This window comes from Klebsiella sp. RC2 (assembly GCF_014192815.1).
In the GTDB taxonomy this organism is placed as follows: Bacteria; Pseudomonadota; Gammaproteobacteria; order Enterobacterales; family Enterobacteriaceae; genus Klebsiella; species Klebsiella variicola.
Map to the genome: position 1 here is coordinate 52539 of NZ_JACHYL010000004.1, position 57671 is coordinate 110209.

General features: G+C 58.2%; 48 protein-coding genes and 1 pseudogene (2 of these 49 cut by a window edge). 19 read left to right on the plus strand and 30 right to left on the minus strand.

Annotation, left to right across the window (positions count from 1 at the left end):
- From nirB to cysG, 3 genes are all read left to right on the plus strand, one after another.
- Positions 1-1472, plus strand: the 3' portion of a protein-coding gene (gene nirB, locus FHW76_RS13925; RefSeq protein WP_008807025.1) for a nitrite reductase large subunit NirB. The gene continues 1072 nt to the left of window position 1, outside the view; the window shows 1472 of its 2544 coding nt (coding positions 1073-2544); the start codon falls outside the window, past its left edge; it ends in the stop codon at positions 1470-1472.
- Entirely contained in the window at positions 1469-1795 is a 327-nt protein-coding gene (gene nirD, locus FHW76_RS13930; protein WP_099217082.1) for a nitrite reductase small subunit NirD, read from the plus strand. The genes nirB and nirD overlap by 4 nt, the downstream gene beginning before the upstream one ends.
- Positions 1796-1947: 152 nt before the next feature.
- Positions 1948-3321, plus strand: a complete 1374-nt coding sequence (cysG, locus tag FHW76_RS13935) for a siroheme synthase CysG (protein ID WP_012967144.1) — start codon at positions 1948-1950, stop codon at positions 3319-3321.
- 75 nt (positions 3322-3396) lie between these two features.
- Here the strand turns inward: cysG and trpS are convergent, their stop codons facing one another.
- From trpS to FHW76_RS13995, 12 genes are all read right to left on the minus strand, one after another.
- Positions 3397-4401, minus strand: coding sequence for a tryptophan--tRNA ligase (gene trpS, locus FHW76_RS13940; RefSeq protein ID WP_008807022.1), 1005 nt, complete (start codon positions 4399-4401; stop codon positions 3397-3399).
- On the minus strand, positions 4394-5155 hold the full coding sequence (gph, locus tag FHW76_RS13945) for a phosphoglycolate phosphatase (protein ID WP_012540418.1): 762 nt from the start codon (positions 5153-5155) through the stop codon (positions 4394-4396). The genes trpS and gph overlap by 8 nt, the downstream gene beginning before the upstream one ends.
- A complete protein-coding gene (gene rpe / locus FHW76_RS13950) occupies positions 5148-5825 on the minus strand; it encodes a ribulose-phosphate 3-epimerase (RefSeq protein WP_008807020.1) in 678 nt (225 codons plus the stop codon). Before rpe ends, gph begins: the two co-directional genes overlap by 8 nt.
- Positions 5826-5842: 17 nt before the next feature.
- Positions 5843-6670: an adenine-specific DNA-methyltransferase gene (gene dam / locus FHW76_RS13955; RefSeq protein WP_008807019.1), complete on the minus strand. Its 828-nt coding sequence runs from the start codon at positions 6668-6670 to the stop codon at positions 5843-5845.
- 78 nt (positions 6671-6748) lie between these two features.
- Positions 6749-8044 carry a cell division protein DamX gene (gene damX, locus FHW76_RS13960; RefSeq protein WP_032736488.1) on the minus strand — a complete coding sequence of 432 codons (1296 nt, stop codon included), beginning with the start codon at positions 8042-8044 and terminating at the stop codon, positions 6749-6751.
- 84 nt (positions 8045-8128) lie between these two features.
- Positions 8129-9223, minus strand: coding sequence for a 3-dehydroquinate synthase (aroB, locus tag FHW76_RS13965; protein ID WP_008807017.1), 1095 nt, complete (start codon positions 9221-9223; stop codon positions 8129-8131).
- A 55-nt stretch (positions 9224-9278) separates the two neighbouring features.
- Positions 9279-9800 carry a shikimate kinase AroK gene (aroK, locus tag FHW76_RS13970; protein ID WP_002920267.1) on the minus strand — a complete coding sequence of 174 codons (522 nt, stop codon included), beginning with the start codon at positions 9798-9800 and terminating at the stop codon, positions 9279-9281.
- 270 nt (positions 9801-10070) lie between these two features.
- Positions 10071-11312: a DNA uptake porin HofQ gene (gene hofQ / locus FHW76_RS13975; RefSeq protein ID WP_032691266.1), complete on the minus strand. Its 1242-nt coding sequence runs from the start codon at positions 11310-11312 to the stop codon at positions 10071-10073.
- The gene (locus FHW76_RS13980; RefSeq protein ID WP_016161900.1) at positions 11248-11628 is read right to left on the minus strand and encodes a HofP DNA utilization family protein; all 381 of its coding nucleotides are present in this window, start codon (positions 11626-11628) and stop codon (positions 11248-11250) included. Before FHW76_RS13980 ends, hofQ begins: the two co-directional genes overlap by 65 nt.
- Positions 11618-12046 (minus strand): hypothetical protein, encoded by a 429-nt coding sequence (locus FHW76_RS13985; protein ID WP_046881979.1) that lies wholly within the window; start codon positions 12044-12046, stop codon positions 11618-11620. The genes FHW76_RS13980 and FHW76_RS13985 overlap by 11 nt, the downstream gene beginning before the upstream one ends.
- Positions 12036-12569 carry a PilN domain-containing protein gene (locus FHW76_RS13990; RefSeq protein WP_012540413.1) on the minus strand — a complete coding sequence of 178 codons (534 nt, stop codon included), beginning with the start codon at positions 12567-12569 and terminating at the stop codon, positions 12036-12038. The genes FHW76_RS13985 and FHW76_RS13990 overlap by 11 nt, the downstream gene beginning before the upstream one ends.
- Positions 12553-13353 (minus strand): hypothetical protein, encoded by an 801-nt coding sequence (locus tag FHW76_RS13995; protein ID WP_012967139.1) that lies wholly within the window; start codon positions 13351-13353, stop codon positions 12553-12555. The genes FHW76_RS13990 and FHW76_RS13995 overlap by 17 nt, the downstream gene beginning before the upstream one ends.
- Before the next feature lie 118 nt (positions 13354-13471).
- Between FHW76_RS13995 and mrcA the strand changes: the two genes are divergently transcribed.
- Entirely contained in the window at positions 13472-16030 is a 2559-nt protein-coding gene (gene mrcA / locus FHW76_RS14000) for a peptidoglycan glycosyltransferase/peptidoglycan DD-transpeptidase MrcA (RefSeq protein WP_008807011.1), read from the plus strand.
- Between the two features lie 53 nt (positions 16031-16083).
- Here the strand turns inward: mrcA and nudE are convergent, their stop codons facing one another.
- Positions 16084-16644, minus strand: coding sequence for an ADP compounds hydrolase NudE (gene nudE, locus FHW76_RS14005; RefSeq protein ID WP_012967138.1), 561 nt, complete (start codon positions 16642-16644; stop codon positions 16084-16086).
- A gap of 319 nt (positions 16645-16963) precedes the next feature.
- Here nudE and FHW76_RS14010 point away from each other — a divergent pair, with 319 nt between their 5' ends.
- From FHW76_RS14010 to pckA, 5 genes are all read left to right on the plus strand, one after another.
- Positions 16964-19093 carry an intracellular growth attenuator family protein gene (locus FHW76_RS14010; protein ID WP_012540410.1) on the plus strand — a complete coding sequence of 710 codons (2130 nt, stop codon included), beginning with the start codon at positions 16964-16966 and terminating at the stop codon, positions 19091-19093.
- 60 nt (positions 19094-19153) lie between these two features.
- Complete coding sequence (gene yrfG, locus FHW76_RS14015; RefSeq protein WP_183476784.1) at positions 19154-19837, plus strand: GMP/IMP nucleotidase; 684 nt, start codon at positions 19154-19156, stop codon at positions 19835-19837.
- A complete protein-coding gene (gene hslR, locus FHW76_RS14020) occupies positions 19834-20235 on the plus strand; it encodes a ribosome-associated heat shock protein Hsp15 (protein WP_008807008.1) in 402 nt (133 codons plus the stop codon). The genes yrfG and hslR overlap by 4 nt, the downstream gene beginning before the upstream one ends.
- Before the next feature lie 18 nt (positions 20236-20253).
- Complete coding sequence (hslO, locus tag FHW76_RS14025; protein WP_008807007.1) at positions 20254-21138, plus strand: Hsp33 family molecular chaperone HslO; 885 nt, start codon at positions 20254-20256, stop codon at positions 21136-21138.
- A 359-nt stretch (positions 21139-21497) separates the two neighbouring features.
- Positions 21498-23120, plus strand: coding sequence for a phosphoenolpyruvate carboxykinase (ATP) (gene pckA / locus FHW76_RS14030; protein WP_183476786.1), 1623 nt, complete (start codon positions 21498-21500; stop codon positions 23118-23120).
- Positions 23121-23197: 77 nt separating this feature from the next.
- On the opposite strand, the gene envZ is transcribed toward pckA, so the two are convergent.
- Together envZ and ompR are read right to left on the minus strand one after the other, a co-directional pair.
- A complete protein-coding gene (gene envZ, locus FHW76_RS14035) occupies positions 23198-24553 on the minus strand; it encodes a two-component system sensor histidine kinase EnvZ (RefSeq protein ID WP_012540408.1) in 1356 nt (451 codons plus the stop codon).
- Positions 24550-25269 (minus strand): two-component system response regulator OmpR, encoded by a 720-nt coding sequence (gene ompR / locus FHW76_RS14040; RefSeq protein WP_001157751.1) that lies wholly within the window; start codon positions 25267-25269, stop codon positions 24550-24552. The genes envZ and ompR overlap by 4 nt, the downstream gene beginning before the upstream one ends.
- Before the next feature lie 227 nt (positions 25270-25496).
- On the opposite strand from ompR, the gene greB reads away from it, so the two are divergent.
- The 5 genes from greB (at position 25497) to feoC (ending at position 31644) form a co-directional block, all read left to right on the plus strand.
- Entirely contained in the window at positions 25497-25970 is a 474-nt protein-coding gene (gene greB / locus FHW76_RS14045; RefSeq protein ID WP_008807004.1) for a transcription elongation factor GreB, read from the plus strand.
- 100 nt (positions 25971-26070) lie between these two features.
- Complete coding sequence (locus tag FHW76_RS14050; RefSeq protein WP_032731344.1) at positions 26071-28401, plus strand: Tex family protein; 2331 nt, start codon at positions 26071-26073, stop codon at positions 28399-28401.
- Between the two features lie 419 nt (positions 28402-28820).
- A complete protein-coding gene (feoA, locus tag FHW76_RS14055) occupies positions 28821-29048 on the plus strand; it encodes a ferrous iron transporter A (protein ID WP_002920506.1) in 228 nt (75 codons plus the stop codon).
- Between the two features lie 28 nt (positions 29049-29076).
- Positions 29077-31395 (plus strand): Fe(2+) transporter permease subunit FeoB, encoded by a 2319-nt coding sequence (gene feoB / locus FHW76_RS14060; protein ID WP_183476787.1) that lies wholly within the window; start codon positions 29077-29079, stop codon positions 31393-31395.
- Positions 31396-31404: 9 nt separating this feature from the next.
- On the plus strand, positions 31405-31644 hold the full coding sequence (gene feoC, locus FHW76_RS14065) for a [Fe-S]-dependent transcriptional repressor FeoC (protein WP_004202151.1): 240 nt from the start codon (positions 31405-31407) through the stop codon (positions 31642-31644).
- Between the two features lie 87 nt (positions 31645-31731).
- Here feoC and FHW76_RS14070 read toward each other — a convergent pair whose 3' ends face one another.
- Both FHW76_RS14070 and bioH read right to left on the minus strand, forming a co-directional pair.
- Positions 31732-32001, minus strand: a complete 270-nt coding sequence (locus tag FHW76_RS14070; protein ID WP_002920510.1) for a YdgH/BhsA/McbA-like domain containing protein — start codon at positions 31999-32001, stop codon at positions 31732-31734.
- Between the two features lie 120 nt (positions 32002-32121).
- Positions 32122-32895, minus strand: coding sequence for a pimeloyl-ACP methyl ester esterase BioH (bioH, locus tag FHW76_RS14075; RefSeq protein WP_087498404.1), 774 nt, complete (start codon positions 32893-32895; stop codon positions 32122-32124).
- A 38-nt stretch (positions 32896-32933) separates the two neighbouring features.
- On the opposite strand from bioH, the gene gntX reads away from it, so the two are divergent.
- The 3 genes from gntX to gntT all read left to right on the plus strand — a co-directional run bounded on the left by gntX (position 32934) and on the right by gntT (position 35895).
- A complete protein-coding gene (gntX, locus tag FHW76_RS14080; protein WP_022065517.1) occupies positions 32934-33608 on the plus strand; it encodes a DNA utilization protein GntX in 675 nt (224 codons plus the stop codon).
- Positions 33609-33666: 58 nt separating this feature from the next.
- Positions 33667-34242, plus strand: a complete 576-nt coding sequence (gene nfuA / locus FHW76_RS14085; RefSeq protein ID WP_002920540.1) for a Fe-S biogenesis protein NfuA — start codon at positions 33667-33669, stop codon at positions 34240-34242.
- 336 nt (positions 34243-34578) lie between these two features.
- Positions 34579-35895, plus strand: coding sequence for a gluconate transporter (gene gntT / locus FHW76_RS14090; RefSeq protein WP_008806999.1), 1317 nt, complete (start codon positions 34579-34581; stop codon positions 35893-35895).
- A gap of 99 nt (positions 35896-35994) precedes the next feature.
- On the opposite strand, the gene malQ is transcribed toward gntT, so the two are convergent.
- From malQ to FHW76_RS14105, 3 genes are all read right to left on the minus strand, one after another.
- A complete protein-coding gene (gene malQ / locus FHW76_RS14095; RefSeq protein ID WP_008806998.1) occupies positions 35995-38091 on the minus strand; it encodes a 4-alpha-glucanotransferase in 2097 nt (698 codons plus the stop codon).
- A gap of 10 nt (positions 38092-38101) precedes the next feature.
- Entirely contained in the window at positions 38102-40492 is a 2391-nt protein-coding gene (gene malP / locus FHW76_RS14100; protein ID WP_012540401.1) for a maltodextrin phosphorylase, read from the minus strand.
- 343 nt (positions 40493-40835) lie between these two features.
- Positions 40836-40985: a hypothetical protein gene (locus tag FHW76_RS14105; RefSeq protein ID WP_012540400.1), complete on the minus strand. Its 150-nt coding sequence runs from the start codon at positions 40983-40985 to the stop codon at positions 40836-40838.
- Positions 40986-41116: 131 nt separating this feature from the next.
- Here FHW76_RS14105 and malT point away from each other — a divergent pair, with 131 nt between their 5' ends.
- Positions 41117-43822 carry an HTH-type transcriptional regulator MalT gene (malT, locus tag FHW76_RS14110; RefSeq protein ID WP_183476788.1) on the plus strand — a complete coding sequence of 902 codons (2706 nt, stop codon included), beginning with the start codon at positions 41117-41119 and terminating at the stop codon, positions 43820-43822.
- A 15-nt stretch (positions 43823-43837) separates the two neighbouring features.
- On the opposite strand, the gene FHW76_RS14115 is transcribed toward malT, so the two are convergent.
- Genes FHW76_RS14115 through glpE form a run of 3 tightly spaced genes read right to left on the minus strand, consistent with a single transcriptional unit; the run spans position 43838 to position 45856 of the window.
- Positions 43838-44596, minus strand: a complete 759-nt coding sequence (locus tag FHW76_RS14115) for a DeoR/GlpR family transcriptional regulator (protein ID WP_008806995.1) — start codon at positions 44594-44596, stop codon at positions 43838-43840.
- A gap of 49 nt (positions 44597-44645) precedes the next feature.
- Positions 44646-45476, minus strand: a complete 831-nt coding sequence (glpG, locus tag FHW76_RS14120) for a rhomboid family intramembrane serine protease GlpG (protein ID WP_008806994.1) — start codon at positions 45474-45476, stop codon at positions 44646-44648.
- Positions 45477-45526: 50 nt separating this feature from the next.
- Positions 45527-45856, minus strand: a complete 330-nt coding sequence (glpE, locus tag FHW76_RS14125) for a thiosulfate sulfurtransferase GlpE (protein WP_004202138.1) — start codon at positions 45854-45856, stop codon at positions 45527-45529.
- Positions 45857-46060: 204 nt separating this feature from the next.
- Here glpE and glpD point away from each other — a divergent pair, with 204 nt between their 5' ends.
- A complete protein-coding gene (gene glpD / locus FHW76_RS14130; protein ID WP_008806993.1) occupies positions 46061-47569 on the plus strand; it encodes a glycerol-3-phosphate dehydrogenase in 1509 nt (502 codons plus the stop codon).
- A 62-nt stretch (positions 47570-47631) separates the two neighbouring features.
- On the opposite strand, the gene FHW76_RS14135 is transcribed toward glpD, so the two are convergent.
- The 7 genes and pseudogenes from FHW76_RS14135 to glgB form a co-directional block, all read right to left on the minus strand.
- Positions 47632-47931, minus strand: a complete 300-nt coding sequence (locus tag FHW76_RS14135; RefSeq protein ID WP_008806992.1) for a helix-turn-helix domain-containing protein — start codon at positions 47929-47931, stop codon at positions 47632-47634.
- Positions 47931-48277 (minus strand): annotated as a pseudogene (locus tag FHW76_RS14140) (type II toxin-antitoxin system RelE/ParE family toxin). Before FHW76_RS14140 ends, FHW76_RS14135 begins: the two are co-directional and overlap by 1 nt.
- A 214-nt stretch (positions 48278-48491) precedes the next feature.
- Positions 48492-50939, minus strand: coding sequence for a glycogen phosphorylase (gene glgP / locus FHW76_RS14145; protein ID WP_008806990.1), 2448 nt, complete (start codon positions 50937-50939; stop codon positions 48492-48494).
- 17 nt (positions 50940-50956) lie between these two features.
- Complete coding sequence (glgA, locus tag FHW76_RS14150) at positions 50957-52390, minus strand: glycogen synthase GlgA (protein ID WP_004202133.1); 1434 nt, start codon at positions 52388-52390, stop codon at positions 50957-50959.
- On the minus strand, positions 52390-53685 hold the full coding sequence (gene glgC, locus FHW76_RS14155) for a glucose-1-phosphate adenylyltransferase (protein ID WP_008806989.1): 1296 nt from the start codon (positions 53683-53685) through the stop codon (positions 52390-52392). Before glgC ends, glgA begins: the two co-directional genes overlap by 1 nt.
- An 80-nt stretch (positions 53686-53765) precedes the next feature.
- Positions 53766-55742, minus strand: a complete 1977-nt coding sequence (glgX, locus tag FHW76_RS14160) for a glycogen debranching protein GlgX (protein ID WP_023340784.1) — start codon at positions 55740-55742, stop codon at positions 53766-53768.
- On the minus strand, positions 55739-57671 hold the 3' portion of the coding sequence (gene glgB, locus FHW76_RS14165) for a 1,4-alpha-glucan branching enzyme (RefSeq protein WP_183476789.1). Its footprint extends 254 nt past the window's final position; the window shows 1933 of its 2187 coding nt (coding positions 255-2187); its start codon lies off the right edge, out of view; the stop codon is at positions 55739-55741. Before glgB ends, glgX begins: the two co-directional genes overlap by 4 nt.

Sequence of the window (57671 nt, forward strand, 5' to 3'; positions counted from 1 at the left end):
GCCTGATCGTCAGCGCCGACAATAAAACGCTGCTCGGCGCGGTGCTGGTCGGCGACACCAGCGACTATGGCAATCTGCTGCAACTGGTGCTCAACGCTATCGAGCTGCCGGAAAATCCGGATTCGCTGATCCTTCCGGCCCACGCCGGCAGCGGCAAGCCGTCGATCGGCGTCGATAAACTGCCGGACAGCGCGCAGATCTGCTCCTGCTTTGACGTCAGTAAAGGCGACCTGATCGCCGCCATCAACAAAGGCTGCCACACCGTCGCGGCGCTGAAAGCGGAAACCAAAGCCGGAACCGGCTGCGGGGGTTGTATCCCTCTGGTGACGCAGGTGCTCAATGCCGAACTGGCGAAACAGGGCATCGAGGTCAACAACAACCTGTGCGAACACTTCGCTTACTCCCGCCAGGAGCTGTTCCACCTGATCCGCGTGGAAGGCATTAAAACCTTCGACGAACTGCTGGAAAAACACGGTCAGGGTTATGGCTGCGAGATCTGTAAGCCGACCGTCGGCTCTCTGCTGGCCTCCTGCTGGAATGAGTACATCCTCAAACCGCAGCACACGCCGCTGCAGGACACCAACGACAACTTCCTTGCCAACATTCAGAAAGATGGCACCTACTCGGTGATCCCGCGCTCCGCTGGCGGCGAAATCACGCCGGAAGGGCTGGTCGCCGTGGGCCGTATCGCGCGTGAATTCAATCTGTACACCAAAATCACCGGCTCCCAGCGCATCGGCCTGTTTGGCGCGCAGAAAGACGACCTGCCGGAGATCTGGCGTCAGCTGATTGAAGCGGGCTTCGAAACCGGCCACGCCTACGCCAAAGCGCTGCGGATGGCGAAAACCTGCGTCGGTAGCACCTGGTGCCGCTACGGGGTCGGCGACAGCGTCGGCTTCGGCGTGGAACTGGAAAACCGCTACAAAGGCATCCGCACCCCGCACAAAATGAAGTTCGGCGTCTCCGGCTGCACCCGCGAATGTGCGGAGGCCCAGGGCAAAGACGTGGGGATCATCGCCACCGAGAAAGGCTGGAACCTGTACGTGTGCGGTAATGGCGGGATGAAGCCGCGCCACGCCGATCTGCTGGCCGCGGACCTTGATCGCGAGACGCTGATTAAGTATCTCGACCGCTTTATGATGTTCTACATCCGCACCGCCGATAAGCTGACCCGCACCGCGCCGTGGCTGGACAACATGGAAGGCGGCATCGACTATCTGCGCAGCGTCATCATCGATGACAAGCTGGGCCTGAACGACCATCTGGAAGAGGAGCTGGCTCGCCTGCGCGCCGCCTTCGCCTGCGAGTGGACCGAAACCGTCAACAACCCGGCGGCGCAGACCCGCTTCAAACACTTTATCAACAGCGACCAGCGCGACCCGAACGTACAGGTGGTGCCGGAACGTGACCAGCACCGCCCGGCCACGCCCTATGAGCGCATCCCGGTCACGCTGGTGGAGGAAAACGTATGAGCCAGTGGGTAAACATCTGCAAAATTGACGACATCCTGCCGGCCACCGGCGTCTGCGCGCTGCTCGGCCAGCAGCAGGTGGCAGTCTTCCGTCCCTACCAGGACGACAGGGTATTCGCCATCAGCAACATTGACCCGTTCTTCAACGCCAGCGTGCTGTCTCGCGGGATTATCGGCGAACATGACGGCGCGCTATGGGTTGCCAGCCCGCTGAAAAAGCAGCGCTTCCGCCTGAGCGACGGCCTGTGCATGGAAGATGCCAGCCACTCCATCGCCCGCTTCGACGCCCGGGTGAAAGACGGCCAGGTGCAGCTTAAAGCGTAAGTCCTCTTCCTCCCCCCGGCTACGGGGGGAGACATAAGCAACACTTCTGACCGACAACGCATGAGTGCGGGATAAGTCGCATGTTTTGTATTACCTTTGCTGCTATTCTACGACCACGCATTTTCTACCCCTTATTTTCATGAGGTTATTCTGTGGATCACTTACCCATATTCTGCCAGTTGCGCCAGCGGGATTGTTTACTGGTTGGCGGCGGGGATGTCGCCGAACGCAAGGCCCGTCTGCTACTGGATGCTGGCGCAAACGTCACGGTCAATGCGCTCGACTTCACCCCGCAGTTTCAGGTGTGGGCCGATTCACAGATGCTAACCCTGGTGCAGGGTGAGTTTATCCCCTCGCTGCTGGACACCTGCTGGCTGGCCATCGCCGCTACCGATAATGAGACGGTGAACCAGCAGGTCAGCGACGCAGCCGAAGCGCGGCGTATCTTCTGTAACGTGGTGGATGCCCCGCGCCAGGCCAGCTTTATTATGCCGTCCATCATCGACCGCTCGCCGCTGATGGTCGCCGTCTCTTCGGGCGGGACATCGCCGGTGCTGGCGCGCCTGCTGCGCGAGAAGCTGGAGTCAGTCTTACCCCTGCATCTCGGCCAGCTGGCCCGCTATGCCGGCCATCTGCGCGCGCGCGTTAAGCAGCAGTTTGCCAGCGTGGGCGAACGCCGCCGCTTTTGGGAGAAGCTGTTTGTGAACGACCGGCTGGCGCAGTCGCTGGCCAATGACGATCGGCAGGCGGTGGCGGATACCACCGAGCAGCTGCTGACGGAGCCGTTGGAGCATCGCGGCGAGGTGGTGCTGGTTGGCGCCGGCCCCGGCGACGCCGGGCTGCTCACGCTCAAAGGCCTGCAGCAGATCCAGCAGGCCGACGTGGTGGTTTATGACCGGCTGGTTTCCGACGACATCATGAATCTGGTGCGTCGCGATGCCGACCGGGTGTTCGTCGGCAAACGTTCTGGCTACCACTGCGTCCCGCAGGAGGAGATCAACCAGATCCTGCTGCGTGAAGCGCAAAAAGGAAAACGCGTGGTCCGGCTGAAAGGCGGCGATCCCTTTATCTTTGGCCGCGGAGGGGAAGAGCTGGAAACCCTCTGTGAGGCGGGCATCCCCTTCTCCGTTGTTCCAGGCATCACCGCCGCCTCCGGCTGCTCCGCCTACTCGGGGATCCCGTTAACACACCGCGATTTCGCCCAGGGCGTCCGCCTGGTCACCGGCCATCTGAAAACCGGCGGCGAGCTGGACTGGGCAAACCTGGCAGTGGAGAAGCAAACCCTGGTGTTCTACATGGGCCTGAACCAGGCGCCGGCGATCCGCGAGAAGCTCATTGCTCACGGCATGGCGGAAGATATGCCCGCCGCCATCGTCGAGAACGGCACCGCCGTGTCGCAAAAAGTGGTCAGCGGCACCTTAGGGCAACTGGATATCCTGGCGCAGCAGATGGCTAGTCCGGCGCTGATCATCGTCGGCCGCGTGGTCGGCCTGCGGGATAAACTGAACTGGTTCTCGAACCACTAATCTTCGCCTCCCCCGCGTGGACGACAGACATAAAAAAGGCGGGATAATATCCCGCCTTTTTAGCTGTTGCGTCGCTTACGGCCTGGCGACAAAACCAATCGCTTCGTATACCGCTTTCAGGGTCTGAGAAGCGCGCGCGCTGGCTTTCTCTGCGCCGTCTTTCATTACCTGGTTGAGAAACGCTTCGTCGTTACGGAAACGGTGATAGCGCTCCTGCAGCTCAGTCAGCATGCCCGACACCGCTTCAGCGACTTCGCCTTTCAGGTGGCCATACATTTTGCCTTCAAAATGCTGCTCCAGCTCAGGAATGGTTTTCCCGGTGACCGCGGAGAGGATATCCAGCAGGTTGGAGACACCCGCTTTTTCTTTCAGGTCGTAGCGTACCACCGGCGGCTCGTCGGAGTCGGTCACCGCGCGTTTGATCTTCTTGACCACCGATTTCGGATCTTCCAGCAGGCCGATGACGTTGTTGCGGTTGTCGTCGGACTTGGACATCTTCCTGGTCGGCTCCAGCAGCGACATCACGCGTGCGCCGGACTTCGGAATAAACGGCTCAGGCACTTTAAAGACATCGCCATAGATGGCGTTAAAACGCTGGGCGATATCGCGGCTCAGTTCCAGGTGCTGTTTCTGATCTTCCCCTACCGGAACCTGGTTGGTCTGATACAGCAGAATGTCAGCGGCCATCAGTACCGGGTAATCAAACAGACCGGCGTTGATGTTTTCCGCGTAGCGTGCGGACTTGTCTTTAAACTGGGTCATGCGGCTCAGTTCGCCGAAATAGGTGTAGCAGTTCAGCGCCCAGCCTAACTGGGCGTGTTCCGGCACGTGCGACTGAACGAAGATGGTGCTTTTTTGCGGATCGATGCCACAGGCCAGATACAGCGCCAGGGTATCCAGGGTCGCCTTGCGCAGCTGCTGCGGATCCTGGCGCACGGTAATGGCGTGTTGGTCCACGATGCAATAGATGCAGTGGTAATCGTCCTGCATGTTTACCCACTGACGCAGCGCACCCATGTAGTTGCCAATGGTCAGTTCACCTGAGGGCTGTGCGCCACTAAAAACGATGGGCTTAGTCATGTTTCAATTCCTGAGTTTCACTGTGCGGTAACCCGAGAGCGGGTAAGAGTTCATTAAACTGGTCGAAGAGATAGTCCGGCTCGCTCAGCGCAAGCGGTTCGCCATAGTTATAACCGTAGGTCAGGCCGACAGAGCAGCAGCCTGCCGCTTTGGCCGCCTGAATATCATTGCGCGAATCGCCGACGAACAGCAGCTCGGCAGGAGCCAGAGAGAGCTTTTCCGCTACCAGCAGCAGCGGTTCCGGATGCGGCTTTTTGTTCTGCACGTCATCGCCGCCAATCACCACGGTAAAATATTTCGCGATATCGAGCGCGTCCAGCAGCGGGGCGACAAACGGCGTCGGCTTATTGGTGACCAGCGCCAGCGGCAGGCCTTTGGCATGCAGCGCGCCGAGCGTATCGGCCACCGCCGGGAACAGGAAGCTACCCTCTTCCGCCGTTTCGGCGTAATAGCGGTCAAACAGTTTACGCAAAATGCGCAGCTGTTCGTCTTGCGGAATATCATGATCGTCGACGGAAGGCTTACCCATCGCCGCCCGTAACGTCGCACGCTCCTGACGAGCCCAGGTCAGCGCCCGCTCCATCAGGACATCGGCGCCGTTGCCGATCCAGGTGACAACGCGTTCTTCTCCCGCCACCGGCAACTCCAGGGCGTAGAGGGCGTTATCAACCGCCGAGGTTAGACCCGGCGCACTGTCCACCAGCGTGCCGTCGAGATCAAACGCGATGCCGCGGATCGCCTGTAATTTATCCATGACTCACCTTCGCTAATTCACTACGCATTTGATCAATCACTTTCTTGTAGTCCGGCTGACCGAAGATCGCCGAACCGGCAACAAACATATCCGCACCCGCCGCGGCGATTTCGCCAATATTGCTGGCTTTCACGCCGCCATCCACTTCCAGGCGAATATCGTAGCCAGAAGCATCGATGCGCTGGCGTACTTCACGCAGTTTATCCAGCGTCTGGGGAATAAAGGACTGGCCGCCAAAGCCCGGGTTAACCGACATCAGCAGGATCACGTCCAGCTTATCCATCACGTAATCGAGGTAGCTCAGGGACGTCGCCGGGTTAAACACCAGGCCCGCTTTACAGCCGTGCTCTTTAATCAGCTGCAGGCTGCGATCGACGTGTTCGGAGGCTTCAGGATGGAAGGTGATGATGCTGGCGCCGGCTTCGGCAAAATCAGGAATGATGCGGTCGACCGGCTTTACCATCAGGTGGACGTCGATTGGCGCGGTAATACCGTAATTGCGCAGCGACTTCAGCACCATCGGGCCAATCGTCAGATTCGGCACGTAGTGGTTGTCCATGACGTCGAAGTGCACGACATCCGCACCCGCCGCCAGCGCCTTCGCGGTATCCTCACCCAGACGGGCAAAATCAGCTGACAGAATCGAAGGGGCAATCAAATACTGCTTCATCCGCATCTCCTTGAAATTTATTTGGTCTTAGGCGGACGGTAGAGCGCTAACAGCTCATCCACCTTTTTACGCGTACCACCGTTGCTGCTGATGCTGCGCCGAACCTTCACAATATGTGTTTCTGCCGCGTTTTTATACCATTCCTGCGTCAACGGTGTGCGGTGGTTGGAAATCAGCACCGGGATCCGCTTTTTCATCAGCGATTCCGCCTTTTGCGCCAGCAGTACCTGTTGTTCCAGATTGAAGCTGTTGGTGTGGTAGGCGGTAAAGTTCGCCGTCGCCGTCAGCGGCGCATAGGGTGGATCGCAATATACCACCGCGCGGCTATCTGCACGTTGCATGCACTCTTCATACGATTCGCAGTAAAACTCGGCGTTTTGTGCTTTCTCGGCGAAATGATAGAGCTCTGCCTCGGGGAAATAGGGCTTTTTATAGCGGCCAAACGGCACATTAAACTCGCCGCGCAGATTGTAGCGACACAGGCCGTTGTAGCCGTGGCGATTCAGATACAGGAACAGCACCGCGCGACGCAGCGGATCCTGGCTTTGGTTGAATTCATCACGATACTGGTAGTAGCGCTCAGCGACGTTGTTTTCCGGGACAAACATCTCACGCGCAGCGGCGACGTATTCGTCGGTACGCAATTTAACGATGTTGTACAGGCCAATTAAGTCACTGTTGATATCCGCGAGGATATAACGAGAAAAGTCGGTATTGAGAAATACCGACCCGGCGCCCACAAAGGGCTCGATTAAGCACTCGCCTTCCGGCAAATGCTTTTTAATATCGTCAAGCAGGGGGTACTTCCCCCCTGCCCACTTCAGAAAAGCGCGATTCTTTTTCATGCTGCCTAACTAATTACACGTTCTCCGGCTGTGGAGAAAGCTCCGACAGCATCCTGCGCTTAAGACTACCCCACGGCATTATTTCAGGTCAGCCTGTACCTGATGCAGTGGTTTTGCCCATGGATTTTTCGCCTGCACGTCCGCCGGCAGCGAGGTGACAGCGCGTTTCGCTTCTTCTTTCGAAGCATAGATACCGCTCACCAGCACGTACCACGGTTGGCCGTTACGCGACGTTTCATAGACAACATATCTATCCAGCTTCTCTTTCTTCGCCCAGTTGTTCAGGTTGTCGTAGTTAGAGGAGCTGCTGAGCTGCAGGGTATAGTTACCCGACGGCGCAGATTTCATTGAGCTCACGTCACCTGCCGTTTTACCGCTCTTCGCGGCTGGCGCTGCCGTTGCGGCTGGCGCGGCAGTGGTGGTGGTGGTGGACGCTGTTGCTAGCGGTTTGCTCTGCGCTGTTGCCACCGGTTTGCTTTCGGTTACGGTGGTTTTCGCCGGGGCGGTAGTCGCCGCGCTTTCAACATGCTTCGGCTGAACCGGCTTCGTTTCTACCGGCGCTTTTGCCACGGCCTGAGGCTTCGTCTGCGGCTTCGCTTCGATAACGGTGTGCTTACGCTCTGCCGGACGCGGCGTTGCAGCCGTCTGACGCTCGGTCGCCTGGCGCGGCGCCGCAGTGCTATTGGCGCCATTACGGATCGGCGCGACGGTTGCCGGTTCAGTTGGCAGCGTCGAGTTAGCCACGGCGCCGTCCAGCTGGCCCTGCTGCTGGGTCAGCGCATTGTTCAGATCGCCCTGAACTTCAATACGCTGCTGGCCCTGCGGCTCTGATACTGCCTGGCCCTGCGTCGGGTTCGCGGCAATAGGCGGAACCGTTACGTCCTGCTGTGGGGTGGTGTTGACAGCAGCAGTCTGATCCTGACCGGCAGCAGGCGTGCTGGTGGACTGATCGTCAGACAGATTAATGCTCTTCTCGCCGGAAGCGGTCTGCTGGCTGGACGAGGATGGCGATTTCAGCGCAGAACCAATACCCACGATTAACAGCAGCAGCACCAGAATCCCCACGCCCATCATGATGTACTGACGGGAGGCAGGTTTGGCCGGCGCTTTTTTACGCTTGCGCGGACGACGCTCTACAGGCTGCTCTTCGAGCAGCTCCTCGTCTTCCGCATCCAGTTCTTCTTCGAACTCTTCCTCTTCACGCTCGCGACGGGCCTTACCGGCGCGCGTCGGACGGCCTTCATCGGCATCAAGATCGACGTCGTCAAAATTGATCTGCGGATCGGCATCACGCTCGGAAGACTGACGGGAACGACCAGCACGACGATCGTTGCGATCGGCTTTCATATCGTCTTCTGGTTTGAAATCATCCATTTAACACCCCACTAAAAGGCTTATGCTCACGATTATTGCACATCACCCGAAATGATAACGCCGCGCGAACGCGGCCAGACCTTCTTATTGTTGCGCCTGCTGAGTATCAGCAATCGCGCCAAGAACCACATCATGCGGCACTCCGCCGCGCAGCTCGCTGCTTCCTATTGCGAGCGGGAGCACCAGCCGCATGTCGCCCGCCAGTACTTTTTTATCGCGCATCATATGGGGCAAATACGCCTGCGCACTCATCTCCTGCGGGCCGCGTACCGGTAAGCCTGCACGCTTGAGCAGATCGATAATGCGCTGTGTATCCTGCGCGCGGAACTGCCCCAGCCGTTCGGACGTATGCGCCGCCATCACCATACCTGCCGCCACCGCTTCGCCGTGCAGCCAGTTACCGTAGCCCATTTCCGCCTCGATAGCATGGCCGAAGGTATGTCCAAGATTGAGTAAAGCACGTAACCCAGTTTCACGCTCGTCAGCAGCCACAACTTCCGCTTTCAGCTCACAGCAACGGCGAATACAGTACGCCATCGCTTTTTCATCCAGCGCCAGCAGCGCATCAATGTTGTTTTCCAGCCAGCTGAAGAATTCGCCGTCGAGGATCACACCGTACTTGATGACCTCAGCCAGTCCGGAAGCGAGTTCACGCGCCGGGAGGGTCTTCAGACAGTTAAGATCAACCACCACCGAAACCGGCTGCCAGAAGGCGCCAATCATATTTTTGCCGAGAGGATGGTTCACTGCGGTTTTGCCGCCGACCGACGAATCGACCTGTGACAGCAGAGTGGTAGGGACCTGGATAAAACGCACCCCGCGCTGATAGCTTGCCGCGGCGAAACCGGTTAAATCACCGATTACGCCACCGCCAAGCGCCACCAGCGTGGTGTCGCGGCCATGCGGTTTTTGCAACAGCGCGGTAAAAACAGTATCCATCACCGCCAGGCTTTTATACTGCTCGCCATCGGGCAGGATCACGCTGTCAACGTTGACCCCTGCCTGCTCCAGCACAGAGCGGACGGTATCCAGATAAAGCGGCGCCAGCGTTTCGTTGGTGACCAGCATAGCCTGGTCGCCCGACTTGAGTGGCAGGAAGGAAGCTGGATCGTTAAACAAACCAGCCGCGATGGTAATCGGGTAACTACGTTCCCCGAGGGTAACAGTAAGCCTCTCCATAACGCGACGTCCACCTCAGTGACTTTTACTCTGACGCACTTTTATTAAGCCAGAATCAATTGCTTTCCAGCATATGAATAATCTGGTTCGCGACGACTTTCGCACTCTGATCGTCTGTGCGGATAGTCACATCGGCGATCTCTTCATACAGCGGGTTACGCTCGTCAGCCAGCGCTTCCAGCACTTCACGAGGCGGCGCATCGACTTGTAGCAAAGGACGCTTTTTATCGCGCTGCGTACGGGCCAACTGCTTCTCGATTGTCGTTTCCAGGTAGACCACCACGCCGCGGGCGGAGAGACGGTTACGCGTTTCACGGGATTTTACAGAGCCGCCGCCAGTCGCCAGCACAATCCCCTGTTTTTCCGTCAACTCATTGATAATTTTTTCTTCACGGTCGCGGAAGCCTTCTTCGCCTTCAACATCGAAGACCCAGCCCACATCAGCGCCAGTGCGTTTCTCAATTTCTTGATCGGAATCGTAAAATTCCATGTTGAGCTGTTGGGCTAACTGACGCCCAATAGTGCTTTTGCCGGCACCCATAGGCCCAACCAGAAAGATATTGCGTTTCTCTGCCATTTTTTCGGTACTACTAAGACTATTCGTTAATGATAAACCCGCTTCGCAGACACCCAGCGCCGCAGGGCATGAACTGAAACCTCATATGCAATAGAGCGAGAGTCAGACTAAAAATTATCTCAATACTCCGGCTGGTTTGGCAACTGAATAAAATCGCCGGACAATAAAGGGAGGATTGATGTCGTACCCGACTCTCAAATCGGTACCCCTTGTATGCTAAATCCGTCCTCACGTCAAACACCTGAAACGTGTTTAGCATGAAAAACCTGCTTAACGTACCGCCAGAATCCGTGGCGTAATAAAGACAACCAGTTCACGGCGTTCATTATCTTTCCCGTCGCGACGAAACAGACGCCCCAGCACCGGGATATCGCCAAGCAGCGGGACGCTGTCGCGGGCGGTTTTGTTTTTCTGCGAAAAGATGCCGCCCAACGCTAACGTCTCGCCGCTGCGAACTTCCACCAGGGTTTCTATCTCCTGTTTATCGATGGCCAGCGCCTCGCCATTATCCTGCTTCAGCACCTGACCCGGCGTATTTTCGCTGATCCTCAGCTTCAGCCGCACTCTCCCCTGCTGCAGCACCGTCGGCGTCACCTCCATGCCCAGCACGGCCTCTTTAAATTCCACCGACGTGGCGCCGCTTTCACCGCTGGAAACCTGATAGGGGATCTCGCTCCCCTGCTTGATGCTGGCGGGCTGCATATGCGAGGCCAGCAAACGAGGGCTGGCGATAATATCGACCTGCTGCTTGCGCTCCAGCGCGGAAAGTTCCAGTTCGAGTAAGCGACCGTTAATCTTGCCGATGTTAAACCCCGCACGGGTGCTGGCATCGTTCACCGACATATCGCTGCTCAGGGTGGTGATTTGTCCTGATCCCGGCGAGCCTCCGGCCTCCGCCAGCCGCCACTTCACCCCCAGCTCGCGAAGGCTGGTTTCGCTCATCGACACGATATGAGCGGCCAGCTCCACCTGTCCGACGGGCAAATCCATCTCCTGCGCCCAGGCTTTCAACGCCGGCAGATGCCGGGCATCATCGCGGATCAGCAGACGGTTGGTCCGTTTGTCCGCCATCAGGTGCCCCCTGGCGCTCAGCAACTTACCGCCCGTTTTAGCCAGCTCCTCGGCATCGGCATAGTGCAGGGTCACGTTCTCGGCCTGCAGGGGCAGGTTCTGCAGGCGTTTCTCCTGTTCCGCTTCACGCTGCGCCTGATTCGCCTTTTGCCAGGCCTGGGTATGCGCGTAGATGACCGTTCCCTGCTGTTGCAAAGAGAGGCCTGCGCTATCCGCCACCGCCCGCAGCGCCTGGGTCCAGGGAACCGTTTGCAGATGCAGGGAGAGCGTACCGCTAACGTCCGGCGCCACAACAAGGTTCTTGTGGTTCATTTCGGCCAGCGCTTGCAGCACATGAGCCACCGGCGCGTCATCGACCACCAGCGAAATTGTCTTTTCATTTCGGGCGGCGCCCGCCGCCAGCGGCAGCAGCAGAAGCAGCAGGCTTATCCATCGCATCATATTGTTTCCCTTCACGTTGCCAGCGCCACGCTGGCGGTTCACACCCCGCAGGTGTGGCGATCTCCAGCTCACCGGCCGTCAGCCGGCTCACCCGCCAGCCCGTGGGCAATTGATCATCCATGCGCACCCGCCGCCATTTGCCGCTCCCGTCCTGCAGAAACCCCGTCCAGCCTGCGCCATCCCCGGCCGCGCCGCCATAGCGCCATTGTGATAACTGCACCGTGCGGCAGGGATCCTCTACCGGCTGAAAAGGATCGCGCTCGGCCGCCAGCAGCGACAGCGGCAGCCACAGTAAAGCCCAGCGTTTACGTCCCATCTGCCGCCTCCAGTTGCAAACGCAGGCGGAGCACCTGCGCCTCACGCTCCAGCGAGAACGATCGCGGGTTCATCCCGCAGCGCGCCAGCCAGGAAAAAAGTGCGGGCAGCGTCTGCCAGGGCAGGGTCAGCTCCATCTCGCCCCCGCTTCCCTGAGGTCGCCAGGCGATAAGCTTCACCCCGGCAAGCGGAATGGCTATCGGCGAAAACGGCTGCTTGTCGATGCGCCCTCCGGGTGTTTCACCGGCAGGCATGCGCAATGCCATCACCCGGCGCCACTGCGTTTGCAGGACGGGGTCGCGGGACACTGCCGCCAGCGGCGGCCCGGCAGCGCACCAGAGCGTAACGCCGAAGCCCAGCCCCCCCATCGCGAGCAGGGTCAGCAGCACCGCCTGGCTGCGCCGGCTGCTAATCCACATCGGCACGCTCTTCTGCAAGGGTAAAACTGAACTGCCAGCGTCCCTCGGCGTCGCGCTGCGTTCCGCCCGCTTTTGCCGGCGCGAATCCCGCCACATTGGTCAGAATGCGCTCCAGTCCGGCCAGCGCCTGAAGGTTGAGGGCCAGGCCGTTCACGGTCAGAACCGCGCCCTGGTAATCCAGCCGCGTCAGCCACGCCTGCGCGGGCAGATCTGCCGCCAGCGCCAGCAGCCTGGGTTGCCAGGCGGCGATCGCCGCTCTACGCCGTTGCTGTTGACGATGACGCTGGTGCTGCTGCCACGCCTCGCGCATTGGAAGCTCGCGCTGTTTAAGCGAGGCGAGCAACTGCGCGTCGGCCGTCGCGTGGAGTGTCGCCAGGGCGAGATGCTGCAGACGGACCGTGCGACATACCTGCAGGATCATCAATCCCAGCAGCATAATGCCGGTAGCAATCAGCAGGATGAAGCGCAGGCGCTGGCGCCGCCGCAGGTCGCGCCAGGGGAGAAGATTAACGGCATGCGTCATGGTGTTCACTCCCCAGCGCCAGCCCAAGGGCGATAGCGTAGCGATCGCCATCGACCGGCAGAGGAGGCTGCCGGCGGTGAATGACCTGCCAGACATCTAAGTTGCTGGCCTCGTCGCCAGCGTCAGCGCACAGACGCAAAGGAACCTGAAGCTGCTCCGCCAGCTGGCTTAACGACTTCACCTCATCGCAGGTGACACAACCCCAGGCCTCCTGCGTCGCCCATAGCCAGTGATTTTCATCCCGCCACGCGAGGCCCTGCGACTGCGGGTTCAGCAAGGGGACAAACGCGCCGAGCGCGCTGGCATCCGGCACGATGGCCGCTACCCGCAGTCGTAGCCGTCCTGCCAGCGCCCGCAGGACATTGATGTCCAGCCGCTGCGCCGCCGTGACCTGCCAACCGTCATCCCGCGAGGTGGGAGCATAATCAATGCTTAAGGAGGCGGCGGGCATCGCCAGTTGCTGGGTCATCGCGCTGGCTATCCACGTCGCCTGTTCACGATCCCGCAGGGCGAACTGGGGATACGGCAGGCGCTTTTGCAGCGTGCGAACGGCGGGGAAAGCGATACTGACCTGATGCTGCACCGGTAGCTCCCGCCGCCAGGCGCTAAGCTGTGCGCCAAGGGCGCTGACGTCCACCACCATCCCCTGCCGTACCAGGCCTGGCGGCAGCGGAATACGCCACCAGCGGCGCAGCGCCCAGTGTGAGCGTTCATGCAATAGCGCGACAATGGCGATGCTATCCTGCTGGATATGCATTCCGATCCGCCAGTTTCTGAAAGCCATGCTTACGATCTCCTTATCCGGCAAAACTGTCCGGCTATATCAATGCACCTGGCTTGCCTTTATACTACCGCGCGTTTGTTTATAAACTGCCCAAATAAAACTAAATGGGAAAACACCGGTGAAGTTCGTAAAGTATCTATTGATCCTTGCAGTCTGTTGCGTACTGCTGGGAGCAGGCTCGATTTTTGGCCTCTACAAATACATAGAGCCGCAACTCCCCGACGTCGCAACCCTGAAGGATGTGCGTTTGCAGATCCCGATGCAGGTCTATAGCGCCGACGGTGAGCTTATTGCGCAATATGGCGAAAAACGCCGTATCCCTGTGACGCTGCAGCAAATTCCCCCCGAGCTGGTGAAAGCGTTTATCGCCACTGAAGACAGCCGTTTCTATGAGCACCACGGCGTCGATCCGGTGGGTATTTTCCGCGCCGCCAGCGTGGCGATGTTTTCAGGCCATGCCTCCCAGGGCGCCAGCACCATCACCCAGCAGTTAGCACGTAACTTCTTCCTCAGCCCCGAGAAGACGTTGATGCGTAAGATTAAAGAGGCCTTTCTGGCTATCCGCATCGAGCAGTTGCTGAACAAAGATGAAATCCTTGAGCTGTATCTGAACAAGATCTACCTCGGCTACCGCGCCTATGGCGTCGGCGCCGCGGCGCAGGTCTATTTTGGCAAACCTATCGACCAGTTGACCCTGAGTGAGATGGCGGTGATTGCCGGTCTGCCGAAAGCGCCTTCTACCTTTAACCCACTCTATTCCATGGATCGCGCGACCGCCCGTCGCAACGTGGTGCTGTCGCGTATGTTGAGCGAGGGGTACATCACCCAGGCGCAATATGATGAGGCGCGCAGCGAAGCGATCGACGCCAGCTATCACGCGCCGAAAATCGCTTTCTCCGCCCCTTACCTGAGCGAAATGGTGCGCCAGGAGATGGTGAATCGCTACGGCGAGCAGGCCTATGAAGATGGCTACCGGGTTTACACCACCATTACTCGCAAGAATCAGCAGGCAGCCCAGCAGGCGGTACGCAATAACGTGCTGGATTACGATATGCGTCACGGCTACCGCGGCCCGGCCAGCGTGCTATGGAAAGTCGGTGAAACGCCGTGGGAGACGAAGAAAATCATCGACTCGCTGAAGCGTCAGTCTGGCTACGGCCCGCTTTTCCCGGCGGTGGTCACTTCCGCGAATGCCCAGGAGGCCGTCGCGCTGTTGGCTAACGGCGACTCGGTTTCTCTGACGATGGACGGCGTGCGCTGGGCCCGGCGCTTTATCTCGGATACGCAGCAGGGGGCGACCCCGCGTAAAGTCAACGACGTCCTGCAGGCCGGGCAGCAGATCTGGGTTCGTAAAGTGGCTGACGGCTGGTGGCTGTCACAGGTCCCGGACGTCAACTCAGCGCTGGTCTCCATTAATCCGCAAAACGGCGCGATTATTGCTCTCGTCGGCGGGTTTGACTTTAACCAGAGCAAGTTCAACCGCGCCACTCAGGCGCTGCGTCAGGTCGGCTCCAACATTAAGCCGTTCCTCTATACCGCCGCGATGGATAAAGGCTTAACGCTGGCCAGTATGCTCAACGATGTGCCGATCTCGCGCTGGGACGCAGGCGCAGGATCCGACTGGCGGCCGAAGAACTCGCCGCCGCAGTATGCCGGTCCGATTCGTTTACGCCAGGGGCTTGGACAGTCGAAAAACGTGGTGATGGTGCGCGCTATGCGCGCCATGGGCGTTGACTATGCCGCCGAGTATCTGCAGCGCTTTGGCTTCCCGGCGCAAAACATTGTCCACACAGAATCGCTGGCCCTGGGCTCCGCCTCCTTTACGCCCCTGCAGGTTGCCCGCGGATATTCGGTGATGGCCAACGGCGGCTTCCTGGTCAACCCGTTCTTTATCAGTAAGATTGAGAATGATCAGGGCGGCGTTCTCTTCGAAGAACGTCCGAAAATCGCCTGCCCGCAGTGTGATTTACCGGTCATTTACGGTGATACGCCAAAATCCAACGTGCTGGAAAATAAAGATGTGGAAGATGTCGCCACCTCGACGGAACCGCAGAACGGCAACGTGCCGCCACAGCCGCAGCTGGAGCAGGCCAACCAGTCGCTGGTTGCACAGAGCGGCGCCCAGGAATACGCGCCGCATGTGATTAACACGCCGCTGTCGTTCCTGATAAAAAGCGCACTGAACAGCAACATCTTTGGCGAACCGGGCTGGATGGGAACCGGCTGGCGTGCCGGACGCGATCTGCAGCGGCATGACATCGGCGGGAAAACCGGGACCACCAACAGCTCGAAGGATGCCTGGTTCTCAGGCTACGGCCCAGGTGTAGTGACTTCGGTATGGATCGGCTTTGACGATCATCGTCGCGATCTTGGCCGCACCACCGCCTCCGGGGCGATTAAAGATCAGATCTCCGGCTATGAGGGCGGTGCTAAAAGTGCCCAGCCGGCCTGGGACAGCTTTATGAAGAGCGTGCTGGAGGGGGTGCCGGAAGAACCGTTAACCCCGCCGCCGGGGATCGTCACGGTGAATATCGACCGCAGCACTGGTCAGTTGGCTAACGGGGGCAACAGCCGCGCGGAATACTTCATTGAAGGAACCCAGCCCACGCAGCAGGCGGTCCATGAGGTGGGCACCACCCTGACTGACGGCGGTGGTGAAACCCACGAACTGTTCTGACAAAAAAAGCGCCTGCGGGCGCTTTTTTATTGCTGCTAACGGCGCGCTTTCTCTCAGAGTCGGCCCTGAGCCAGCAGCCACTCGCGCACTAAAAACAGCGCGCTGACGTTACGGGCTTCGTTAAAATCTTCTTCATCCAGCAGCGACATCAGCTGCGCCAGCGGCCAGCGCACCTGCGGCAGCGGCTCAGGTTCATCGCCCGGCAGTGACTCAGGATAGAGGTCTTCCGCCACCAGGATATTCATTTTGCTGGAGAAGTAAGAGGGGGCCATACTGAGCTTCTTCAGAAACGTCAGCTTATTGGCGCCAAAGCCAACCTCTTCTTTCAGCTCGCGATTCGCTGCTTCATCCACGGTTTCACCCGGGTCAATCAGCCCTTTGGAGAAACCCAGCTCGTAGGATTCCGTGCCGACGGCATACTCGCGAATCAAAATAATGTGATCATCAACAATCGGCACAATCATCACCGCTTCACGGGTGGATGGCCGCATACGTTCATAAACGCGACGCACACCGTTGCTGAATTCCAGATCGACGCTTTCGACATTAAAGAGGCGCGAACGGGCGACAGTTTCAACATTGAGAATGGTGGGTTTTTGTAATGATTTGCTCATTGTCATCGGTCTATGCTGTGATTAAGCAGTCATTGTGCGATACGCAACACGCTTTCGGCAATCCAAATCGCTACTTATTTACAGAGTTGTAACCTTTTACCGGCAAAGGGGAAAGTAATAAAGATAAAAAAGTCAATAGCTTGAATTCTGTTTGAGAATTTACCGATTTCTGCGCATTAACGTTTTTGGTAAGCTTATGCGTTGCTGCATGACATATTCACTACCCTGTAACCAGGTGCGCCACTAACACTGCAGCTTGACGTTAGTCTTCACGTTCACCGACGATATCGTAAGAAAAAATAACTATGATGGGATGGGCATGGGCACCTTTCTGATTTTCCTTACAGCTCTGCTAATCTGCGTATTGCTCATCGGATGGTGGTACCGCGCTCACGCCAGACGCCGACGCCTTCCTCTACTGCACGCCTTTAGCGACGCCACTACGCGGCCGCTTCCTGCCGATGAGCGTCAGGCTATCGAAAAGTATCTTGCGGAGCTCAGTCGCACCCTGCAGGTCCCGGCGTCCGGCGCAACGACCGCACCCGTCGCTTTGGCGCTGAATGAACAGAGTGATACGGTCTACGCGGTGACGCGAGCCATCACTCGCTACGGGATCACTACCGACGCGCCGAATAAATGGCGCTACTTTCTCGATTCGGTGGAAGTCCATCTGCCGCCGTTCTGGGAACAGCATATCAACGACGAAAACAGCGTTGAGCTGATCCCCACCGACAGCCTGCCGCTGGTTATCACCCTTAACGGACATAGCCTGAGCGACTATCGTCAGGAGGCGCAAAGCTACGCCCTGGAACGCGCATCGGCCACCCAGGCCTCCATTCGCGGCGAAGAGAGCGAACAGGTAGAGCTACGGCAGATCCGTCGGGAAAGTCGGGAAGAACACGCCCTCAACCGGCCGGATGGGCTGCGCGAAGCGATCCTGATCGTCGCCTCCTTCCTGTTCTTTTATTTCAGCCTGATTGGGCCAGCCGTTTTTACCCCCTGGCTGGTGGCCGCGGGGGTACTGCTTCTCGCCGCTGGCGTGGGGGGGATCTATGCCCCGCCGCGCCGCGCCGCGTTGCGCGAAATTCACTGCCTGCGGGGCGTTCCCAAACGCTGGGGTCTGTTTGGCGAAAACGATCAGGAACATATCAATAACATTTCGCTGGGTATTATCGATCTCATCTATCCGCGCCACTGGCAGCCATGGATCGCCCAGGACCTGGGACAGCAGACCGATATTGATATCTATCTCAACCGTCACGTGGCCCGCCAGGGACGCTACCTGTCGCTCCATGATGAAGTGAAAAACTTCCCGCTACAGTACTGGCTGCGCAGCGCGATTATCGCCGCCGGCGCGCTGGTAGTGGTGATCATGCTGTGGGTCAGCGTACCGCTAAATATGCCGTTTAAGTTCACCCTGTCGTGGTTGAAGGGCGCCCAGACGATTGAAGCGACAACCGTCGACCAGCTGGCAAAAGCCCATGTGCGCATTGGCGATACGCTGCGCCTGACAGGCACCGGGATGTGTAATATCCGTACGCCGGGTAGCTGGTCGGCCAAAGAGGATTCGCCGTTCCTGCCTTTCGATTGTTCACAGATTGTATGGAACGACGCCCCTCCTCTGCCGCTGCCGGAGTCTGATATTGTCAGCAAAGCGACCGCCCTGATGCAGTCCGTCCAGCGCCAGCTGCACCCGGAAACCGACGATGACTCCCGCGTCAGCCCGGCGCTGCGCTCCGCGATTCAGAAATCAGGCATGGTGCTGCTGGATGATTTCGGCGATATCGTCCTGAAAACCAACGATCTCTGCTCGGCAAAGGATGACTGCCTGCGCCTGAAAAACGCGCTGGTCAATCTCGGGAATACCCGTAACTGGGAGGCATTAACCAAGCGCGCCACCGCCGGAAAACTGGACGGCGTGAACGTGCTGCTGCGCCCGGTCAGCGCGGAGTCGCTGGAGAATCTGGTGACCACTTCCACCGCCCCCTTTGTAATGCGTGAAACTTCGCGAGCCGCGCAGGCGCTAAACAGCCCGGCGCCCGGCGGTTTCTTGATCGCCAGCGATGAAGGCAGCGTGCTGGTCAATCAGCCGTGGCCGGCGGTGAGCCTGTATGATTATCCGGCACATGAGCAGTGGAGCGAGCTGCGGCGGCTGGCCGGTATGCTCATGCATACCCCTTTCCACGCCGAAGGGATCGTCACCAATCTGTTTACCGACGCCAACGGCACCCAGCATATCAATCTGCACCGCATCCCCGACCGCAGCGGACTGTGGCGCTATCTGGGCATTACGCTGCTGCTGTTGTCGATGCTGGGATGCATGGCTTACCACGGCATACAGGCGCTGCGTCGTTATCAACGCCATCGCCAGCGTATGGAAGAGATTCAGAAATATTACGAAAGCTGCCTGAACCCGGTACTGCTCCCCGCGTCTGACCCGCAAGATTAATTTTCCCGGCGACAGGGTATGATACCCTGTCGCCCATTTTCTGCTCGCTGGAGAGTCATCATGCATTTTGATATCGCCTGGCAGGAGGTTGATACCGTTCTGCTGGATATGGACGGCACGCTCCTGGACCTCGCTTTTGACAACTATTTCTGGCAAACGCTGGTGCCTGAAACCTGGGGAGCCGCCCGCGGCCTCAATCTGCAGGAGGCGAAAGACGCCATGCGCCAGGAGTATCACGCCGTGCAGCATACGCTAAACTGGTACTGTCTGGATTACTGGAGCGAGCGCCTGGGTTTGGATATTTGTGCGATGACCAGCGAACAGGGTCCGCGCGCCACGCTGCGCGAGGATACGGTGCCGTTCCTTGATGCGCTCAAGGCCTGCGGTAAGCGACGCATTCTGTTGACCAATGCCCATCCCCACAATCTGGCGGTGAAGCTCAAACACACCGGCCTGGATGCGCACCTTGATTTATTACTTTCCACCCACACATTTGGTTATCCGAAAGAGGATCAGCGCCTGTGGCGCGTCGTGGCGGAGGAGACTGGCCTTGAGGCCCATAAAACGCTGTTTGTCGACGACAGCGAGGCGATTCTGGATGCCGCGAGGGAATTTGGCATTCGTTACTGCCTGGGCATTACCAATCCCGACTCCGGGCTGGCGGAAAAGCAGTATCTGCGCCACCCAGGGCTGAATGATTACCGGCGACTGATCCCTTCGCTTACCCCGAAGGAGAGGCGATGAAAGAGAAGCCCAGCGAAACCGTCAGACTGGACAAATGGCTTTGGGCCGCCCGCTTTTACAAGACCCGCGCACTGGCGCGGGAGATGATTGAAGGCGGCAAGGTGCATTACAACGGACAACGCAGCAAACCCGGGAAAATTGTCGAGCTGGACGCCATGCTGACGCTGCGCCAGGGCAATGACGAGCGTACGGTACGGATCGTCGGTATTACCGAACAGCGCCGCCCGGCAAGTGAAGCCGTCGCCCTGTATGAAGAGACAGCGGAAAGTATCGAGAAGCGTGAAAAAGTGGCCCTGGCGCGCAAAATGAACGCCCTGACCATGCCGCACCCTGACAGACGTCCGGACAAGAAAGAGCGCCGCGACCTGATGAGATTTAAACACGGCGAGAGTGAGTAACTCGCGCCAGAAAGAGAGATGATTATGACTCAACACGATCAATTACATCGTTATCTGTTTGAAAACTATGCCGTACGCGGCGAGCTGGTGACGGTGTCGGAAACCCTGGAACAGATTCTGGCCAATCACACCTATCCACAGCCGGTGAAAACGGTGCTGGCGGAGCTGCTGGTCGCCACCAGCCTGCTGACCGCGACGCTGAAGTTTGCTGGTGATATTACCGTTCAGCTGCAGGGCGATGGCCCTTTACAGCTGGCGGTGATCAACGGCAATAACCAGCAGCAGTTGCGCGGCGTCGCGCGCGTGCAGGGCGATATTGCGGACGATGCGGATCTGAAAACGATGGTCGGCAACGGCTATCTGGTCATTACCATCTCCCCGAAAGAGGGTGAACGTTATCAGGGTGTGGTCGGTCTGGAAGGCGATACGCTGGCCGCCTGCCTGGAAGATTACTTCCAGCGTTCAGAGCAGCTGCCGACGCGCCTCATCATTCGCACCGGGGAACATGAAGGTCAGCCGATGGCCGGTGGGATGCTGCTGCAGGTGATGCCGGCGCAGGATACCCAGACAACCGACTTCGAGCACCTGGCGACGCTCACCGAGACCATCAAGGCGGAAGAGCTGTTCACCCTGCCGGCGAACGATGTGCTGTGGCGCCTGTACCATGAGGAAGAGGTCACGGTCTACGAGCCGCAGAGCGTCGAGTTCAAATGTACGTGTTCTCGTGAACGCTGCGCTGGCGCGCTGAAGACCCTGCCGGATGAAGAGATAGATAGCATCCTCGCCGATGAAGGCGAGATTGATATGCACTGCGACTACTGCGGTAACCACTATATCTTCAATGCCATGGATATTGCCGAGATCCGTAATAACGCCTCTCCGGCCGACCCACAGGTCCATTAATCCCCGCGTCTTCCACAGGTACAGGGTGGCGATGTTGTTCGTCGCCTTGTGCCTGACTTTTATTTATTCACGAGTTGAATCGATTTTCCCTGAAAGAGTTACGTAATTTTATTCCAGGAAAGCGATTACATTCACAATTCAGTAGTTTTTTTAATTACTTTTTAACCATTAATAAACATCTACCCCCAACATCCGCCCATTTCCTGAGATAATCCACTTCACTTCGTGACAGGAGTCACCGTTTTTTTCGTCATTCTGAGGAATGTCGAGATACGTAAATCTATGAGCCTGGTCGCGGTCAATACCCGGTAAGAAACCCTACAATTTACAGCAGTACATCTTGGCTAAGGAGCAGTGACATGCGCGTTAATCATGGTTTAACCCCGCAGGATCTCAAGGCTTATGGTATCAATGACGTTCAGGATATCGTCCACAACCCCAGCTACGATATGTTGTTTCAGGAAGAGCTCGACCCCAGCCTGGAAGGTTACGAACGTGGCGTATTAACCAGTCTGGGTGCTATCGCCGTCGACACGGGCATTTTTACCGGTCGTTCTCCGAAAGATAAGTATCTCGTTCGCGACGACACCACCCGCGATACCGTCTGGTGGTCCGATAAAGGCAAAGGTAAAAACGACAACAAGCCGCTTTCACAGGAAACCTGGCAGCATCTGAAAGGGCTGGTGACCCAGCAGTTGTCCGGTAAACGGCTGTTTATCGTCGACGCCTTCTGCGGCGCCAACGCCGATACCCGTCTCAGCGTGCGCTTTATTACCGAAGTGGCCTGGCAGGCGCACTTCGTTAAAAACATGTTCATCCGCCCGAGCGATGAAGAGCTGGCGGACTTCGAGCCCGACTTCATCGTGATGAACGGCGCGAAGTGCACCAATCCGCAGTGGAAAGAGCAAGGTCTGAACTCAGAAAACTTCATCGCCTTCAACCTCACCGAACGCATCCAGCTGATCGGCGGCACCTGGTATGGTGGCGAAATGAAGAAAGGGATGTTCTCGATCATGAACTACCTGCTGCCGCTGAAGGGCATCGCCTCCATGCACTGCTCAGCCAACGTCGGCGAAAAAGGCGATGTCGCTATTTTCTTCGGCCTCTCAGGCACCGGCAAAACCACCCTCTCCACCGATCCAAAACGCCGCCTGATTGGCGATGATGAACATGGCTGGGATGACGACGGCGTGTTTAACTTCGAAGGGGGCTGCTACGCCAAGACCATCAAGCTCTCTGAAGCGGCCGAGCCGGATATCTATCACGCCATTCGCCGCAATGCTCTGCTGGAAAACGTGGTGGTGCGCGCCGATGGCACGATCGATTTCGATGACGGTTCGAAGACTGAAAACACCCGCGTCTCCTACCCCATCGACCATATCGACAACATTGTTAAACCGGTTTCCAAAGCGGGTCACGCCACCAAAGTGATCTTCCTGACGGCCGATGCGTTCGGCGTCCTGCCGCCGGTCTCCCGCCTGACCGCCGATCAGACGCAGTACCATTTCCTGTCCGGGTTTACCGCCAAACTGGCCGGCACCGAACGCGGCGTGACCGAGCCCACGCCAACCTTCTCCGCCTGCTTTGGCGCCGCCTTCCTGTCGCTGCATCCGACACAGTACGCCGAAGTGCTGGTTAAACGTATGCAGGCGGCCGGCGCGCAGGCTTATCTGGTCAATACCGGCTGGAACGGCACCGGCAAGCGTATCTCGATTAAAGATACCCGCGCCATCATCGACGCCATCCTCAATGGCTCGCTGGACAACGCGGAGACCTTTACCCTGCCGATGTTTAACCTGCAGATCCCAACGGCGCTCCCGGGTGTGGATACCCAGATCCTCGATCCGCGCAGCACCTATGGTTCCCCGGAGCAGTGGCAGGAAAAAGCCGATCAGCTGGCGAAGCTGTTTATCAAGAACTTTGAGAAGTATACCGATACGCCAGCGGGCGCCACGCTGGTGGCGGCAGGGCCGCAGCGCTAACGGGCGCAGAGGTGAAAAAGCCGGGCTTGCCCGGCTTTTTGTTGTGCAACGTCCTGATCGGCCAACCTCGGCCGCACTCAGCTCTCTTTGGCGGGTTTCATCGGCGCCAGCATCCGGTGCACCGGTAGCCAGGCGCGGATCAGTAATCCGCCGCGTTCGCTGGAGCCAATCTCCAGCCGGCCGTTGTGATTGTCGATAATACGCTGAACAATCGCCAGCCCCAGCCCGGTGCCGCTGGTACTGCGGGCGCTATCGCCGCGTACAAACGGCTGGAACAGATGTTCGCGCTGCTCAGGTTTGATCCCCGGCCCGTCATCTTCCACCTGGAACCAGGCCCGGCTCGCTTCGCTGCCGCTGCTGACCTTGATCCAGCCATTGCCATAGCGAGCCGCATTCACCACCATATTCGCCAGCGCACGCTTGATAGAAAGCGGGTGCATGCGTACCGGGATTTCACCGGCCTGCAGGGCGGTGGCGATCTCACGTTCATAGCCGCTCTCTGCGGCGATCACTTCGCCCAGTACAGCATTGAGGTCCGCCAGCTCCATCGGCATCTCCTGCCCGGTGCGCAGATAGTCGATAAACTGCTCGATGATGGCGTTGCACTCTTCGATATCTTTATTGATCGACTCAGCGAGATACCCGTCCTGCTCGCCCATCATCTCGGTGGCCAGACGAATGCGCGTCAGCGGAGTACGTAAATCGTGGCTGACCCCGGCCATCAGCAACGTACGGTCGTCAGCCAGCTGCTTCACGCCCGCGGCCATATGGTTAAAGGCGCGGGTCACCGAGCGCACCTCAGAGGCGCCGTACTCTCGCAGCGGCGGCGGGATAATACCGCGCCCGACCTGCAGCGCCGCGTGTTCGAGATCTACCAGCGGACGGTTCTGAATACGGATAAACAGCCAGGCGCCGCCTATCGCCAACAGCATGATCGCCAGGGTATAGCGGAACAGCGGCGAGAAGTCGCCCTGATGAATTTCGGTCAGCGGTACCCGCACCCAGATATTGGGCGACAGCCAGGTCTTCAGCCACACCACGGGGGAGCTTTTATTGACCTCCACCCGCACCTCAGTGGGGCCGCCGAGCTGATGCGCCATCTGCTGGCTTAAGAATTCATAATGCTGCGCCCAGCGCAGCCCTGCGTCTTCCGCCGCTTCATTGGAATAGAGCGAAATCCCCAGCTCACGATAAATTTCACGACGAAACGCCGGGGGCACCACCAGCTGGGTGCCATCCTCCAGCTGCAGTTTGTCGGTCATCAGCATACGGACTTCGTAGGCCAATACTTTATTAAACTGCTGGAGACTCGGCAGGATCGCGAAATTCAGTACCACCAGATAGGTCGTCACCAGGCTGACGAACAGCAAGGTGACGATCAGGAGCAGCGTGCGAGCAAAGGAGCTGCGCGGCGAAAAGCGCACGCGTTTCATGCCTTAGAGCCGTCCGGGACGAAGACGTAGCCCAGACCCCAGACGGTCTGGATATAGCGCGGATGCGCCGGGTCCTCTTCCACCATGCGGCGCAGGCGGGAGATCTGAACGTCGATGGAGCGCTCCATCGCAGAATATTCGCGCCCGCGGGCGAGGTTCATCAGCTTATCGCGCGACAGCGGTTCGCGAGGATGACTCACCAGCGCCTTCAGGACCGCAAATTCGCCGCTGGTCAACGGCATCGGCTCGTCTTCACGGAACATCTCGCGGGTGCCCAGGTTCAGTTTGAATTTACCAAAGGCGATAACCGCCTCTTCCTGCGATGGCGCGCCCGGCAGTTCATTCGCCTGACGACGCAGCACCGCCCGAATACGGGCCAGCAGTTCACGCGGGTTAAACGGCTTCGGAATGTAGTCGTCAGCCCCGATTTCCAGGCCAACGATCCGGTCAACCTCTTCACCTTTCGCCGTCACCATAATGATCGGCATCGGGTTGCTCTGACTGCGCAGACGACGGCAAATCGAGAGACCATCTTCCCCAGGCAGCATCAGATCCAGCACCATCAGGTGGAAGGATTCACGGGTTAACAGACGATCCATCTGTTCGGCGTTCGCCACGCTACGAACCTGGAAGCCCTGCTCGGTCAGATAACGTTCGAGCAGCGCACGCAGGCGCATGTCGTCATCCACAACCAGAATCTTATAATTCTCTTGCATTGTTTGTACTCCCAAAGGTTCACTGCAATAGTCAGTGCGTATTCTCAAAAAAGCCCGGCGCGCTCACCAGCTAAATCTGGTATATATTCCAGGCTAAATTGTTACAAAGCATATTTAACAGCAGGTTAAGTATACATTTAATCATAAGACACAGTATTTATCCTGTCGGTATTATTACGCGCTACAAATTGTGCGCAACGACAGACTGTCAGAAGGTTGAACTCACGATGAAAACGCCGCTGATCACCCGCGAGGGATATGAAAAACTGAAGCAGGAAATGGACTACCTGTGGCGCCAGGAGCGCCCGGAAGTGACCAAAAAGGTCACCTGGGCCGCCAGCCTTGGCGACCGCAGCGAGAACGCGGACTACCAGTACAACAAAAAGCGCCTGCGGGAGATCGATCGCCGGGTCCGCTATCTGACCAAATGTCTGGAACAGTTAAAGATCGTCGATTATTCCCCGCAGCAGGAAGGCAAAGTCTTCTTCGGCGCCTGGGTAGAGATCGAAAACGACGAGGGCGATACCAAACGCTTTCGCATCGTCGGCTACGATGAAATTTTTGGCCGCAAAGACTACATCTCCATCGACTCACCGATGGCGCGGGCCTTGCTGAAAAAAGAGGTCGGCGATCTGGCTATCGTTAACACGCCGGCGGGCGAAGCCAGCTGGTATGTCAACGAGATCGAATACGTAAAATAGACAAGAACTTTCCGAGAGACACCGGGCGCGACTGGCATTTTCAGCCGTCAGTCCGTATAACTAGTCCCTGATTTTTGACCCTAAAGATGAATTAAAAGCCATGATGAATGATTCGCTCTGCCGCATTATTGCGGGTGAACTTCAGGCCAGAGCCGAACAGGTAGAAGCTGCCGTTCGCCTGCTTGATGAAGGGAACACCGTGCCGTTTATTGCACGTTATCGTAAAGAAGTCACCGGCGGTCTGGATGACACGCAGCTGCGTAATCTGGAAACTCGCCTTGGCTATCTGCGCGAACTGGAAGACCGTCGTCAGGCGATCCTCAAATCCATCGCTGAACAGGGCAAACTGACCGACGCGCTGGAAAAAGCCATCACCTCCACGCTGAGCAAAACCGAACTGGAAGACCTCTACCTGCCGTACAAGCCGAAGCGCCGTACCCGCGGGCAGATCGCCATCGAAGCCGGGCTGGAGCCGCTGGCTGACCTGCTGTGGAACGAACCGGCCCACGATCCGGAAGCGGAAGCCGCAAAATATATTAACGCTGACAACGGCATCGCCGACAGCAAAGCGGCCCTGGACGGCGCGCGCTATATTCTGATGGAGCGGTTTGCCGAAGACGCCGCGCTGCTGGCGAAGGTCCGTGACTATCTGTGGAAAAACGCCCACCTGGTCTCCACCGTCGTCAGCGGCAAAGAAGAGGAAGGCGCCAAATTCCGCGACTACTTCGATCACCATGAACCGATCGCCACCGTGCCGTCGCATCGCGCGCTGGCGATGTTCCGCGGTCGCAACGAAGGCGTGCTGCAGCTCTCTTTAAACGCCGATCCGCAGTTTGACGAGCCGCCGAAAGAGAGCCACGGCGAGCAAATTATTATCCACCACCTTGGCCTGCGCCTGAATAACGCCCCGGCGGACAGCTGGCGTAAAGGTGTCGTCAGCTGGACCTGGCGTATCAAAGTCCTGATGCACCTCGAAACCGAGCTGATGGGCACCGTGCGCGAGCGCGCGGAGGACGAAGCCATCAACGTCTTCGCCCGTAACCTGCACGACCTCCTGATGGCCGCGCCCGCCGGGCTGCGCGCCACCATGGGACTCGATCCGGGCCTGCGCACCGGGGTGAAAGTGGCCGTCGTCGACGCCACCGGTAAACTGGTCGCCACCGATACCATCTATCCCCATACCGGCCAGGCCGCCAAAGCGGCCGTCGTCGTCGCCGCGCTGTGTGAAAAGTACAATGTTGAGCTGGTGGCCATCGGCAATGGTACCGCCTCGCGTGAAACCGAGCGTTTCTTCCTCGACGTGCAGAAGCAGTTCCCGAAAGTCACCGCCCAGAAGGTGATCGTCAGCGAAGCCGGGGCTTCCGTTTACTCCGCCTCCGAGCTGGCGGCCCAGGAGTTCCCGGACCTCGACGTGTCGCTGCGCGGCGCGGTCTCCATCGCCCGCCGTCTGCAGGATCCCCTGGCCGAGCTGGTGAAAATCGACCCGAAATCGATTGGCGTCGGCCAGTATCAGCACGATGTCAGCCAGACCCAGCTGGCGCGTAAGCTGGACGCGGTGGTGGAAGACTGCGTGAACGCCGTCGGCGTTGACCTGAACACCGCCTCCGTTCCGCTGCTGACCCGCGTCGCCGGCCTGACCCGCATGATGGCGCAGAACATCGTTGCCTGGCGCGACGAGAACGGCCAGTTCCAGAATCGCCAGCAGTTGCTGAAGGTCAGCCGTCTGGGGCCGAAAGCCTTTGAACAGTGCGCCGGCTTCCTGCGTATCAACCACGGCGACAACCCGCTGGATGCCTCCACCGTGCACCCGGAAGCCTATCCGGTGGTCGAGCGCATTCTGGCCGCCACCCAGCAGGCGCTGAAAGATCTGATGGGCAACAGCAGCGAACTGCGTCATCTGAAGGCCGTGGATTTCACCGATGAGAAGTTCGGCGTTCCGACCGTCACCGACATTATCAAAGAGCTGGAAAAACCGGGCCGCGATCCGCGTCCGGAGTTTAAGACGGCGAAGTTCGCCGACGGCGTAGAGACCATGAACGATCTGCTGCCGGGGATGATCCTGGAAGGCGCCGTCACCAACGTCACCAATTTCGGCGCGTTTGTCGATATCGGCGTCCATCAGGATGGACTGGTACACATTTCGTCGCTTTCTGACCGGTTTGTTGAAGATCCGCACACCGTGGTGAAAGCGGGCGACATCGTGAAGGTCAAAGTCATGGAAGTCGATCTGCCGCGTAAACGTATCGCTCTGACCATGCGTCTCGACGAGCAGCCAGGCGACAGCAACGCCCGCCGCGGCGGCGGTCAGGATCGCCCCCAGGGCAACCGCCCGGCCGCGAAAGCCGCCAAACCCCGCGGTCGCGAGGCACAGCCTGCCGGTAACAGCGCAATGATGGATGCCCTCGCTGCGGCGATGGGTAAAAAACGCTAATCTCTCCCTGCCCCTTTTCAGGGGCAGTTTTCATTTTTTATCCCCTGGCGATACGGCCGCCATTACGCGCAAAACGGGTTCAGTCATTTCTGATAATCTGCATTAATTCCGTTAAGGAAAGGTCGCGAAATTATTATTTTCATTTCGTTAACTTAAGAAACCTTAATTAAACATTAGATCGCCGAAATAATATTTTGCGCTATTTGATCACCGACTGGATTTTGCGGCATATCAATAAAAAGGTGATTTTCGCTATAAAAATAGCGCGAAGCGCATCATATGTATTGATGATAAAAACCATTCTCATTATCATCACTTTCAGAACGTTTTTTCCTTTTTCGTTGGCTACGGTCCCCGGCGCAGCTGCCTCCAGGCGTCCGGAAAATTCTTCTTCGGTTAGCGATAGACAAGTAGGCCCTATGCAATTCACACCTGATAGTGCGTGGAAAATTACCGGATTCTCCCGCGATATTAGCCCAGCATACCGTCAGAAATTACTCTCCCTCGGCATGCTGCCCGGTTCCTCATTTCATGTGGTTCGCGTAGCGCCACTCGGCGATCCTGTTCATATTGAAACCCGACGCGTCAGTCTGGTATTACGCAAAAAAGATCTCGCCTTAATCGAACTGGAAGCGGTTGCACAATAACGGCTGGCCCGGCACAAGAGTCTGAAATATGAAAAAATTAACCGTTGGTTTAATTGGTAATCCTAATTCTGGCAAGACCACCTTATTTAATCAGCTGACCGGTGCCCGCCAGCGCGTAGGCAACTGGGCCGGGGTCACCGTTGAGCGTAAAGAGGGCGTTTTCGCCACCACTGACCATCAGATCACGCTGGTCGACCTCCCGGGGACCTACTCCCTGACCACCATCTCTTCGCAGACCTCGCTGGACGAGCAGATTGCCTGCCACTACATCCTGAGCGGCGACGCCGACATGCTGATTAACGTGGTTGATGCCTCCAACCTTGAGCGAAACCTCTATCTGACGCTGCAGCTGCTCGAGCTGGGGATCCCCTGCGTCGTCGCGCTGAACATGCTGGATATCGCCGAAAAGCAGCAGGTGCGTATCGATATCGACGCCCTCGCCGCCCGTCTCGGCTGCCCGGTCATTCCGCTGGTCTCAACCCGCGGACGCGGGATCGAAGCGCTGAAGATTGCCCTCGACCGTCATCAGGCGAACAGCGATATTGAGCTGGTTCACTATCCGCAGCCGCTGCTGCGCGAAGCTGACCTGCTGGCGCAGCAGATGTCAGCGCAGATCCCGACCCGGCAGCGGCGCTGGCTGGGTCTGCAGATGCTGGAGGGCGATATCTACAGCCGGGCCTATGCCGGCGACGCCGCCGATAAACTGGATATTGCTCTGGCGAATCTCAGCGACGAGATCGACGACCCGGCGTTGCATATCGCAGACGCACGCTATCAGACCATCGCCGCCATTTGCGACGCCGTCAGCAACACCCTGACCGCCGAGCCGAGCCGCTTCACCGCGGCGATGGACAAAGTGATCCTCAACCGCTTCCTCGGGTTGCCGATTTTTCTCTTTGTCATGTACCTGATGTTCCTGCTGGCGATAAACATCGGCGGCGCGCTGCAGCCGATTTTTGATGCCGGTTCGGTCGCGGTCTTTATTCACGGTATTCAATGGCTGGGCTACACCCTGCACTTCCCGGACTGGCTGACCGTGTTCCTCGCCCAGGGGATCGGCGGCGGTATCAACACCGTACTGCCGCTGGTGCCGCAGATCGGCATGATGTATCTGTTCCTCTCCTTCCTCGAGGACTCCGGCTACATGGCGCGCGCCGCCTTTGTCATGGACCGCCTGATGCAAGCCCTCGGCCTGCCGGGGAAATCCTTTGTCCCGTTGATTGTCGGTTTCGGCTGCAACGTGCCGTCGGTGATGGGCGCCCGCACCCTTGACGCACCGCGCGAGCGTCTGATGACCATTATGATGGCGCCGTTTATGTCCTGCGGCGCGCGGCTGGCGATCTTCGCCGTCTTCGCGGCCGCGTTCTTTGGTCAGAACGGTGCGCTGGCGGTCTTCTCGCTCTACGTGCTGGGCATTGTGATGGCCATTCTCACCGGCCTGATGCTGAAGCACACCATTATGCGTGGCGAAGCCTCGCCGTTCGTGATGGAGCTGCCGGTGTACCACGTCCCGCACATCAAGAGCCTGATTATCCAGACCTGGCAGCGCCTGAAAGGCTTTGTGCTGCGCGCCGGGAAGGTGATCGTCATTGTCAGCATCTTCCTCAGCGCGCTGAACAGCTTCTCGCTGAGCGGTAAGGTCGTCGACAACATCAACGACTCCGCGCTGGCCTCGGTGAGCCGGGTCATTACGCCGGTGTTTAAACCGATCGGCGTGCATGAAGATAACTGGCAGGCCACCGTCGGCCTGTTTACCGGCGCGATGGCGAAGGAGGTGGTGGTCGGTACGCTGAACACCCTCTATACCGCCGAAGATATCCAGAATGAGGAATTCAATCCGCAGACCTTCAGCCTCGGCGAAGAACTGCTCGCCGCCGTCGACGAAACATGGCAGGGACTGAAAGACACCTTCAGCCTCAGCGTCCTGGCCAACCCCATCGAAGCCAGCAAAGGCGATGGCGAGATGGCCACCGGCGCCATGGGCGTGATGGGCAGTAAATTTGGCAGCGCGGCGGCGGCATACAGCTACCTGATCTTCGTTCTGCTCTATATCCCCTGCATCTCGGTGATGGGCGCCATCGCCCGCGAATCGAGCCGCGGCTGGATGACCTTCTCCATCCTGTGGGGGCTGAATATCGCCTATTCGCTCTCGACGCTCTATTACCAGACCGTCAGCTTTAGCGACCATCCGCGCTACAGCCTGGTGTGTATCCTGGCAGTGGTGTTGTTCAACGTGGTGCTCTTCGGCCTGCTGCGCCGGGCGCGCAGCCGGGTGGACGTCTCGCTGCTGGCCACCCGAAAAACGCCGGCCTCCTGCTGTTCCAGCCCGGCTGGCGATTGCCACTAAGGAGGGTCTGTGGCGTCGTTAATGGAAGTCCGCGATATGCTGGCCCTGCAGGGCCGCATGGAGGCGAAACAGCTCAGCGCCCGCCTGCGGACGCCTCAGCCGCTGATTGACGCGATGCTGGAACGGATGGAAGCCATGGGTAAGGTGGTACGGATCAGCGAAACGAGCGAGGGCTGTCTCTCAGGCAGCTGTAAAAGCTGTCCTGAAGGGAAAGCGGCGTGCCAGCAGGAGTGGTGGGCGCTGCGATGAAAAGAGTCAGGCCAGATCGCGCAGCGGGTAAAACGAGTAAGACAGCAGTGAAAAACGGGCCAGCAGGCCCGTTTTTTTATGACTGGATTATTTATAAACGTCAGCGTTAGCGTGTACGGTTTTTTCGTTTTTCTGCCCGGCAATCACCACAAAGTATTTCCCACCCAGCTCATCGGCTTTTTTCGACAGATCGCGTCGGGCGTCCATCGGTGACGTCGTCCTGGAGGTCGTAATGCTACCGACCTTGGTCAGATTCATCTTCGCCACGTCTTCTTTTTGGATCTCTTTCGCGGCAAATGCGCCAAAAGACAGGGTGCCAATCACCAGAGATGCAACCATTCCTGTAACAAGTTTCATAGCCTCTACTCTCCATAAGGTTGTTATTGTAGGTCACGGTGGCGGAATGAAATAATCAACCACCGTAACAACCTAAGTATTGCTAGGAATGGCCCTTTTACCATGGCGCGGCAAAAAAAATTACCCCAGCCGCGTTTTCAACGCCAGCAGCGGCTCGCAGAAGGCCGCGGGATGGGAAACAAACGGCGCATGCGCCGCCTTATCGAAGAGGATTGACTCGCTTTCCGGCCACAGCTCATCCAGCAGCGGGACAATCTTGCGCGGCACCAGTCCGTCCAGCCGGCCATACAGCCGCAGAAACGGTATCGGCAACCCAACCAGCGCCTGGCGCAGATCGACGGTTCTGAGGATCTCCAGTCCGCCGTTCAGCGCCTCGGCGGAAGGCATCGGCAGCGAGAGCACCGCCTGCTTTAACGCCCGCGCATCCTGACGCGCGCTCTCTGTGCCCATGGTTTGCAGGGCGAGGAATCGCTCGACGGTGCGCTGGAAATCGTCGCTCAGCTGCTGCTGAAACCCGGCCAGCACCTCGGGCTTGATGCCGGGCCAGTCGTCACGGGCCGCGAAACAGGGGGAAGAGGCAACCGTCACCAGCGCCTGCACGCGTTCCGGGTGCATCATCGCCACCTGGCTTGCCACCAGCCCGCCCAGGCTCCAGCCCAGCCACACCGCCTGAGGAGGAGCCTGCTCCAGCACCCGCTGCGCCATCGCCTCGAGCGACATCGCCCCATATCCGCCGCTGCGGCCATAGCCCGGCAGATCCACCAGGTGGAGGGTAAAATGCGAAGCCAGCTGCGGCGTGATGCAATCCCATACCTGAGCGTTCAGCCCCCAGCCGTGCAGCAGCACAAGATGACAATCACCTTCGCCGATTGTTTGCCACCAGATGTCGTTCATCCGTTACCGTTCTCTTTTTACTGGACAGAAGGCCAAATATGCTAACAGCACACAGCTTATGCTGGCTATGCCAAATGCCGCTGGCGGTCGCCTGCTGGGGGATCTGCTCCCGCTGCAGCCGCGCCCTGCTCGCCTGCCCCCCGCTCTGCCCCCAGTGTGGCCTGCCGGCGGCGACATCCCATCACCCCTGCGGCCGCTGCCTGCAAAAACCACCTCCCTGGCATTGGCTGGTGGCAGTCAATGACTATCGCCCGCCGCTGAGCGGTCTGGTCCAGCAGTTGAAGTTTCACCATCGTCCGGAGCTGGGGCCCGCCCTGGCGCGCCTGCTGCTGCTGCGTCTTCTGCAGTGTGACGATTTGCCGCCGGTGGACGGTATGGTCGGCGTACCGCTGTGGCATCGCCGCCGCTGGCGCCGGGGTTATAATCAGTGTGACGAACTGTGCCGACCGTTAGCCCGCTGGCGAGGTTGCGTCTGGCATCGGGAAGGCCTGACGCGCCAGCGAGCCGGCGCCGTCCAACATTCGCTCAATGCCCGCCAGCGCAGGCAGAACCTGAAAAATGCCTTTCAGCTTGAATTTGCCGTGGAGGGACTCCATATCGCTATCGTGGATGATGTCGTCACGACCGGCAGCACCGTCGCCGAGATATCCCGCCTGCTTTTGCGAAACGGCGCCGCGACGGTTCAGGTATGGTGTTTGTGCCGTACCTTGTAGACCCCCGCTGATGGGCGTATTATAACCCAGTAAAATAGTCAACTATTAGGCCAACGCTATGATCCGTATTTCCGATGCTGCACAAGCGCACTTTGCCAAACTGCTGGCAAATCAGGAAGAAGGGACGCAAATTCGCGTATTTGTGATTAATCCCGGCACCCCAAACGCTGAGTGCGGCGTATCTTACTGCCCACCGGATGCGGTGGAAGACACCGACACGGCGCTGAAATTTGAACAGCTGACCGCCTATGTCGATGAGCTCAGCGCGCCCTATCTGGAAGACGCTGAAATTGATTTCGTCACCGACCAGCTTGGCTCGCAGCTGACGCTGAAAGCACCGAACGCCAAGATGCGCAAAGTCTCTGACGATGCCCCGCTGATGGAGCGCGTCGAGTACCTGCTGCAGTCGCAGATTAACCCGCAGCTGGCGGGCCACGGCGGCCGCGTGTCGCTGATGGAGATCACCGACGACGGTCTGGCTATTCTGCAGTTCGGCGGCGGATGCAACGGCTGTTCGATGGTTGACGTGACCCTGAAAGAAGGCATTGAAAAGCAGCTGCTGAACGAGTTTCCGGAGCTGAAAGGGGTTCGCGATTTGACCGAGCATCAGCGCGGCGAGCACTCCTACTACTAAGCCCTTCCTCCGGCGGCACCCTGCCGCCGGTCCTCCCTGGCCCTTTCTGTGTTACCGCGCAACATCTCCCGCTAAATGACCGGCAAAAACCGGGGAAAGAGTATGACTTAAGTCTCATATTTAACATTTTCCCCCGTCAGGTGATTCTCAACCCTCACATGTTACCCGTATCATCCACTTCAGGCACCACCGGCAAAAAAATAGCCAGCTATCCTTTCTCTGGGTAAGGATAATGCAAGTATTTACGGTGCCAGACTATTTTGCTCCCACATGGGGCAGATGTCTTACAGGTTGAATCTTTGACGTTACCCATAACAAATTAAGGCCAGGTAAATCATGCCATTAATCATCGTTGCTATCGGGGTTGCCCTGTTATTGCTGTTAATGATCCGTTTCAAAATGAACGGCTTCATTGCGCTGGTTCTGGTGGCGCTCGCCGTCGGATTAATGCAGGGTATGCCGCTGGATAAAGTGATCGTCTCTATCAAGAACGGCGTTGGCGGCACCCTTGGCAGCCTCGCGCTGATCATGGGCTTCGGGGCTATGCTCGGTAAACTGCTGGCAGACTGCGGCGGCGCCCAGCGTATCGCCACTACCCTTATCAATAAGTTCGGTAAGAAGCATATTCAGTGGGCCGTGGTCCTGACCGGCTTCACCGTCGGCTTCGCGCTGTTCTATGAAGTAGGCTTCGTGCTGATGCTGCCGCTGGTATTTACCATCGCCGCCTCGGCCCGCATCCCGCTGCTGTACGTCGGTGTACCGATGGCTGCTGCACTCTCCGTCACCCACGGCTTCCTGCCGCCGCACCCGGGTCCGACCGCGATTGCCACCATCTTCCATGCCGATATGGGCAAAACGCTGCTCTACGGTACCATTCTGGCTATCCCGACGGTTATCCTGGCAGGGCCGGTGTTTGCGCGCTTCCTGAAAGGCATTGATAAGCCGATCCCGGAAGGCCTGCATAACCCGAAAGTATTCACTGAAGAAGAGATGCCTGGCTTTGGCGTCAGCGTCTGGACCTCGCTGGTACCGGTGATCCTGATGGCGATGCGCGCCGTGGCCGAGATGATCCTGCCGAAGGGCCACGCCTTCCTGCCGATTGCTGAGTTCTTCGGCGACCCGGTGATGGCCACCCTGATTGCGGTACTGATCGCCCTGTTCACCTTCGGTTTGAACCGCGGCCGCTCCATGGAGCAGATCAACGATACCCTGACTTCTTCTATTAAAATCATCGCGATGATGCTGTTGATCATCGGCGGCGGCGGCGCCTTCAAACAGGTGCTGGTGGATAGCGGCATGGATAAATACATCGCCTCTATCATGCACGAATCGAACATGTCTCCGCTGTTTATGGCGTGGTCAATCGCCGCAGTGCTGCGTATCGCGCTGGGTTCGGCGACCGTTGCCGCCATCACCGCAGGCGGGATTGCCGCGCCGCTGATCGCCACCACCGGCGTCAGCCCGGAACTGATGGTTATCGCCGTTGGCTCCGGCAGCGTTATCTTCTCTCACGTCAACGATCCGGGTTTCTGGCTGTTCAAAGAGTACTTTAACCTGACCATCGGCGAGACCATCAGGTCCTGGTCGGTGCTGGAAACCATTATCTCAGTATGCGGCCTGGTAGGCTGTCTGCTGCTGGGGATGGTGGTGTAAGGAGACTCCCGCCACAGAAAAAGGCCGGTCCGCATAATGCGGACCGGCCTTTTTTATCGGACATGCTCATCGCCGCGCAGCAAACGACGCGGCGGGAAGTCATCTGGCGGCGGCTTTCTTGCTCGCCGCCTTGCGCCGTTTATCCAGATCCTTAATCAGCTTATTGACCTGTTCATCGGCAAACATCTGCTCCAGGGTGACGGACAGCTTCCGGCGCCAGTTCGGGTACTCAGTGCTGGTGCCCGGAATGTTAACCGGCGACGCCATCTCCAGCCAGTCTTCCGGCTGCAGGCCCAGTAGCGCACTGTTACTGTCGGCAATGTAACGCTGCATCCCCCGGTTGAGGATCCCGGTCATGCTCATCAGAGAGGCCTTATGCCCGGCACGTTTGGGCAGACAGCCGTACTTATGCAACGCATCCAGCAGCCCTTGCTTCGCCAGCTCGCGGTCCTGGTACAGCCCGCGCAGCACCACCTCATCAGGATAGAGCCCCAGCGCTTTACCTAGCGTCAGATCGCCGCTTTCCCAGTAGCCGCGGAGGGTGGGCAGGTCGTGCGTCGTCGCCACAGCCATTGATTGCTCCGGGTACAGCGCCGGCGCGCGGAACGTTTTCTCTGCATCACTCTCAAAATAGAGCACCTTATAAGAATAGACGCCGCTGTTGCGTAACTTGCTGACAATCTCCACCGGTACCGTGCCCAGGTCTTCGCCGATCACCATGCAGCGATGACGCTGGCTTTCCAGCGCCAGAAGCGACAGCAGATCGTCGACGGGATACTGAACGTAAGCGCCATGGTCGGCGGTTTCACCATAGGGGATCCACCACAAACGCAGCACCGACATCACGTGATCGATGCGCAGCGCGCCGCAGTTCTGCATATTGGCGCGCAGCAGATCAATAAACGGCTCATAGGCGCGAGCGGCAATAATATGCGGATCCATCGGCGGCAGGCCCCAGTTCTGGCCCAGCGGGCCCAGAATATCCGGCGGCGCGCCCACGGACGCTTTCAGGCAGTACAGCTCACGGTCGCACCAGGTCTCCGACCCGCCTTCGGCGACGCCCACCGCCAGATCGCGGTAGAGGCCAATCGGCATCCCGTCGCGCTGGCTGGTTTCCCAGCAGGCGGCGAACTGGCTCCAGGCCAGCCACTGCAGCCAGAGATAGAAACTGACGTCGTCCTCATGCTCAATGCAGAAGGCTTTCACCTCCGGGCTGTCGATATCCTGAAAGGCCTTCGGCCAGGCCGGCCAGCCCCAGCGCAGCGGGTCCTGTTGTACCTGCCAGGCGTGCAGCGCATCGAAAGCGGCCTGCCAGTAGAGGCTTTCCCCTTCGCGCAGAACAAACTCGCGGAACGCCGTCATCTGCTCATCTTCACGACGAGAGAATCGTTTCCACGCCATACGCAGCGCGGTCATTTTCAGCGTGGTGACCGCGGTATAGTCGACATCATCCGTTTGCCGCGCCGCCTGCAAGGCCTGCTGGGTCGCTGCGGACTGCCACCACGCCTGCGCCTCTTCGCTACGCTGGAAATCTTCAACCGCATTAACGTCGATGTAGATGACGTTCAGCCAGCGACGTGAAGACGGGCTATACGGACTGGCGCTCTCCGGGTTCGCCGGATAGAGAGCATGTATCGGGTTAAGGCCAATAAACGACCCGCCGCGGCGGGCGATTTCCGGCAACATGGCCCGCAGATCGCCAAAATCGCCGATCCCCCAGTTTTTCTCCGAGCGCAGGGTATAAAGCTGCACGCAGGTGCCCCACAGCTTTTTCCCCTCTTTCAGCGGCTGCGGTTCATAGCAGCGCGCCGGCGCGACAATGGTCCGGCAGTGCCAACGCTCTCCCTCCTGGGTGAGCGTCAGGGAGTGGTACCCCTCCGGCAGTTTAGCCGGCAGCGGCAGCGTCTCGCCGCCGCGGGTTTTCCCTTGATACTGCTTACCGTCCTCAGTGGTCAGGATCCACTGATACTCACCGCGTCCTGCCACCGGCAGCGACATTTTTTTGCCGTGGGTGAAAATTTTCACGTTCGGCAGCGGGTTAACCGCCACTTTCGTGGCGGCGGTAGAGCGATGCATCGCATCCAGCAGGCGCTGTTTGGTGACAGCCGCGATAGACTGCGGCTTACCGTGCGCGTTGATATAGCTGGGGCTGATGCCCGCCGCCAGCGCGGCATTATCGAGGCGTTTACTCTCCATAGGCCTTCCTTTAGCGTTTCGCCTGCCAGATACGTTGCTGATAATCGCGGATCGAGCGGTCGGAGCTGAACATGCCGCAGCGCGCGGTGTTGAGGATAGCCGCGCGGGTCCAGGCCTCCTGGTCGCGATACAGCTCATCTACCCGTTTTTGCGCCGCTACGTAGGCTTCGAAATCGGCCAGCACCAGGTACGGATCGCCGCCCTGCAGCAGGCTGTGCAGCATCTGATCGAAGGCATGCTTGTCGCCGTTGCTGTAGGTGCCGTTCTCCAGCTCCTTAAGCACCGCATCGAGCAGTTTGTCTTTTTTACGCCATTTCAGCGGATCGTAGCCTTTCGCTTTCAGGGCTTTCACCTCTTCAACCGTGTGGCCGAAGATAAAGATGTTTTCCTCGCCCACCTGCTCAGCGATTTCCACGTTAGCGCCATCCAGCGTCCCGACGGTCAGCGCGCCGTTCAGCGCCAGCTTCATGTTGCCGGTGCCAGAGGCTTCTTTACCCGCGGTGGAGATCTGCTCGGAGATATCCGCCGCCGGGATCAGTTTTTCCGCTGCCGATACACAATAGTCCGGCAGGAAGACCACTTTCAGCTTATCGCCGACTTTCGGGTCGTTGTTGATCGCTTCCGCTACCTTATTGATGGCAAAAATAATGTTTTTCGCCAGATAGTAGCCCGGCGCCGCTTTCGCGCCGAACAGGAAGACGCGCGGTACGCGGTCCGCCTGCGGGTTTTCGCGGATCTCTTTGTACAGCGCAAGAATATGCAGCAGGTTAAGGTGCTGACGCTTGTACTCGTGCAGGCGTTTGATCTGAATATCGAAAATCGCCTGCGGGTTGATCTCAATCCCGGTACGCTGCTTCACAAACTCAGCCAGATGAACTTTGTTGGCCTGCTTGATATCGCGATAAGTCTGACGAAACGCCGCATCGTCAGCATATTTTTCCAGGTTAATCAGCTGGTCGAGGTCATTGGCCCACTCTTTTTTCAGCGTCTCATCCAGCAGCGAGGCCAGCGCCGGGTTGCACTGCTTGATCCAGCGGCGCGGCGTGATACCGTTGGTCACGTTATGGAATTTGTTCGGCCACAGCTGGTTATATTCCGGGAACAAATCTTTTACCACCAGGTCCGAGTGCAGCGCCGCCACGCCGTTGACAGCAAAGCCGCCCACCACGCACATGTTGGCCATCCGAACCTGCTTGTCATGCACCACCGCCAGCTTCGCCCAGACCTGCTTATCGCCCGGCCAGGTTTTGTCCACCAGCTGTTTAAAGCGGTCGTTGATCTCTTTAATGATCTGCATATGGCGCGGCAGCAGCGCTTTCACCAGCTTCTCATCCCAGCACTCCAGCGCTTCCGGCATCAGGGTGTGGTTGGTGTAAGCAAAGGTTTTACTGGTGATCGCCCAGGCGTCGTCCCAGCTCAGCTGGTGCTCGTCGATCAGCACGCGCAGCAGCTCCGGAATGGCGATGGTCGGGTGCGTATCGTTCAGCTGGATCACTTCGTAATCCGCCAGCTCGGCCAGCTTGCGGCCTGCCAGATGATGACGACGCAGGATATCGGCCACTGAGCAGGCGCACTGGAAGTACTGCTGCATCAGGCGCAGTTTTTTACCGGCCTGATGGTTGTCGTTCGGGTACAGCACCTTGGTCAGTTTTTCCGCGTCGATGCCCTGCTGCTCGGCGCGCAGGAAATCGCCATCGTTGAATTTGGTCAGGTTGAACGGATGAGCGTGTTTGGCCTGCCACAGACGCAGTGGCTGGGCGACGTTGTTGCGATAGCCAAGCACCGGCAGGTCCCAGGCTTCGCCGGTAATGACGAACGCCGGCTGCCATTCGCCGTTTTTGCTGACTTTCCCGCCGATACCTACCTGGACATCCAGCGCTTCGTTATGACGGAACCACGGGTAGCTGTTACGCCCCCAGTCGTCCGGGGCTTCCATCTGCTGGCCATCGTCAAATGACTGGCGGAACAGGCCATACTGGTAATTGAGACCGTAACCGGTCGCCGACTGCCCCACCGTCGCCATGGAGTCGAGGAAGCAGGCTGCCAGACGTCCCAGGCCGCCGTTACCCAGCGCCGGGTCTGTCTCTTCTTCCAGCAGATCGGTGAGGTTGACGTCGTAGCCTTTCAGTGCGTCGCTGACGCCCTCGTACCAGCCCAGGTTGAGCAGGTTGTTGCCGGTCAGGCGACCAATCAGAAACTCCATCGAGATGTAGTTAACGTGACGCTGTCCTTGCGCCGGTTTCGCTACCGGCTGCGCCGCCAGAAGTTCCGCCAGCGCTCCGCTGACCGCGCGCCACCATTGACGCTGTGTCATCTCGGAAGCGGACTGTAAACCAAAATGCTGCCACTGACGCGTCAGTGCAGCCTGAAACTGAGCTTTGTTAAATGAAGTCTGTGACATAATGAGATCCGGGTCCTTTACTAAAACGATGGCGCTAGTGTGCCGACCTCCCGATTCATCGTCCTCATCCCGACGGGGATTAGACAGGGAGGAGTGGCGGGGATGAGCGAAAAGTGTGATCCTGGACACTATAGTGTGGGTGAGAAGGCAAAAATATGCTGTAAAAATCACCGCGATATGACAATCGAGAGGTTACGTCCGCAGGGAAAAAATTTGTTACAGGCCAATACGCGCTAAAAATCTTTCCGCCTCTCGCCAGGTTATTAAAAGAATAAATAGAGAGCTCTGGAGAAATAAGCACATTTCATCACATTGATCCGCAAAAAAGATTACTTCTAAGAAATCACTGACAATAATTTAATAAAAACAAACAACTACTCTTCACATAAAATAAATCTCTCCCCGCTCCGCCAGCCGCCGCCTGAAAACCGCTGGCGGCGAGTTCTGCCTGCGATTTTTCCCCATTCTCAACCAATGTCAAAATTTGTGACATAGAGCAAATTCAAGAGCATAAAGTTCGGACATAACTTGCAATAAATTTCATAATCACCGACCTTATTAGATATTAATTACGAAGCGCAAAAAAAATCGCAACCTCTCTCTTGCACAGCGAAATGTAGAACTATGTTGATTCCGTCCAAATTAAGTCGTCCGGTCCGCCTTGAACACACTGTGGTTCGTGAGCGTTTACTGGCGAAACTTTCCGGCGCGAACAATTATCGTCTCGTGCTGATCACCAGCCCTGCCGGGTACGGTAAAACAACGCTCATTTCTCAGTGGGCCGCGGGTAAAAACGATCTCGGGTGGTTTTCGCTGGACGAAGGCGACAATCAGCAGGAGCGTTTTGCCAGCTATCTGATCGCGGCGATCCAGCAGGCCACCGGCAACCACTGCGGGGCCAGTGAAGCGATGGTGCAAAAGCGCCAGTACGCCAGCCTCTCCTCTCTTTTTGCGCAGCTGTTTATTGAACTCGCCGACTGGCAGCGCCCGCTGTACCTCGTCATTGATGATTATCACCTGATCAATAATCCGGCGATCCATGACGCGATGCGCTTTTTCCTGCGCCATCAGCCGGAGAATATGACCCTGGTGGTGCTGTCGCGTAACCTGCCGCAGCTGGGCATTGCCAACCTGCGCGTCCGCGATCAGCTTCTGGAGATTGGCAGCCAGCAGCTGGCCTTTACCCACCAGGAAGCGAAACAATTTTTCGACTGCCGTCTGACGTCGCCAATCGAAGCCGACGACAGCAGCCGGCTGTGCGACGATGTCGCCGGGTGGGCCACCGCGCTGCAGCTCATCGCCCTCTCCGCCCGCCAGAATAACTCTTCCGCCCAACACTCCGCCCGCCGCCTCGCCGGGATTAACGCCAGCCATCTGTCGGATTATCTGGTGGATGAAGTACTGGATAACGTCGACGCCCGCACGCGTAACTTTTTGCTGAAGAGTTCTCTGCTGCGCTCGATGAACGACGCGTTAATCGTGCGCGTCACCGGCGAAGAGAATGGCCAGATGCAGCTGGAGGAGATCGAACGCCAGGGGCTGTTCCTGCAGCGGATGGATGATTCCGGTGAATGGTTCCGCTATCACCCGCTGTTTGGCAGCTTCCTGCGCCAGCGTTGTCAGTGGGAGCTGTCGGTTGAACTGCCGGAGATCCACCGCGCTGCGGCGGAAAGCTGGATGGCGCAAGGGTTCCCCAGCGAGGCCATTCATCATGCTCTGGCCGCTGGCGATGCCAAAATGCTGCGCGATATCTTACTCAACCACGCCTGGGGCATGTTTAACCATAGCGAACTGGGGCTGCTGGAGCAGTCGCTGTCGGCGCTGCCCTGGTCAAATCTGCTGGAAAATCCGCGCCTGATCCTGCTGCAGGCCTGGCTGATGCAGAGCCAGCATCGTTACAGCGAAGTCAACACCCTGCTGGCGCGCGCCGAGCAGGAAATGAGTGTGGAAATGGACACCGCGATGCATGGCGATTTCAACGCGCTGCGCGCACAGGTAGCGATTAACGACGGCGACCAGGACGAAGCGGAACGTCTGTCGATGGTGGCCCTGGAAGAGCTGCCGCTGGCCAACTATTACAGCCGCATCGTCGCCACCTCGGTGCATGGCGAAGTCCTCCATTGCAAGGGGAAACTGACCAAATCCCTCGCCGTGATGCAGCAGACCGAACAGATGGCCCGCCGTCACGACGTGTGGCATTACGCGCTGTGGAGCATTATTCAGCAAAGTGAAATTCTCTTTGCCCAAGGCTTCCTGCAGGCTGCCTGGGAGAGCCAGGAGAAAGCCTTCCAGCTGGTGCGTGAACAGCACCTTGAGCAGTTGCCGATGCATGAGTTCCTGCTGCGCATCCGTTCTCAGCTGCTGTGGGCATGGGCGCGCCTCGACGAAGCTGAAGCCTGCGCCCGCCAGGGAATGGACGTTCTCTCAACTTATCAGCCGCAGCAGCAGCTGCAGTGTCTGGCGCTGATGGTCCAGTGCTCGCTGGCGCGCGGCGATCTCGATAATGCCCGCAGCCACCTGAACCGGCTGGAAAACCTGCTCGGTAACGGTCATTATCACAGCGACTGGGTCTCCAACGCCGATAAGGTGCGGGTGATCTACTGGCAGATGACCGGCGATAAAACCGCGGCGGCCAACTGGCTGCGCCAGACGCCGAAGCCGGAATTCGCCAACAACCACTTCCTGCAGAGCCAGTGGCGCAACATTGCCCGGGCGCAGATCCTGCTGGGCGATTTCGAACCGGCGGAAATGGTGCTGGAAGAGCTGAACGAAAATGCGCGTTCGCTGCGTTTGATGAGCGATCTCAACCGCAACCTGCTGCTGCTCAACCAACTGTACTGGCAGGCAGGACGCAAGAGCGAAGCGCAGAAAGCCTTGCTCGAAGCCCTGACGCTCGCCAACCGCACCGGCTTTATCAACCACTTTGTGATTGAAGGCGAGGCGATGGCTCAGCAGCTGCGCCAGCTGATCCAGCTGAACACTCTGCCGGAGCTGGAGCAACACCGCGCCCAGCGTATTCTGCGCGACATCAACCAGCATCATCGCCACAAATTCGCCCACTTTGACGAAGGGTTCGTCGAGCGGCTGCTGAATCACCCGGAGGTGCCGGAGCTTATCCGCACCAGCCCGCTGACCCAGCGCGAATGGCAGGTGCTTGGCTTAATCTATTCCGGTTACAGCAACGAGCAGATTGCCGGCGAGCTTGACGTGGCGGCTACCACCATCAAGACCCACATTCGCAACCTGTATCAGAAACTGGGCGTCGCCCACCGGCAAGACGCGGTGCAGCATGCTCAGCAGTTACTCAAAATGATGGGATACGGCGTCTGACGACGCCGTTGCCGTTTAGCACAGCTCCAGCTGGAGGTTGTTATCGGTGATGACCTTCAGCACGCCCGCCGGCGGCAGCACGTCGGTATAGACCGCATCGACCATACTGATACTACCCATATTGACCATCGCATTGCGGCCAAACTTGGTATGATCCACCACCAGCATCACGTGGCGTGAATTCTCAATGATCGCGCGCTTGGTGCGCACTTCATGATAATCAAACTCCAGCAGCGAGCCATCGCTGTCGACGCCGCTGATGCCAAGAATGCCGAAGTCGAGACGGAACTGCGAGATAAAATCCAGGGTTGCTTCCCCAATGATCCCGCCGTCGCGACTACGCAGTTCACCACCGGCGAGAATAATGCGGAAATCCTCTTTAACCATCAGCGTGTTGGCCACGTTCAGGTTATTGGTGACAATGCGCAAATCGTGGTGATCGAGCAGGGCGTGCGCCACCGCTTCCGGCGTGGTGCCGATATCAATAAACAGCGTCGCCCCGTCGGGGATCTCGCTGGCTACCCGCCGGGCGATACGCTCTTTTTCCGCCGTCTGGGTCGCTTTGCGATCATGCCAGGAGGTGTTCACCGAGCTGGAGGGCAGCGCCGCGCCGCCGTGATGGCGGAGGATCATTTTCTGTTCGGCTAAATCATTCAGGTCGCGGCGGATGGTCTGCGGGCTGACCGCGAACTGCTCAACCAGCTCTTCCGTGCTGACGTAACCCTGTTTTTTTACCAGCTCGATAATCGCGTCATGACGTTGTGTTTGTTTCATGAAATATCCCTGGAAAAATGTCGCCTACCCGACCCCTGTCGGTAAGTCTTTATGCGCGTTTTCGCCCATGCAAGGTATCAACAAACGCCATCGCCAGGCCGGTCGCCAGACCAGCCACATGCGCGCCGTTAGCGATCGCCATGCCGAAAACGTCAAACCAGCCAGCAATTAACCACACTAAAGAAAAGAGTATCAACCCGCGCTGCAGATAAATACCGCTCTGCGGATCGCGCTCGCCCCGCAGCCAGACGTAGCCCATCAGCGCATAGACCACGCCCGATAAGCCGCCAAACCACGGGCCGCTAAACTGATGCTGCACGAAGCCGCTCAACAGGGCGCTGATAACGGTGATCACCACCAGTTTGCCGCTGCCGATGCGTTTTTCCACCGCGCCGCCGAGATACCACCACCATAGCAGGTTGAAGAGAATATGCATCAGCGAGAAATGCATGAAAGCATGGCTGAAATAGCGCCAGGCTTCGAACTGCAGCGAAGGATCGTAGGGCCAGGCCAGCCAAATCATCACCGGCTGATCGCCCAGCAGATTTTGCAGGATAAACACCGCGATGCAGATGAGCAGAATCGCCCAGGTGAACGGGCCGGCGTTATGCCGCAGCGTGGCAAAAAAAGGAAAGCGCTGATAGCGCAACCCGCTATTGGTCTGTCCGGACTGCCAGCTCGCCGCCAGATAACGCGGATCCGCCGGGTTCTCAAGGAAGCGGGCCAGCTCAGCCCTGACACGCCCGGCCTGACTCTCATCAGCCAGCCAGACGTCGCTCTGGGCGTGCTGCTGAATGGTCAGGATAATCCCCTGCGTCGCCATATAATCGACAAACGCCTGGGCCACCCGTGGATTGGCAAAAGAGGTAATCATTAACATGCAGCGAATCGCTTATTCCACACAAAGGGGGATAGTATACCTGCCAGCCGTTAAAACGTCCCGTGCGCCACTTCCGCCGGGAAATGGCGATGCCAGGCGTCGAACCCGCCATCAACGCTGTAGACCTTATCAAACCCCTGCTGCAGAAGATACTGCGCGGCGCCCTTGCTGCTGTTGCCGTGATAGCACATCACCATCACCGCCGTGTCAAAGTCGTGGTCACGCATAAACGCGCCCAGCGTATCGTTGGTCAGATGAAACGCGCCCGGCGTATGGCCCATCGCATAGCTTTGCGGATCGCGGATATCCACCAGCACCGCCGTCTGCTGATGCAGCTTCTGGTGCGCTTCTTCAACGTTGATACATTCAAACTGTTCCATGGTTCTCTTCTCTTTCTCGTCATGACGGGCGATGGCCGGCCCAATTTTACCCTGTAGTGTACCGTCAGGCGGTAAAGAAACGCCAATATGTTACACCCATCACTCCAAAATGTTTTTTTGATGTTACCAAAAGCGCGTTTGTTTGCTATAGTGAGCGATATCGAGCATTTGTGAGCTTAAACGAAAGTGTGAGAGGGTAAGAACGTGGAAACCAAAGATCTGATTGTGATAGGCGGAGGCATCAACGGTGCCGGTATCGCGGCAGATGCCGCCGGGCGGGGTTTATCCGTACTGATGCTGGAAGCGCGCGATCTCGCCTGCGCTACCTCCAGCGCCAGTTCCAAACTTATCCACGGCGGGCTACGCTACCTCGAACACTATGAGTTCCGCCTGGTCAGCGAAGCGCTGGCCGAGCGTGAAGTGCTGTTAAAAATGGCTCCGCATATCGCCTTCCCGATGCGCTTTCGTCTCCCGCATCGTCCGCATCTGCGTCCGGCATGGATGATCCGTATCGGCTTGTTTATGTACGATCATCTGGGCAAACGCACCAGCCTGCCGGGCTCCACCGGCTTGCGTTTTGGCGCAGAGTCGGTACTTAAGCCGGAAATTGTGCGCGGTTTCGAATATTCCGACTGCTGGGTCGACGATGCCCGCCTGGTGCTGGCCAACGCGCAGATGGTTGTCCGCAAAGGCGGCGAAGTGCGGACCCGCACTCGCGCCATCTCGGCAAAACGAGAGAATGGCCTGTGGGTGGTGGAAGCGGAAGATATCGATAGCGGCGAGAAGTTTACCTGGAAGGCGCGCGGTCTGGTCAATGCCACCGGTCCATGGGTCAAACAGTTCTTCGACGAAGGGATGCATCTGCGCTCGCCTTACGGTATCCGCCTGATCAAGGGCAGCCACATCGTGGTGCCGCGAGTGCATACTCAGAAGCAGGCCTATATTCTGCAAAACGAAGATAAACGTATTGTGTTTGTTATCCCGTGGATGGATGAGTTCTCCATCATCGGCACGACGGACGTCGAGTATAAGGGCGATCCGAAAGCGGTGGCCATTGATGATAAAGAGATTAATTACCTGCTGAACGTCTATAACGCGCACTTTAAAAAGACTCTCAGCCGGGACGATATCGTCTGGACCTACTCCGGCGTCCGTCCGCTGTGTGATGACGAGTCGGATTCGCCGCAGGCGATCACCCGCGACTACACGCTGGATATTCACGATGAGAACGGCCAGGCGCCGCTGCTCTCCGTCTTCGGCGGGAAGCTGACCACCTATCGCAAACTGGCCGAGCATGCGCTGGAAAAACTGACTCCCTATTACAAAGGGATCGGCCCGGCATGGACCAAAACCGCGGTGCTCCCCGGCGGCGATATCGGCGGCGACCGCGACGACTATGCAGCAAAACTACGCCGTCGCTTCCCGTTCATCAGCGAATCACTGGCCCGCCATTATGCCCGCACCTACGGGAGCAACAGCGAGTGGATCCTGAAGGAAGCCAGCGCCCTGAGCGATCTGGGGGAAGATTTCGGCCATGAGTTTTATGAAGCCGAGCTGAAATATCTGGTTGAGCACGAATGGGTGCGCAGCCTGGATGACGCCATCTGGCGTCGTACCAAACAGGGCATGTGGCTGAATGCCGAGCAGCAAGCGCGCATCAGCGAATGGCTGGCGCAGCATGCGGGAAAGTCTGAACTGTCGTTAGCGTCCTGACATCGCGCGGCGCCAGGAGAGAAATACCCGGGCTATGGCTTGCGCTTGGCCCGGATACCTGTTCACAAATTAAACGAGACTTTTTTTCCAGTCGGCAACGTGACATTTATACTGAGTTCTCCCCCCAATGCCGCAATGTAGCGTTTTAGGGTCGAAAGCCGCGGATCGTTATCAGCCTGTTCCATTTTAGCGATCGTTGGCTGCTTTACCCCCATAGCCGCAGCCATCTCTGTTTGCGACATTTGCAACTCTTCTCGAAGCAAGTTTAAAGCGACAGACTGGCGTATCTCTGCCGCTTTCGCTGCAATACGCTGCTGGCTTTCAGGACTCTGTTTCGCCATGAGTTCTTTTAGCGTGGCCATTATCGCTCCTTAGTCAGGTGTTGGCTGAATTCTCTGTCAGCCAGAGTAATCATCTCTTTGTAAAAACGTTTCTCATTCATGCCATCCTTATTGCCCGCACATAAAACGATAGCTTTCCGCAGTGGAGCAAAAGCAAAAAAGGCGCGGATGGGGAGCCCATGATGCTGAACCCGGAGTTCTTTCATATCCTGAAACGTTGAATCTTTCACCGTATCAACATACGGGCGCCCAAGCTGCGGACCAAACTCAGACAAGATGAGCATCGTGACCAACATATCCTCTTTTAAAGCTCTACTTTGTAATTCGAACCAGGCATCAAACGTATCGTCGTTTCTACATCCCACATAGGCGATCCCTCATAGCCTAAAGGCTATCATCCATATTATAGCCATTAGGCTATGAACGTAAACTTATTGAGCATTTATCGTACTGCTGGCGAATTCACGTCAATAGTATATTCCCGCAATAGCCTGAATCCTCCCCGGCACTTTTCCGAATAAAACGTTCTCCGCACAGACAGAAACGGGGCCAAATGGCCCCGTTGAGTTGCATTGACTGGCTTACAGCCTTACCGGGTCGATATGCCAGATATATTTCGCGTACTCCTGGATCGTCCGGTCAGAGGAGAAGTAGCCCATGTTGGCAATATTCAGCATCGCTTTATAGGCCCACTCTTCCGGATGTTGATACAGCTCGTCGACGCGATCCTGACAGTCCACATAGCTGCGATAGTCCGCCAGCACCTGGTAGTGGTCGCCAAAGTTAATCAGCGAATCCAGCAGGTCGCGGTAGCGCCCCGGTTCCGCCGGGCTGAACACGCCGGTACCGATCTGCGTCAGCGCCTGGTGAAGCTCTTCATCCTGCTCGTAGTATTCGCGTGGTTTATAGCCGCTGCGACGTAGCTCCTCCACCTCTTCCGCGGTGTTGCCGAAGATAAAGATATTCTCTTCGCCCACGTGCTCCTGCATCTCCACGTTCGCCCCGTCGAGGGTGCCGATAGTCAGCGCTCCGTTAAGGGCAAACTTCATATTGCTGGTGCCGGAAGCTTCAGTGCCTGCGAGGGAGATCTGTTCCGACAGGTCTGCCGCCGGAATAATCAGCTGCGCCAGGCTGACGCTGTAGTTGGGGATAAAGACCACCTTCAGCTTGTCGCCAATCTGCGGATCGTTATTGATCACCGCGGCCACATCGTTGATCAGGTGAATAATATGCTTGGCCATGTAGTAAGCCGAGGCCGCCTTACCGGCGAAAATGTTCACTCGCGGCACCCACTCCGCCTGCGGATCGGCTTTGATCCGGTTATAGCGGGTAATGACGTGCAGCACATTCATCAGCTGGCGTTTGTACTCATGGATGCGTTTGATCTGCACATCAAACAACGCCTTCGGATTCACCACCACATTAAGCTGCTGCGCAATATAGCTGGCCAGCCGCTGTTTGTTTTCCAGTTTAGCCTGACGCACCGCCTGATTGACCGTCGGATAGTCGATATGCTGCTTCAGCTCGTCAAGCTGGCTCAGATCGGTCCGCCAGGTGCGGCCGATATGCTCATCCAACACTTTCGACAACGGCGGGTTGGCCAGCGCCAGCCAGCGGCGCGGCGTGACGCCGTTGGTGACGTTGGTAAAGCGCATCGGGAAGATTTTAGCGAATTCGGCAAACAGCGACTCCACCATCAGCCGCGAATGCAGCTCCGACACGCCGTTGACCTTGTGGCTGACCACCACCGCCAGCCAGGCCATCCGCACGCGACGGCCGTTGGACTCGTCGATAATCGAGGTTCGGCTGAGCAGCGCGGTATCATTGGGATACTGCTCCTGCAGGGTCTTGAGGAAGTAATCGTTAATCTCGAAGATAATCTGCAGATGGCGCGGCAGAATTTTGCCCAGCATATCCACCGGCCAGGTCTCAAGCGCCTCGCTCATCAGCGTATGGTTGGTATAGGAGAAGACCTGACAGGTCACCTCGAACGCCTCGTCCCAGCTGAATTTATGTTCGTCGATAAGCAGGCGCATCAGCTCCGGTATTGACAGCACCGGGTGGGTGTCATTGAGGTGAATGGCAATCTTGTCCGCCAGGTTGTCAAAGGTCTTATGCAACATGTAATGGCGGCTCAAAATATCCTGTACCGTCGCCGACACGAGGAAATACTCCTGGCGCAGACGCAGCTCGCGTCCGGAGTAGGTCGAGTCATCCGGATAGAGCACGCGGGAGACGTTTTCGGAGTGGTTTTTATCCTCTACCGCAGCGAAGTAGTCGCCCTGGTTGAATTTACCAAGGTTAATTTCGCTACTGGCCTGCGCGCTCCACAGACGCAGCGTGTTGGTGGCGTCAGTGTCAAAGCCGGGGATGATCTGGTCGTAGGCTTCCGCAATAATCTCTTCCGTCTCAATCCAGCGGGTTTTCTTTCCTTCCTGCTGAATGCGGCCGCCGAAACGCACTTTGTAGCGGGTGTTGTGGCGCTCAAACTCCCACGGGTTACCGTACTCCAGCCAGTAGTCAGGGGACTCTTTTTGTCGGCCATCGACGATATTCTGTTTAAACATCCCGTAGTCGTAGCGGATCCCGTAACCGCGTCCCGGCAGACCCAGCGCCGCCAGGGAATCCAGGAAGCAGGCCGCCAGACGGCCCAGACCGCCGTTGCCAAGACCGGGGTCATTCTCTTCATCGATCAGCTCTTCCAGATCGAGCCCCATCTCCGCCAGTGCGCTGCTCACATCGTCATAAATGCCCAGCGACAGCAGCGCGTTAGAGAGGGTACGGCCAATCAGGAACTCCATCGACAGATAGTATACCTGGCGCACTTCCTGCGAGAGCTGCGCGCGGTTGGAGCGCAGCCAGCGCTCCACCATGCGATCGCGGACGGCAAACAGCGTGGCGTTAAGCCATTCATGCTTGTTGGCGATGGCCGGATCTTTACCGATGATAAACATCAGCTTATAGGCAATAGAGTGCTTTAACGCCTCAACGCTCAGCGTCGGTGATGCATAGCTAAAGGGTACATTCATAACAATGACTCCAGTGGTTACATCAAGCGTTGATAAAGTTCGCGATAGGAGTTCGCGGCAACCTGCCAGCTAAAATCCATATTCATCGCCTGACGCTGCACATAGCGCCAGAGCGACGGGCGCGACCAGAGAACAAAGGCGCGACGGATAGCGCGCAGCAATGACAGCGCATTGCTGTCCTCAAAGACAAACCCTGTCGCCAGACCATCGGCAAGGTTCTCCAGCGAACTGTCAGAGACCGTGTCCGCCAGCCCCCCGGTGCGGCGCACCAGCGGCAGCGTGCCGTACTTCAGACCATACAGCTGAGTTAAGCCGCACGGTTCAAAGCGGCTCGGCACCAGAATGACGTCGGCGCCGCCCATAATGCGATGGGAGAAGGCCTCATGGTAGCCAATCTGCACCCCCACTTTGCCCGGATGTTCGGCGGCGGCGGCGAGGAAACCTTCCTGCAGCACCGGATCGCCGGCGCCCAGCAGCGCCAGCTGGCCGCCCTGCTCAAGCAGACCCGGCAGCGCTTCGAGCACCAGATCCAGCCCTTTCTGGCTGGTCAGGCGGCTGACCACGGCAAACAGCGGCGCTTTGTCATCGACCTTCAGGCCCATCGCAATCTGCAGCTGACGCTTGTTCTCCGCCTTCTCCTCCAGCGTGTCGCGATCGTAGCGCATCGGCAGCAGCAGATCGTTTTGCGGACTCCAGATACCGTCGTCAACGCCGTTGAGGATCCCCGACAGCCGTCCTTCATGATGGCGCTGGCGCAGCAGCCCTTCCATGCCGTAGGCGTATTGCGGTTCGGTGATCTCGCGCGCGTAGGTCGGGCTTACCGCCGTAATATGGTCGGCGTAGTAAAGACCGGCCTTCAGAAACGAGATCTGACCGTTAAACTCGAGGCCATGCATGTTGTAAAACGACCACGGCAGCTCGATATCATTCATATGCCAGGAGTAAAACATCCCCTGGTAGGCCAGGTTGTGCACGGTAAAGACCGATTTAGCCGGGCGTCCGCGCGCCGCCAGGTAGGCCGGCGTCAGGCCGGCGTGCCAGTCATGGGCATGCACCACATCCGGGCGCCAGAACGGATCCAGTCCGCTGGCCATTTCGCTTCCCACCCAGCCCAGCAGCGCAAAGCGCAGGACGTTGTCGGTATAAGCGTGCTGGTTGGTATCGTGGTATGGGCTCCCCGGCCGGTCATAGAGATGCGGGGCGTCTATCAGGTAGATCCCCACGCCGTTAAAGTGGCCGTACAGCAGCGTGATCCGCCCGGCGAAGGTATCGCGGCGGGTTACCACCTGGGCATCCACCACGCCGCGGCGGATATCGGGAAACGCCGGCAACAGCACGCGGGTGTCGATACCCTCCGCAATTTGCGCCGCCGGCAGTGCGCCGATGACGTCCGCCAGACCGCCCGTCTTTAACAGCGGGAACATCTCAGAACATACATGTAAGACCTGCATTAGCGCTCCTGTTTGTGCCCCAATTTCCGCAGCATGTCGCGGGTCACCAGCACGATACCTTCCTCTGAGCGATAGAAGCGGCGTGCATCCTCTTCCGCGTTCTCACCAATCACCATACCTTCCGGGATGACGCAGGCGCGGTCAATCACGCAGCGACGCAGGCGGCATGAGCGCCCCACCCAGACATCTGGCAACAAGACTGCCGAATCAATGTTACAGAATGAGTTCACCCGCACGCGCGGGAACAGCACCGACTGCACCACCACCGACCCGGAGATAATGCAGCCGCCGGAAACCAGCGAGTTCAGGGTCATGCCGTGGCTACCGGAGCGGTCCTGGACGAACTTCGCCGGTGGCAGCGATTCCATATGGGTGCGGATCGGCCAGTTCTGGTCGTACATATCCAGCTCCGGCGTGACTGACGCCAGATCGAGGTTGGCCTTCCAGTAGGCCTCCAGCGTTCCCACATCGCGCCAGTACGGCTCAGCGTTCGGGTCAGACTGCACGCAGGAGAGCGGGAAAGGATGTGCATAAGCCATGCCAGCTTCGGTGATCTTCGGAATGATATCTTTGCCGAAATCGTGGCTGGAGTTTTCGTTGCGATCGTCTTCTTCCAGCAGCTCATAAAGATAGGCGGCGTCAAAGATATAAATGCCCATACTGGCCAGTGATTTGGTCGGGTCGGTTGGCATCGCCGGCGGGTTAGCGGGTTTCTCGACGAATTCAATGATTTTTTCGTTTTCATCGACCGCCATGACGCCGAAGGCGGATGCCTCTTCAATGGGCACCGGCATGCAGGCCACGGTGCAACGCGCCCCTTTTTCGACATGGTCAATCAGCATGCGCGAGTAATCCTGCTTATAAATATGATCGCCCGCGAGGATCACCACGTACTCCGCTTTGTAGCGGCGGATGATGTCCAGGTTCTGCGTCACTGCGTCCGCCGTGCCGCGATACCAGTTTTCGCCGTGCACGCGCTGCTGGGCTGGCAGCAGATCGACAAACTCATTCATCTCTTCGCTGAAGAACGACCAGCCGCGCTGGATATGCTGCACCAGCGTGTGCGACTGATACTGGGTGATGACGCCGATACGGCGGATCCCTGAGTTAATGCAGTTAGATAATGCGAAATCGATAATACGGAACTTGCCGCCGAAGTGAACGGCAGGTTTCGCACGCTTAATGGTGAGATCCTTGAGCCGGGTGCCACGCCCGCCCGCGAGGATCAACGCCACGGATTTGATGGGTAATTGACGCGCCAGCATCAGCGGATCGTTTTTTTCAAGCCTAACCATGATTAACTCCTTTTTACACCCCAGCTTTCCTTCTCATCCCGCCGCGCCGCCGCCACGAGTTCAACCGGAAGCTTCAGGGATTACGACCTTTGAAATACGCACACTCCGTGCGCGGGCCCATGCCAGACAGCCATGATGACCGGATTATCCTCTCCGGCGAAGGGAGGAACGGCGCGCCATTCCCCCTCAGGTAAAACCATATCGACCACCTCTGCGGTGGCGTTCAGCGTGAGCAGCCAGCGATCAGACAACTGGATCTGCATACACGCTGCGCCCTGCTGCCACTCCCCGGCAGTCAGCGGCTGGGCGTTGCGATTAAGCCAGCGGACATTGCCATCGCCCTCCTGCCACCAGCGGTTGCGGGTGAGCGCTGGAATGCGACGGCGCAGGTGGATCAGCGCCGCGGTAAACGCGGTTAATCCCGGGTTCGCCTGACGCCAGTCCAGCCAGGTCAACGCGTTATCCTGGCAGTAGGCATTATTGTTGCCGTGCTGGCTGTGGCCCTGCTCATCGCCCGCCAGCAGCATTGGCGTCCCCTGAGCCAGCAGCAGCGTCGTCAATAGCGCATGCACGCTGGCGCGCCGCCGTTCAATCACCGCAAGATTGGCGTCTAATCCCTCTATACCATGATTGTTGCTGTAGTTATTGTTAGTCCCATCGCGATTCTCCTCCCCGTTTGCCTCATTGTGTTTCTGATTGAAACAGACGCAGTCGCGGAGCGTGAAGCCATCGTGGGCCGTCACCAGGTTCACCGTCGCCGATGGCCGTTTGCCATCGCGAGCAAAGAGATCGCTGGAGGCCGCGAAGCGTTGCGCAAAGTCACCGAGGGAGACGTTTTGCTGCAGCCAGAAACGACGGGAAATATCGCGAAAATGGTCATTCCATTCGGCGAACAGCGGTGGGAAATTAGCCACCTGATAGCCGCCCGGGCCGATATCCCAGGGTTCCGCAATCAGTTTCACCTGCGACAGCACGCTGTCGCGGCGGATAGCCTCGAACAGAGGCGCATCCTGGCGGAATTCCGGCGTCCGCCCCATCACTGAGGCGAGGTCGAAGCGAAAGCCGTCAACATGGCACTCATCCACCCAGAAGCGCAAACATTGGCGCGCCCATTCCACCACCCCGGGGTGGCTGAGATTGAGCGTATTACCGCAGCCGGTCCAGTTGTGATAATCGCCATCCTCCCTTACCCAATAATAGCTACGGTTGTCGATTCCGCGCAGGGAGACGGTGGGCCCTTCGAGATCAATTTCCGCGCTATGGTTGAGCACGATATCCAGAATCACCTCGATGCCGGCGGCATGAAGCGCCTTAACCGCATCACGAAACTCATCGAGGGCACGCGCGGGATCGCTGGCATAGCGCGGATCCAGCGCGGACCATGCCAGCGGGTTGTAGCCCCAGTAGTTGCTCAAGCCCATCCGCTGCAGTCGCGGCTCGCTGGCGAACTGCGCTACCGGCAACAGCTCGAGGGCGCTGATGCCCAGCGATTTGAAGTAAGCGATCATCACCGGGTGGCCCAGCGCCTTATAAGTTCCGCGAATGGCTTCCGGCAGCTGCGGGTGCAACAGGGTGAGCCCTTTCACGTGCGCTTCATAAATCACCGTTTCCCCCCACGGGGTACGCGGCGGCTTATCGCCCCGCCAGTCGTAATGCAGATCCACCACTTGCGATTTTGGCGCGATTGCGGCGCTGTCGCGATGATCCGGCTCCCACATTCCACCATGCAGGCGTTCGTCATCCGGCAGATCGCCCTCGACCCGATACGCGCAGGGATCGAGCAGCAGCTTCGCCGGGTTAAAGCGGTGCCCCTGCGCCGGGTCCCAGGGACCATGCACCCGATAGCCGTAGCGCAGGCCCGGCCCGGCAGCGTCCAGCCAGCCGTGCCAGATGTCGCCGCTGCGCGCCGGGAGATCGACGCGTTGCTCGTTGCCCTGCTCGTCGAATACGCACAGCTCCACCCGCTCCGCATGGGCGGAGAAGAGGGCGAAATTCACGCCCTTGCCGTCATAGCTGGCGCCCAACGGCGCAGGTTTGCCTGCCGCAAGTGAGGTCATTGCGCCTCCCGGACCAGCCAGATCGTCGCCAGCGGAGGCAGGGTCAACGATAGCGAATGTTCGCGGCCATGGCTGGCGATCGCGTCGCTCTCCACCACACCGCCGTTACCCTGGTTGCTGCCGTGATAGTGCATGGAGTCGGTATTCAACGCCTCGCGCCAGCGTCCCGGCTGGTTAATGCCGAAGCGGTAGTCATGGCGCGGCACCGGCGTGAAGTTGCTGGCGACGATAATCTCATTCCCGGCCCGGTCGCGGCGCACAAAGACAAACACCGAACGCTCATGGTCGTCGACCACCAGCCATTCGAAACCGTAGGGGTCAAAATCCAGCTCGTGCAGCGCTTTATGGTGACGGTAGGTATGGTTCAGGTCACGCACCAGTCGCTGGACGCCATGGTGCCAGTTGTCGCCGCCCTCCAGCAGATGCCAGTCGAGGCTGCCGTCGTGGTTCCACTCGCGGCCTTGAGCGAACTCATTGCCCATAAACAGCAGTTTTTTACCCGGGAAGGCGAACAGCCAGCCGTAGTAGGCGCGCAGGTTGGCAAACTTCTGCCAGGCATCCCCCGGCATGCGGTCGAGAATCGATTTTTTGCCGTGCACCACTTCATCGTGGGAGAGCGGCAGCACAAAATTCTCGGTGTAGTTGTAGAGCATGCCGAAGGTCATTTTGTCATGATGGTAGCGGCGATGCACCGGATCGAGCTTCATGTAATCCAGGGTGTCGTGCATCCAGCCGAGGTTCCATTTGAACCAGAAACCGAGGCCGCCGCCGGCTGGCGGACGGGTCACCCCGGCAAAATCGGTGGACTCTTCCGCCATCGTCACCGCGCCCGGCGTCTGTTCGCCGAGGATGCGGTTGGTGCTGCGCAGAAACTCAATAGCTTCCAGATTTTCCCGGCCGCCGTATTCGTTGGGGATCCACTCACCTGCCTTGCGGCTGTAATCGCGATAGATCATTGAGGCCACCGCGTCGACCCGCAGGGCATCAATACCGAAGCGCTCGATCCAGTACAGCGCGTTACCGACGAGGAAGTTGCTGACTTCGCGGCGACCATAGTTGTAGATCAGGGTATTCCAGTCCTGGTGATATCCCTCGCGTGGATCGCTGTGCTCATACAGCGAAGTACCGTCAAACGAGGCAAGGGCAAAATCATCCGCCGGGAAGTGGCCGGGCACCCAGTCAAGAATGACGTTCAGCCCGGCGGCGTGCGCGGCGTTGATAAAGTAACGGAAATCGTCGCGGGTGCCGAAACGGCGGGTCGGCGCATAGAGCCCGGTGGGTTGATAGCCCCAGCTGCCGTCGAACGGGTGCTCGTTAACCGGCAGCAGTTCGAGATGGGTGAAGCCCATCCATTTCGCGTAGGGCACCAGCTGGTCGGCCAGCTCGCGGTAGCTCAGCCAGAAATGATTATCGGTATGACGGCGCCAGGAGCCGAGATGCACTTCATAGATAGAGATCGGGGCATCAAACTGGTTCGCCGCTTTGCGGTCCGCCGGCTGTTCCACTTTGGGCGGCAGGTCGCAGATAAGCGAGGCGCTTTCCGGACGCATTTGCGACTCAAAGGCGTAAGGGTCGGCTTTGACCCGCAGATGGCCGTGGGCGTCAATCAGTTCGAATTTATACAGCTGGCCATTATGCGCGCCGGGAACGAACAGCTCCCAGATCCCGGACTCTTTGCGGAATCGCATCGGGTGGCGTCTGCCATCCCAGTAGTTAAACTGCCCCACCACCGACACGCGGCGGGCATTCGGCGCCCACACCGAGAAACGGGTACCGGTGACGCCGTCCATGGTGGCAGCGTGCGCGCCCAGCGTTTCGTAAGGACGCAGGTGGGTCCCTTCGGACAGCAGCCAGACGTCAAGATCCTGCAACAGCGGACCAAAGCGATAAGGGTCATCAATCAGATTCTGCTGCCCGTGCCAGGTGACG

Excerpts from the sequence above, each read along its gene's own strand:
- nirD (WP_099217082.1), top strand. The coding sequence starts at position 1,469 with ATGAGCCAGTGGGTAAACATCTGCAAAATTGACGACATCCTGCCGGCC.
- trpS (WP_008807022.1), bottom strand. The coding sequence starts at position 4,401 with ATGACTAAGCCCATCGTTTTTAGTGGCGCACAGCCCTCAGGTGAACTG.
- gph (WP_012540418.1), bottom strand. The coding sequence starts at position 5,155 with ATGGATAAATTACAGGCGATCCGCGGCATCGCGTTTGATCTCGACGGC.
- rpe (WP_008807020.1), bottom strand. The coding sequence starts at position 5,825 with ATGAAGCAGTATTTGATTGCCCCTTCGATTCTGTCAGCTGATTTTGCC.
- dam (WP_008807019.1), bottom strand. The coding sequence starts at position 6,670 with ATGAAAAAGAATCGCGCTTTTCTGAAGTGGGCAGGGGGGAAGTACCCC.
- damX (WP_032736488.1), bottom strand. The coding sequence starts at position 8,044 with ATGGATGATTTCAAACCAGAAGACGATATGAAAGCCGATCGCAACGAT.
- aroB (WP_008807017.1), bottom strand. The coding sequence starts at position 9,223 with ATGGAGAGGCTTACTGTTACCCTCGGGGAACGTAGTTACCCGATTACC.
- aroK (WP_002920267.1), bottom strand. The coding sequence starts at position 9,800 with ATGGCAGAGAAACGCAATATCTTTCTGGTTGGGCCTATGGGTGCCGGC.
- hofQ (WP_032691266.1), bottom strand. The coding sequence starts at position 11,312 with ATGATGCGATGGATAAGCCTGCTGCTTCTGCTGCTGCCGCTGGCGGCG.
- FHW76_RS13980 (WP_016161900.1), bottom strand. The coding sequence starts at position 11,628 with ATGGGACGTAAACGCTGGGCTTTACTGTGGCTGCCGCTGTCGCTGCTG.
- FHW76_RS13985 (WP_046881979.1), bottom strand. The coding sequence starts at position 12,046 with ATGTGGATTAGCAGCCGGCGCAGCCAGGCGGTGCTGCTGACCCTGCTC.
- FHW76_RS13990 (WP_012540413.1), bottom strand. The coding sequence starts at position 12,569 with ATGACGCATGCCGTTAATCTTCTCCCCTGGCGCGACCTGCGGCGGCGC.
- FHW76_RS13995 (WP_012967139.1), bottom strand. The coding sequence starts at position 13,353 with ATGGCTTTCAGAAACTGGCGGATCGGAATGCATATCCAGCAGGATAGC.
- nudE (WP_012967138.1), bottom strand. The coding sequence starts at position 16,644 with ATGAGCAAATCATTACAAAAACCCACCATTCTCAATGTTGAAACTGTC.
- FHW76_RS14010 (WP_012540410.1), top strand. The coding sequence starts at position 16,964 with ATGGGCACCTTTCTGATTTTCCTTACAGCTCTGCTAATCTGCGTATTG.
- yrfG (WP_183476784.1), top strand. The coding sequence starts at position 19,154 with ATGCATTTTGATATCGCCTGGCAGGAGGTTGATACCGTTCTGCTGGAT.
- hslR (WP_008807008.1), top strand. The coding sequence starts at position 19,834 with ATGAAAGAGAAGCCCAGCGAAACCGTCAGACTGGACAAATGGCTTTGG.
- hslO (WP_008807007.1), top strand. The coding sequence starts at position 20,254 with ATGATTATGACTCAACACGATCAATTACATCGTTATCTGTTTGAAAAC.
- pckA (WP_183476786.1), top strand. The coding sequence starts at position 21,498 with ATGCGCGTTAATCATGGTTTAACCCCGCAGGATCTCAAGGCTTATGGT.
- envZ (WP_012540408.1), bottom strand. The coding sequence starts at position 24,553 with ATGAAACGCGTGCGCTTTTCGCCGCGCAGCTCCTTTGCTCGCACGCTG.
- ompR (WP_001157751.1), bottom strand. The coding sequence starts at position 25,269 with ATGCAAGAGAATTATAAGATTCTGGTTGTGGATGACGACATGCGCCTG.
- greB (WP_008807004.1), top strand. The coding sequence starts at position 25,497 with ATGAAAACGCCGCTGATCACCCGCGAGGGATATGAAAAACTGAAGCAG.
- FHW76_RS14050 (WP_032731344.1), top strand. The coding sequence starts at position 26,071 with ATGATGAATGATTCGCTCTGCCGCATTATTGCGGGTGAACTTCAGGCC.
- feoA (WP_002920506.1), top strand. The coding sequence starts at position 28,821 with ATGCAATTCACACCTGATAGTGCGTGGAAAATTACCGGATTCTCCCGC.
- feoB (WP_183476787.1), top strand. The coding sequence starts at position 29,077 with ATGAAAAAATTAACCGTTGGTTTAATTGGTAATCCTAATTCTGGCAAG.
- FHW76_RS14070 (WP_002920510.1), bottom strand. The coding sequence starts at position 32,001 with ATGAAACTTGTTACAGGAATGGTTGCATCTCTGGTGATTGGCACCCTG.
- bioH (WP_087498404.1), bottom strand. The coding sequence starts at position 32,895 with ATGAACGACATCTGGTGGCAAACAATCGGCGAAGGTGATTGTCATCTT.
- gntX (WP_022065517.1), top strand. The coding sequence starts at position 32,934 with ATGCTAACAGCACACAGCTTATGCTGGCTATGCCAAATGCCGCTGGCG.
- nfuA (WP_002920540.1), top strand. The coding sequence starts at position 33,667 with ATGATCCGTATTTCCGATGCTGCACAAGCGCACTTTGCCAAACTGCTG.
- gntT (WP_008806999.1), top strand. The coding sequence starts at position 34,579 with ATGCCATTAATCATCGTTGCTATCGGGGTTGCCCTGTTATTGCTGTTA.
- malQ (WP_008806998.1), bottom strand. The coding sequence starts at position 38,091 with ATGGAGAGTAAACGCCTCGATAATGCCGCGCTGGCGGCGGGCATCAGC.
- malP (WP_012540401.1), bottom strand. The coding sequence starts at position 40,492 with ATGTCACAGACTTCATTTAACAAAGCTCAGTTTCAGGCTGCACTGACG.
- FHW76_RS14105 (WP_012540400.1), bottom strand. The coding sequence starts at position 40,985 with ATGTCACAAATTTTGACATTGGTTGAGAATGGGGAAAAATCGCAGGCA.
- malT (WP_183476788.1), top strand. The coding sequence starts at position 41,117 with ATGTTGATTCCGTCCAAATTAAGTCGTCCGGTCCGCCTTGAACACACT.
- FHW76_RS14115 (WP_008806995.1), bottom strand. The coding sequence starts at position 44,596 with ATGAAACAAACACAACGTCATGACGCGATTATCGAGCTGGTAAAAAAA.
- glpG (WP_008806994.1), bottom strand. The coding sequence starts at position 45,476 with ATGTTAATGATTACCTCTTTTGCCAATCCACGGGTGGCCCAGGCGTTT.
- glpE (WP_004202138.1), bottom strand. The coding sequence starts at position 45,856 with ATGGAACAGTTTGAATGTATCAACGTTGAAGAAGCGCACCAGAAGCTG.
- FHW76_RS14135 (WP_008806992.1), bottom strand. The coding sequence starts at position 47,931 with ATGGCCACGCTAAAAGAACTCATGGCGAAACAGAGTCCTGAAAGCCAG.
- glgP (WP_008806990.1), bottom strand. The coding sequence starts at position 50,939 with ATGAATGTACCCTTTAGCTATGCATCACCGACGCTGAGCGTTGAGGCG.
- glgA (WP_004202133.1), bottom strand. The coding sequence starts at position 52,390 with ATGCAGGTCTTACATGTATGTTCTGAGATGTTCCCGCTGTTAAAGACG.
- glgC (WP_008806989.1), bottom strand. The coding sequence starts at position 53,685 with ATGGTTAGGCTTGAAAAAAACGATCCGCTGATGCTGGCGCGTCAATTA.
- glgX (WP_023340784.1), bottom strand. The coding sequence starts at position 55,742 with ATGACCTCACTTGCGGCAGGCAAACCTGCGCCGTTGGGCGCCAGCTAT.